Raw genomic sequence first — 55,689 nt, forward strand, 5'->3', positions numbered from 1 at the left:
ACAACTTCGAGCGCGCACACACCGGCCGGAGGAACCGCGGGCACCCCCCGGCCGAGCTGGTCTATGGTGCCGGCAAGGTGCGCCCACGATGAGCCGCGACTGTCGCGGGATCTCGTGCGCTGTTCAGCCTAGGACCGCATGCAGCCAAGGCCTGAATACCCACGACCCTGCCTGCGGCGGCCGGCGTGGGTCAACTGGGCGTCCAGCGCTGGCGAACCTTCCGGCCTCAGCCGGCGGCTCGCGTGCCCTTCTGCGCTGACTCATGCCTGTCCGGGATCGGCGAGCTGCTGGGGGATGTGGTCTGGTGGCTGGGCACTTTCCGCACCCCATCGGCGAAGTGCCTTTTAACTGCATTTGAGTGCCGTCGAACCCCTATTCCCCTTCTTCAGCCGCCGCTACGAGGCTCGTCAGTCCATCCAGCGCAGAGGTGAACAGCTCCGGTTGCCTGACTTGCTCCGAGGCATCGCTTTCGCGGACGATCGCGGGGAGAAGAAGAAGCACTGCTCAAGCAGCTGACTACACAGCAACAGTTCTGACCCCACGTAATGCCCCAGAGACCGGCTGGACAACATCCACGCTGTCACGGGTTGCCAACTGCGGTCCATCCCCAGGCAAGACCCGACGCAATTTGGAACATGAAGCCGTGCGCTTCGTCGTCGGTCGGGTTCACTGGGTAGCGGGGCCAATCGTTGCCTTGAGCTGCAGCGGCGGAGAGGTACTTGTTAGTACAGAACAGGGCCAGCCACTTGCCGTCCGGTCCGTGCCAGACCTCCGCCGAACGCGCAGGTTCGCTGGACGACTTCCCCGTAACTCGCGTCGAGGCTTTCGACAGGGCGGGGTACAGAGCACCGGGGTCACTACCTCCTGTGGTCCCTGACCCGCCCATGACGAACCGCCGCCCCGAGTTCGCAGTTACCCAGTCGTTTAGATGGCGTTCGACAGTCGCGGCTGGCACGGTCGCCTTGCCAGTCAGTAGATCGAGGCACCAGGTCTCTTGCCACTGGGCGGCGAATGCGCTGTTAACGGCGTCGGGGACCCCCCACGTGCCAGATGGGTAACGCATTTCGCGCAGCTCCTGACCGCTGAGCAGGGTGTCGAGCTGAGTTGTTGAGGCGCTGTACGCGGCCATTGCCACCTTGCGCACCGCCGGCGCCGGGACTTCTATCGATGAGAAGTGCGGTGGCGCGATGCTCGCTGCTCCCCACCAGCGGTCGAACCCGAAGCCTGAAAAGCCGTACCCGAGCCGATGCAGGAACATATTTACCTCGGCTGCCAGGCGGGCCATCCCGGATGTGGTCCGGAAGGGCAAGCCGTATTCGAGCCGATCGGGATCCTTGTCCGGCGGGTTCGGGAAGATCGGGGTCACGATCACGGCCTCGTTGCCCGCCCGATGGTAATGGACCCAGGCACCAACGATGTACTGGTGAGCGAGATGTGCGTAAGGCTGGTAAATGCGGTCGGGGTCGGCCGCAGGGACCTGGGTGTTTTCTCCCACAGCGTAGGGATATTGACGACGAAAGGGATAGGCCACCACCGGGTACCAGGGTTTGGCCGTGCTGGGATGAATGAACGCTACGATGTCGCGCCAAGTCGGAGGCCGGGTCGTGTCGGCGCGGGCGGGCGCCCACATGCCGACCAGAAACCGGGCTCCTGCGGCACTAAGTGACCCCACCTCTCCGTACTCCAACAGCATTCCGGCGCCGGCGTTGCGCGGTATCGACGCGTTGTTGCGAGTGTTAAATCGATCCCAGGCGTCAGCGTCCGCGTCACCGATCACCCCGCCTTTGGCACCCGTCACGTCCATTACGCGGCGCACCGGTGAGCGGTTGGTCAGCCAGTCCGTGACGGACAGCTCGCGGTATTCGGTGGGAGGCCGCTGGCGCAACCATGGACCGGTGAGTTCCTTCCCCACTGTCGGCGTTTGGTCTGGGCTGACTCCGGGCGCCTCCCGAAGGCGCAGGAGCGGAAGGTCAACGTCGACCGCACCGAGCTCCAGCTTGCGAACGACCGTCAGTGGATCGTCCCTGTATGCCCCTATGGTCGACCGGTTGAGCGTCACGCCGGCCGCAGCGTACCGGCCTGGCGTAACCGACAGGACCAGATGCGTCCAAGAGTTGACCGACGCTGTGGCGGTCAACACTCCACCGGTGTAGGCGACGTTCGTCTGGTCCTCGTACACCGGCTTGCCGTTGTCCAGAATTGCCAGCCGCCAGCTGCCTCCACCGATGGGTGTTGCACCGATCGCATCGAGCAACCGCACGCTGATCGACACTGTCATGGCGAACCGCCGGGGTGGCCTTGCAGAGTAGTCACAGCAAAGGCTTACAACTGGCGGCCTGTTTTCGGATCGTAGGTGACCTCCACCGGAACTACCTGGTCGCTCGGCAGTATTTCGATCCACTGGTCGAAGATCTCGAAGTTGTTCTTCGGTGGCGCCGATGGGGCGATGCGAAATCCGCCCTGAAGTGGATCGAAGCCTTGTTCATACACGACGTCAACCGGCGTCGAAGTGACTGTGCTGGCCGGGTCTGATGGGTCGGTATAAGGATGAGTCGTGACGGACTCGCTATGCTTGGCGTCGACCGCGTCCGCAAGCTTTTGAAGCGCTTGGAGGATGGTGAGGCCGGCAAACTCCGGCTCTGGACCCGCGTACATGTCGGTCGGTCCGATGCCGTTCGTACCTTCAACCTGTTGAAGCCAGTTGAGCGCCGCGCGTTCGTGGTGAGGGCGGATGGGGATAACCGCCTTGACCCACGGCGAGTTGAGAAACGCATTGCGAAGGCTGTCGCCGTCGAGCTGCAGCAGCCAGCCAAGCGAGCTGCCGAGGCGGGCCGGAGTGGAGTCACCGGTGATGTAGTAGTTCGCATCGCGATCGGCTTCTGCTCCACCCCAACTGACGCCCGCCTGAACCTCGTTGCCTAGGACATGAGCGGGATCAGGAATCATCAATGGTTTGCCGTCGGAGCCGTACTGCGGAGTTCCATCGGGGTTCGTGAGAGGAATTAGGTCGGGCGCCGCGCCGTGAAGCCGCGGCCGCCACCACTCAGGCGCCACGAAGTACAACATCTTGTCGATGTCAAATATGGAATTGAGCAGCTCGGAGACAACGTGGCGCGTACGGTCGTCTGGAAATTGGATCCCTTTTGTGAGCATATCCTGGAGCAAGGCGCGATAGACGACAATGCGTTCCTCTTCGCGGAGTTCGTCATAGGGTCGGGGCTTGATGTCACGGGCCTGCTTGATACGGTCAGTGGCGGCCGCGAAATAGGCCTCTTGGAAGGCCAAGTTGTGCTCGCTGGTCGCAGCCGAGGCGAGCTGCGCATTCTGGTCGTTCACGCTCTTCAAAAGGGCTTTCGATGGAACGTAGTACGGCGTGAACTGCAGCGTGAGGTTGGGATTGCTGTCATCCGTGAACCCACCGTTCAGGCCGACCAGCACCGAGGTGATGTTCAGCTCCCCCTCCGGGGTTGTGGAGACGTCCTGGTTCCGATAGCTGAATCCCCAGTTGGGGCCGGAGGCGACGACGATCTCCGCCTTGTCAAAGAGATAACCGGAGCGGGGAGCGATCAGCTGCACGACGAGAATGGGGACGAAGCTGGGGCACTGGTTGTCGTCAAAGGTGTATTGCCAGTTGATGGTTACGGGATCTGCCTTGACTCGCGCTTCGGGGACGGGCACTGACTGCGGGTTGGGATTGGCTGGGATATCCGGCGGCTTGGTGATATGGATGAGGTTGGCGATTCCGAGGGTCTTGCCCGCGTCGTCGACGTAGGTCTGCCAGCACATGTAGGTGCCGACGTCTTGTACCTGGACACCTAGTTGGCGCATCTTGCGCCGCAGCTCATAGTTGATAAGATGGTCGGTCGTGTTGGCGAGGAGATATCGCTTACTGGAAACGTCGGTATTCTCGGTGACGGTCTTGAGCGTCGTCTTGTAATTGGTAGTGATCTCCTCGGACAACGTCTGCGTTTGTTGGCGCATCTGCTTATGGGTGTTTTCGCGGGCGTTCTGCTGAGTGGTGTCCAGGCCAAAGCTGGCGGACTCATTGGCGCTTCCCCACGCCCAGTTCTGGTTAGAGTTCGCGGTAGCACCGAGCTTCGTGTTCTGCTGGTTGTCTTGTTTGACGGCTTCTGAAAGATCGTCCTGGGTCGTGTTGGTTGTAGCCGACTTTCGGACGACTTGGGTTGAGGCCTCAATCGTCTGCTCGATGGTAGTCTTCCGCGTGCTTACCTCGACGAGCTCGACTGACGCGCCGGGCGACAACCATACGTGGCTCACTGGCACACCGAGGAAGGTATCCAACTCAAAGAAGTACTCTCGGAACAGGTGGACCAGCCCGATCGGCGACAGACCAACGCGATCTAGATCTTGGTGCGGATCGATGGTGTCGAACGGATTGTCAGAGGTTCCGGGACCAAAGATGTCGCCAAGTGATTTGAATTGCAGGGAATCGTAGATTATGTGCTTCAGATCACCGATGGCGCCGCGAGTCTTGAAGTCGAGCAACAGGCTCGCGAGGGCGGTTTCGTGCTGGAGCTTGGTCGTGATCACCTTCGCAGCTTCGTTCTGAGTGCCGCCGGCCCGAGTGTTGTTCTGTTGGTGCCAGAGTGTTGCGTACTCGGTGATGGCGGCGGTCTTCACGGGGCCGTCGAGCGTGCGCTGCACCAGGTCGGGCGTGAGTTGCTCCCACACGCTATCGCTGTACTGCGCAGGCAGGACGTGAGCGATTTCGCGCAGCAGGACGCTGTTGAAAATGGGCCCCGGCTGGGGAGCATAGGTAGCTGGCGTCAACTGGCCGATGTTGATAACTTGACCGTCGATTTGAATTGGTAGGCTGGACGCGAATCGATTGACCGAAGAGGCGTACAGCTGAGCACGGTCGATGCCGTAGCCACCGAAGAAGCGATGGACCGTGCGGGCGGACTTCCAGCCGAGAAGTGGTTGATAAACGCCGAAGAGTTCGCTGGAGTAGGGAAGAATTCCCTTGTAGGAACTCAGGTCGCTGAAACGTGACACAAGCTGTCGCTCCTTATTCAGTGAACGGCGGACTAGTCAACGATCCGGATGACGCGGTGCAGTAGCCTATTCTCACCTCCGCCCGGCTCGGGATGAGCAGGCCCACACCTCTATTCAGTGCCTTCAGCAGCGGCTAGGAGTCCTTTCACGTTCAGGGAAAGGGTAAACATAGTTAGTTCGCCCGACGCGTCCCGAGGCCACTCACTAGGCGGTCGGTCCCAATAGAGCTCCACTCCATTGCCGTCGGGGTCGTCCAAGTAGATTGCCTCACTCACACCGTGGTCGGACGCGCCGGTGATCGGCCAATCCGCCGCGAGGAGCCGCTTCAGCGCACCTGCCAGCTCCCGCCGGCTGGGATAGAGGATGGCGTGGTGGTAGAGACCCGTCGTCCCCGGCGCCGGCGGCGAGCCGCCCTGGCTCTCCCAGGTGTTGAGCCCGATGTGGTGGTGGTAGCCGCCGGCGCTTAGGAATGCCGCCTGGCTGCCGTAGCGAATGGTCAGCTCGAATCCAAGCACTCCCGCATAGAAGGCCAGCGAGCGCTCCAGGTCGGCGACCTTGAGGTGGACGTGGCCGATGCGGACTCGAGGGTCGATCGGCTCGGTCATCGCACTCATTTTTCCGGCTCTCGCCCAACTCCGATGGTAGCGGCGGGACTAGCCGCCCAGCTGGGCCAGCTTCTCGTCGATCCTGCGCTCGGATGACCGTCGCTCGAGCTCGTCCGCCTGGGAGAGGACGACGAACTTCGCGTACCCCGCCAGGCGAGGATGCACCTCCTGCACCCGCCGAAACATCTCCTGTGCCGCCAGGCGGTAGTCAGGATGGCCCTGGGGCGTCGTCCGCAGCTCACAAAGGTGAAAGATCTCACGCAGGTTCGCGGAAACGAACCAACGCAGCCGGTAGGCGAGCGGCACCGCATATTGAGCGAGGGACGGGCCTAGGTCGGCGCTGATTCGCTCCTGGGCTCGCGCCGCCGCCTCCTGCGCCGCGGCGAAGCGGCCGGCGAGACCGGCTTCCGCCAGGCCGGCAGGCAGGTCGTAACCGAGGCCTGTACCGAGCAGCTGACGATCCTGCGTGAGCATGCGGTGCCGCTGCAAATCCCGGTAGGCGGCGAAGTTAGCGGTCAGCTCGAAGGTGTAGACGGCGTGCTCCAGGGCGCGCGGCGCCTTGTGTCGGCGGTTGGCGCGGTCCCCCAGCAGCGCGTCCAGTACCTTGGCCGGCTCCACGCCCACCGCGGCCAACTCGTCCCAGCCGAGATCGGAGTGCGGATAGAGCGCGGCTGCCACCACCTTCGCTTCAGCTTGCGGGTCGTGCTCGATCAGCCTCACCTCAGGACCCTGCGGACCGCCGGAGGCACGCGGGGCAAGCATCGACAGCTTTCCCCTCACGGTCTTGAGACGAGCCGCCGCAGGTGCCCCGTAGCGCTCGTCCAGCGCGCGGCGCACGAAGGCGGGGATCACCTTGGTCAGCTCGCTCTGAAGCTCGCCGCTGAGCGCGCGCACTTCCGGCAGCTCTGATGCCGCCGACTTGGTGATCAGGTACTCGAAAGCGCGGCCGTTGCCATAGAGGCCCAGGTTGGTCAAGGTCGCCGCTGGGAGCAGGCCGCGCAGAAGGTCGAAGGCCTTGGCTCGAGTAGCGGACATCCAGGCTCTTTCGCCCTCCCCTCCCTGCTGCGGAAAGCGGTGCCGGACGTGCTCCAGGACGGGTGTCAGCAGCTCGCTGAAAGTCTGAAAGAGGCTGTCCAGCGCCGGCTCATAAGCCGGGTGTCGCAGCTCCGCGCCACGGTGATAGAGAAAGCGACCGTCGGCGCCGGGCCGGTCGAAGCGCACATAGCGGGTTGACTTCTCGAGCGGCGAGAGGCCGATGCGCGAGTCCTCCAGGGCCTTGGCGGCCAGCGTCGAAACGCGCTCAATCGCCACGTGGGCTCCGGCCAGCTCAGCCACCGAGTCATCGCCGTAGCCGATCAAGACCCGCTGGTAGAACGCCTCTGCCCGCTCGGAGGAAACGCGCTCGTCGGGCGGTGAGCCGGTCGGGTCCAGGCTGATCCCTGCGTCGGGATCCACCAGGAACTCATCCAGGAGCACCCGTCGCAGGCTCTTCTCCGTCCGAGAGTAGCGGGAGAAGAGAGCGCCCTTCACCACCTCCGGGAGATTGCGCAGCGCGAAGACGCGGCCGTCCAGGTTGGTGAGATAGCGCTCGAGCCGAGCCCGTTCGGCGGGGTTGAAATCATCGGCCGGAGCGGAGCCAGCAGCCATCCGGACCACGATAGCCGGGCTTGCTCGGCACGGCGCGACACCCCCGGCAGCTACAGCACCGTCGCCCGCAAAGTCCGCGCCCGCTACGGTGACCGCATCCCCTCGGTCCGCGTAAGCTCAGAGCACGAGGTTCGTAGTACCAAGCTCCACCAAGCCCATCGGCTAGCTGGAGTCCCCCGGTCGGGTAACCAAGGGGGTGCGGGCCTCGCCGCGCCCCAGCCGCGCACCGTCACCCGCGCCGGTTACCGCCGTTCAGGCGGTCGCTGAGCGTCGGTCAGCTGGCCCGCAGGTGAACCGTAAGCTCGCCCCGCCGCGCCAGCTCGCGCACCTGCTCGCGGCTCAAGCGGACTTCGACCGGGTCGACCCGGGGCCGGGATTCCTGCACGGTCAGCCCCAGCTCGATGAGGTGCCTGAGCACCCGCTGGTAGCGCTCGCCGCGCTCAGCAGCCAGGGCCTTGACGTCGGCCAGCAGCTGCTCGGGCAGTCGCAAGGAAATCGCCACTTTCGGCACCCGCAGGTTGCGGAAGTCGGCGGCCTCCAGTTCGCTCAGCGGGCTCCAGATTTGGCTTTCCACCCAGGCGTTGAGCTCTTCGACAGACATCCGCTCAAGTTCCTCGGTCGTGGCTTCACGGGTCATCATGTCTCCCAGGCCGTGATCGGCCGTAGTACTCCGGCCGCTGGTCGTTCCGCGATGACCGTCAGCCGTCGCCCGCTGGGGGTTTTGCCGACGACGCGAAGCTCGCCGCCCCGGCCGCGCTGCCGCAGGCTCGACGGCGACTGCAAGACTTCCTCGACTTCCGTCGGGCTGATGCGGCGCGCCGCGTTGTCCTCCAATAGGTGGCGTCGGTTTCGTTCGTCCCATATGATTCTCGCCACCCAATATACAACCGCGTGGACAATGTATATGCATTCCCAGCAGAGGTCTAGGGTCGGGCCTAGAGCATCGCCTTGAAAGGTCTGCTTGCACCGGCTGCTGGGGACCGCCGCAGGCATGTGCACATAATCCGATGCACATAATCCGAAGCCGTGGACGCGATCTTGGACATCGACTGGGCTGAGCATTGGCGGCTGCTGGCGAAGGCTCGCCAAAGCGCCTCACCGGGAGCTGACCACTGGGCCGGTCGGGCAGGTCGCTTCGCCCGCTCGATCAGACATCAGCCTGATTACTTCCTCACCTTTTTGGAACCCTGGCTCAATTCGCACAAGACCGCCCTGGACGTAGGTGCGGGCGTCGGCCGCCACTCCCTCCCCCTGGCCCGCCGGCTGGACTGGGTGACTGCTGTGGAACCCTCGGAGGCCATGCGCGAATTGATGCCCGGCGCTGACAACCTGACGGTGATTGCAAGTGAGTGGCTGGACGCAGAGCCCGCTCCCGCTGACCTGGTCATCTGTGTTCACGTGCTGCAGTTGGTTCCGGATGCCGCACCCTTCCTGGAAAAGCTGAGCGCGAGCGCGAAGGAGCGAGTCTTCGTGGTGATGCGGGACGCGCCCTTCGGCCATCCGGCTCAGCAGATGCCGGGCGCAGTGCGGGCGCGGGAGCCGTGGCTGCGTGATTGCCTGCTGCTCCTGCGGCAGCTGGGCCTTGAGCCGGAGCTCGCCATGTTTCGCTACCCGGTCAGCTTCCACTACGCCAGCGTGCAGGAGGCGCTTCGCGACTGCGGCCAGGAGGACTTCGATTTAGAGCGGTCGAAGGAGGTGCGGAGCTGGCTGGAGAGCAGGCTGCAACGCGGGCCCGATGGGGATCTGGTCTTCGCCGGCGGGGACACTGTAGCGGGCGTCCTGCACTGGGCGCCGCAGCGCGACCCGAACTGACCAGTCACCCGCGACCGCCGGCACTCGTTCCCTAGCCTGACTTCCGATGGACAGCGGAGAGGTGATGCTGCGGCCTGTCAGGCCGGCCGATCGAGAGCGAATCGAGGCCATCTGCGAGAAGGTCTGGGAGGGGCGGGACCACGTGCCGCACCAGCTAGACAGCTGGCTGGCCGATCCCGCCGCCACCTTCCAGGCCGCCGAGCGGAACGGCGAGGTGGCTGGCATCCAGCGATTGCTGCCGGTCGCGCCCGGGATAGTTCTTTACCACGCGCTCCGGGTGGCGCCCGAATACCGCCGCCAGGGGGTGGCCCGCTCCATGCTGCGCCAGGCCCTGATGGAGGCCCGCCGGCTCGGTTTCAGCGAAGTACGGCTCTACACGGGCGAACCCGAGGCGGCCACTCTGTTCCGGAGCGAAGGTTTTCAAGAGCTGACTGACTGCGTCACCTGGACAGGTGCACGGCTGGAGGGTGGTGAGCTCCCCGAACTGGCTCGGCCGGGCGACGTGCAGGTCTTGGCGCGGCTGGTCGAGAGCGATCCCGCTCTGGCCGCGTACGGCGGAGTGACCGCTGACTGGAGCGGCCCGCTGAGGCCCGATGCCGACCTGCTCGGCAAGCTGATCGACGAGGGTTTGGTCAGGGTCGGACCGGGGAGGCGCTCGCTCGCACTCCTGCGCCGCAACTGGCTGCCCGAGATGGCGGTCACCTTCCTGGCAGGGACCGGGTCGTCGCTGGAGGAGCTCCTCTACCGCCTCCGGGCTGAGGCTGACGCGCAGGCCGTGGCGGCCTGCTCGCTGTTGGCGCCACAGGATCACCCTGCCGCTGACACGTTCCAGGCGGTTGGCTACGATCGGGCCCACGATGAGAAGCACGCCCTTATCTACTCGCGTGGGCTCTGAGCGGCCGCCGCGGGCGGTGCACAGGTGAGCCGGCGTTACGTCATTCTGGGCAACGGCATCGCCGGCCAGACCTGCGCCGAAGAGCTTCGGGCCCAGGACGCCGAGTGCTCGATAGTAATGATCGCCGCCGAGCGGCATCCCCTCTACAACCGGGTGGCGTTGCCGCGCTACCTACGCGGCCAGGTTCGAGAGGAAAAGGTGATGATGCGCTCGCTGGCGCAGTACGCAGAGCGGGGGCTGGAGATCCATTTCGAAACCTGGGCCACCGAGGTGGACGCCAAAGCCCAGCTGGTGCGCACCAGCCGTGGTCAGGAGTTCCCCTATGACGCGCTGCTCATCGCCACCGGCGGCAGGCCCAAGCCGCCGCCCTGGCCTGGCTCCGACGAAGTGCCTGAGATCTACGGCTTTCAGACCCTGGACGACACCAAGGCCATCATCGCCCGGGCTGAGGAGTGCGAGCGTGTGCTCGTCATGGGCGGCAGCTTCATTGCCTACGAGCTCGCCGAGGGGCTTGTCCATCGCGGCAAGCGCGTCACCTGGATCATGCGCGGCCCTTGGTTCCTCCGCTACATCCTGGACGCCGAAGGCGGCCAGCTCTGCCGGCAGCTGGGCGAGGCGATGGGCGTGGAATTCTGTTGCGAGGACGAGGTCCAGCGCTTTTCCCGGCAGAACGGTCTCTTTCAGGGCGAGACCCAGCAGGGCCGCCGAGTCGAGTTCGAGATGATGAGCTACGGGGTCGGCCTTGACTACTACGTAGAGCCTGCCCAGGGCACGGGGGCTGAGTTGAGGCGCGGCCTCGTGACCGACGTGCGCCTGCAGACTGCGGCGCCCAATGTCTATGCGGCCGGCGACATCGCTGTCTTCTACGACTCAATGCTGGGCAGGCACAACCAGATGGGCACCTGGGACAACGCTGAAGCGCACGGTCGCACGGCGGCGCACAACATGGCAGGGGCGGGGGAGGATTTTTTCGACGTCCCGACCTACACCACCACCATGTTCGGCTCCACCCTGGCGGTGATGGGGATCACCCCTGACATCGAGCCCGAACTCGAGTCGGTGCGCACCTACTCATTCGAGCAGAAGTTCTATCGCAAGCTGTTCTTTCGGGCCGACCGGCTGGTGGGCGCCATCATGATCGGACCGCCGAAGGGCCGCAAGAAGCTGATCGAGATCATGCGCTCGCAGGCAAGGATCGAGCGGCCGAAAGAGGACCTCCTGGACCCCACCAACCTGGTGTGAGTCGCATCGGGGGGCAGCTGGCCAGGGGGGGCTGGGCCGCAGAGCTCAGGACCGCGGCGGGGTCGACCACGCCACCGCTATGCCAGCTCCGGGCACTCCCAAAAGGATGTCTGTCCCATGGTCAGCGCCTTCCTGCTGTTACTCCGGCTCACGCAGCGACGATGTAGATCACCTCGACACCGAAGGCTGTATAGACTGGCGCCGCCCGACGGTCGGCGCTGATGAGCGTGTGATTGTGGTGCGCTGCGGTTGCCGCGATCAACGCGTCATAGAGCGCCCCGCCACGGATGCCCAGTTCGATCGCCGCTCGCAAGCCGTTCCGCGCCGCGCTCGCAGGCAGCACCAACCATCGAGCTCGAAAGCGACGCTCGAGCCATTCAAGTACGACCGCCGGGGCGAGCCGTTGGCCCGCAGGCATCCGGCTCATCGCCGCAGTGGTCTCGTAGGCCACGTGAGCAATCAGGGACGACTGCTCTGCAGCAAGCGCCTTGACCGCGGCCTCGTGTGCTACGTGCCACGGTGCCGCGGCTGCGATCGTGACGCTCGAGTCAGGGGCGATCATCGACGCACGCGATAAATCGCCGCACGCACGCCCTCAACTGTCAGAGGCTCCATCGGGCCGTCGGTAACAATCACCGGCTGGCCTTGATGGTCATCGATGCGCGCTGGCGCGTCAGCCACCGCCAGCTCGATCACGCCGTCGCGCGCTACGACCTCGAGCTCCGCTGACCCGCTGATTCCCAGCTCGCTGCGAAGTGCTTTCGGCACGACCAAACGGCCTACCGAATCCATGGTAATTCTCATGGGAAGAGATTACCAAGGACTGTCTCGATCCGGCATGCTCTTCTTACGGGGTCGATGAGGGCGCCCGCGAGGCTGGCGAAAGGGGAGCCCGCGGTCCCGGAATCGCAGCTTCCGCCCCCGATAGTCGCCCGCTGCGGCCAGGGCGTACGCTCTGGAACATGATTCAGCGCGAGCTCGTGGACCGCCTCTCCGAACTGCCCTGGCTGGACCAGGTGGCTGACACCGTCAGCGGGCTCACCAACCCGATCCTCGACTCCGTGGCCGGGCTCAAGGATCTGCTGCACGGACGCTGGCTCGGCCACGCACTGCATCCGGTGGTGACAGACCTGCCCATCGGTTTCTGGATCTCCTCATTGCTGCTGGACCTGGTCGGCGCCGGCAAGTCCGCCGGACTGTTGAGCGCGGCCGGCTCCGTTTCAGCCTTGGGCGCTGTGGCGACCGGGCTGGCCGACTGGACACCCACCTATGGCAGTGAACGCCGCCTGGGAATGCTGCACGCTCTGCTCAATACCGCGGGCCTGGCCTGCCAGGTGGTCTCGCTCAGCGCCAGGCTGCGCGGGCATCGGCTACGTGCTATCGGCTACTCAGCCACAGGTCTGAGCATCAGCTCGGCCGCTGCCTATCTGGGCGGCGAACTGGTCATGAACAACGGCGTGATGGTCAACCACACAGCCTGGGAATCAGGGCCGCAGGACTGGACAGCCGTCGGCGCGAGCTCCGACTGGGAGGAGGGCCAGACGAAGCCGCTGGAGGCCGGCGGCCGGGCGCTGTTGGTGTCTCGCTTCGGCGGTCAGTTTCAGGCGATCAGCGCCACCTGTTCCCACGCGGGAGGCCCGCTCGGCAAGGGCGAGGTGAAGGGTGGGGTGGTCACCTGTCCCTGGCATGGCTCCCAGTTCCGCGTCGACGATGGGGAGGTGGTGAGAGCGCCGGCGACCTTCTGCCAGCCGCGCCTCCAGGTCCGCGTCAGCGACGGCCAGGTGCAGGTCAAAGCCTAGGCCGGCAGCGCGAGGCGTCCGGCAAAGGCGCAGTCCGAGGGCCGGCGGTCTATTCAGCTTGGGCCGGGCTGCCTGAAGTGGGCGCGGCCTAAGCTTCTTGTCACATGTCCCGCAGATACGGCCAGGGGCCGTTCGATCCCTTCGAGCGATCCCCGTTCGAGGGCTTCCAGCAGGTGAAGCTGCCCCGGCCGCCGCGGCGCTTCTGGATTGGCCTCGGCTTCTTCGCCGCCGCACTGGCGGTGTTCATCTTCACCCAACCGCTGATCGGCTTCATCACCGAGAACCAGTGGTTCGACGCGCTGGGGCTGGGGACCGTCTACAGGACGCGCGTGGCGACGCAGTTCTGGCTCTTCCTGATCGCCTTCCTGCTGGCCTTCCTGGTGGCCGGGCTCAACGGCTTTTTGGCCCTGAGCATGAACGCCAGCGGCGGCCTCCGCGCGGTGGGGATCCGGCGCCGGATCGTCAGGACGCCACGGGGCTACCTGGCGCTCGGCGTCAGCCTGTTCCTGGCTCTGATCCTGGGCCTAACTGCCAGTTCCAGCTGGCAAGAGTGGCTTCTCTTCATCAACGCTCGTCCGAGCGGCGTCAGCGAGCCGCTGTTCGGCCTGGACGTGAGCTTTTATCTGTTGACGATGCCGTTTCTGCGAGCGCTGCAGAGCTGGCTCTTTGGGCTTGTCTTCTTCACAGGACTGCTGGCAGCCGGCCTCCACGCCTGGAACGGGCTGACCATCGATTTCCGCTTCTCGCGCCGCGCCATCGGCCATCTCTCGGCCCTGCTGGGGCTGCTGGCACTGATTATCGCGTTCGGCACAGTGCTGGACCGCTACAACCTGGTCTCGGCCCACAACGGCGTCGTCTACGGCGCCGGTTACACCGACGTGAACATCCGCAGCGCACTGGCAGTGTTCCAGGCACTGCTCGCCCTGGTGCTGGCAGTGCTCCTCTTCGTCAACCTGGCCATCCGCCGCGTGGTGGTGCCCGCCGGTTCGCTGGCTGTCTGGCTGATAGCGGCAATCCTGATCGGCGTGGTGCCCAGCGTGGTGCAGCGAGTGCAGGTCCAGCCCGCCGAGCCGAGCCAGGAGGCGCCCTACATCCAGCGGGAGATCGACTACACGCGAAAGTCGTACGGCATCGACCACGTGCAGGTGCGGCCCTACGGCGGGAACGCGTCGATCACGAGCCAGGACCTGGCCAACGACAGCGCCACCATCGACAACCTGCGGCTTTGGGACGACACCCAGATCCACGAGACCTACCAGCAGCTGCAGTCCATCCGCACCTACTACTCCTTCCCCCAGATCGATCTTGACCGCTATCTGGTCGACGGCCGAACCCGGCAGCTCCAGATCAGCGCCCGAGAGCTGGAGCCTGACCGTTTGCCGAGCCAGGCCCAGCGCTGGGTCAACCAGCGGCTGGAATACACCCATGGCTACAGCGTGGCCGCCAGCCCTGTCAGCGCTGTCGCTGGCGAGGGTCTGCCTGATTACGTCGCTCGGGACATCCCCACCCAGGGCCCGCTCACCGTCACCCGGCCCCAGATCTACTTCGGCCAGACTGGCGCGTACGTGCTGGCGCCCTCGAAGGCGCAGGAGTTCGACTACCCGCAGGGCGATCTCAACGTGCGGACCAATTACTCAGGTCAGCATGGTGTGCCCCTGTCAGGCGCCAACCGAGCGTTGTGGTCACTCCGGACCGGCGACTTCAACCTGTTGGTCTCGGACCAGATCTCTAACAAGACACAGATGCTGTTCCGGCGCAACATTCAGGAACGGGTGAGCGCGATAGCCCCTTTCCTGGACCTCTACGACAACCCCTACGTGGTCGTCTCGAAGGCCGGCAGGATCTACTGGATTCAGGACGCCTACGTTTCCGCTGACGGTTATCCCTACGCCCAGCCGGTCCCCCTGACAGTGGACCAAGCCGGCGGCCACAACTACGTTCGAAACTCGGTCAAGGCGGTGGTCGACGCCTACGAGGGGACAGTTGACTTCTACATCTCTGACAGCCACGACCCCATCATCGCCGCGTACTCTCGAGCCTTTCCCAATCTGATGAAGCCGCTCTCGGCGATGCCGACCGACCTGCAGGCGCACCTGCGCGTGCCGCCCAAGCAGTTCGAGATCCAGGCGGTCATGTACGCGACCTATCACATTGCGGACTCAAACGTGCTCTACAACCGTGAGGATGTTTGGGACCTGGCTCTGGCCAGGCCCTACTACGTGCAGATGCGACTGCCCGGCGAGTCTCGGGTCGAGTACCTGCAGATCATCCCCTTCTCGCCGCGCAACAAACAGAACCTCACAGGCTGGCTTGCGGTGCGCAATGATCCAGGTCACTACGGCGAGCTCATCGCCTACGTCTTACCCAAGGACAAGGTGGTGCTGGGACCGCAGCAGATCGCCAGTCGCATTCAGCAGACTCCTGCCTTCTCCAGTGACAAGACGCTTCTCAACCAGCAGGGCTCCGGGCTCATCGAGGGCAATCTGTTGGTGGTGCCGATCGGTGACTCCTTTCTCTACTTCGAGCCGATCTACCTGCGAGCGACAGGGTCGGGGAGCAGCTTGCCCGAGCTGAAGCGCGTGATCTTGACGGATGCGACCGGTCAGACCCCTGTCGTCTACCAGCCGACACTGCAGAATGCGCTCGCCCAGCTGATCGGTGAGCAACCTCCGCCTACGCTGGGCACGCCGGGCCAGCCAGCGGGTCCAGCTCCGGCCGGGGACACACAGAAGCAGATCGCCGATCTGGTCACCCAGGCGAACGCCCTCTACACCGATGCCCAGGCGGCTCTGAAGCGGGGTGACCTGGCGACCTACGCCAAGGATGTGGACCAGATCGGGCAGATCCTGAAGCAGATCGACGCTCTCCAGCACGGCACGCAGCCGGCACCACCGCCGGGCACGAGCGCCTCGCCAGGCGTGCCGACGCCGCAGCCATCAGCCTCCCCGTCTCGCTCGCCATAGGCAGAGTGCGTCCGCGGGGTCAGAGATCCAAAGGGAGACACAAACGATGCGAGAAGCTGTGATCGTCGAGGCGGTGCGGACGCCGATGGGCAAGCGGAACGGCCAGCTCCGCGACCTGCACCCGGTTCTGCTCGGCGCACTGGTGCTGCAAGGGCTGCTCGAGCGCGCGGGGCTGGCGCCGGCCGCGGTGGATGACGTCATCTTCGGCTGTGTCACGCAGACTGGCGAGCAGGGCCTCAACGTCGGCCGCAACGCGTGGCTGACCGCGGGCTTCCCGGTCGAGACGCCGGCCACGACGGTGGATCGCCAATGCGGCTCCAGCCAGCAGGCCATCCACTTCGCCGCCAGCCTGGTCCAGAGCGGAGCCGCCGAAGTCGTGGTCGCCGGCGGCGTCGAGTCGATGTCGCGGGTGCCGCTGGGCGCGAACGTGACGCAGGGGCCTGGTCTGCCCTATCCGCCGGAGCTGCTGGAGCGCTACAACCTGGTCCCGCAGGGAATCTCGGCGGAGCTGATGGCGCGCAAGTACGGCATCAGCCGTCAGGCGATGGACGAGTTCAGCGTGATGAGCCATCGGCGGGCGGCCACCGCCACGCGAGAAGGGCGGCTGGCCGGCCAGATTCTGCCGCTGGAGGTACCCGAGAATGGGCATAGCCGCACGGTGACGGTGGACGAGGGCATCCGGCCGCAGGCCAGCTACGAGGCTGTGGCAGCCTTGAAACCGGCCTTCAGCCCTGACCATTCGATCACGGCCGGCAACTCGAGCCAGATCACCGACGGCGCCGCCGCGGTGCTGGTCACCTCGCCGGAGAAGGCGGCGGAGCTACGGCTGCGGCCGCGCGCGCGCATCCTGGCCCATCGCGTGGTCGGCTGCGACCCTGTGCTGATGCTGGAAGGGCCCATCCCCGGTACGGCGGCGGTGCTGAAAGCGGCCGGCCTGGCGCTGGCCGACATCGACCTATTCGAGACCAACGAGGCGTTCGCCTCGGTCGTGTTGGCCTGGGCGCAGGAGACAGGCGCCTCGCTGGCGAAGACGAACGTCAACGGTGGTGCAATCGCGCTGGGCCACCCGCTGGGAGCTTCCGGCGCCCGGCTGATGTGTCACTTGCTCTATGAGCTCGAAGCCCGCGAGCAGCGCTACGGCCTGCAGGCCATGTGCTGCGGCGGCGGCCTGGGCACTGCCACGATCATCGAACGCCTGCCGTAGTGGCTGGAGTGCTGACCGGCGGGCTGGTCTGCCGCTCGCCCGTGGGCCTTAGTGGCGAGCCAAGGATCTGCGCCGGTTGAGCGATGAAAGCGACAAGCTAGCCGCTGAATCCTATTCAGTGATCATTCGCCCGGAGTGGTCAGGGTTGATAGGACTCGACTGGGCCCGCCCCCTTCTTGGCTGGCAGGACGATCGAATCGTGGACCTGCCGCGTGGAATCTCGCGTCACGAGGTCCGCTTCCTGGCGCTCCACGGTGCAACGTTTGCGTTGAAGGAACTGCCGGGTGGACTGGCAACGCGTGAATATCACGCACTCCGCCGCCTGGAGGAGTTGGGTGGCTCAGCAGTGCGGGCGGCCGGGTTGGTGCTGCGTAGGTTGTTGGATCCCGGCTCCGAGCAGTCAGGCGTTGTCATTACGCGTTATGTGGACTACTCCTTCTCCTACCGAGAGCTGCTCTCGGGCGAAAGCTTCGGTCCTCGCCGTGATCAGCTCCTGGATGCGTTCGCCTTCCTGCTTGTCGAGCTCCACCTCCTCGGCTGCTTCTGGGGCGATTGCTCACTCTCAAACGTGCTCTACCGCTACGATGCCGGCGCCATCGAGACTCTGCTGGTCGACGCGGAGACGACTGCACTGCATCCCAGCCTTTCCGACGGGCAGCGGCAGCACGATCTCAGCATCATGATCGACAACGTGGGGGGCGAGATGGGCGACATTGCCGCCGTACAGGGCGTGTCTCTTGACAGCGCCGACCTGGGCTTGGGCGACGACATCGCCCGTCGTTACGAGAGGCTTTGGACCGAGCTGGGCAGCGAGCAAAGGATTCCGGTGGATCGCCAGTACCTGATCACTGAGCGCATCGCCAAACTCAACGATCTGGGCTTCCAGGTGGATCAACTGGAGGTCATTCCGCACCCAGGCCGCGACCACCTGCACCTGCGGCTCAAGGTCGGAGATCGTAACTTCCACAGCAGCCGGCTGCGAGAACTGACGGGCGTCGAAGCCGCTGAGAACCAGGCCCGCCAGATCCTTGCCGACCTCCGCTATTTCGAAGTCAAGGAGGGCAGGGGCGAGTCGGCCAAGCCGCTGCTCAGGATGCGCTGGCGCGTTGAGGAGTTCGAGCCCTGGCTGCGCCGGCTGGCACGCCACCTTCCCCCCGAAGCTGACCCCCTCCAGGCGTATTGCGATCTGCTGCATCATCGCTACCTGCTTTCGGCTGAAGCCGGCAGGGATGTGGGCACTGAAGCTGCCTTCCAACACTGGCTGAGCAGCGACAGGCCCGGCTACCCTCTGGCAGCCGAAGGCTTGGACGGCTAGCTTTGGCTACCTCAGGAGAGAAAGCCGCGCCTCTTGAAGAAGGTGAGCTGCAGGGCCACCGAAGCGACCATCACGCGCCCTCGTGGATCAAAGCAGCGCGCACCAGCCCGTTGGCTTGGTTGCTAGAGTCCGGCTATGGATGTATTTGGTCGGCTGGAGGAGCTGGAGCGAATTCCGATCTGGGGCGGTGCTGAGGCGAGGGCAGTCATGGGCGATCAGATCACGTTTGCAGTCATCGACCTGGAGCCCAATTCGCAGGTTCCGGAGCATCATCACGTCAACGAGCAGGTGGGCATGGTGCTTAGGGGCGAGATCACCCTGACAGTCGCCGGCGAGGCCCGCACGCTGGGGCCGGGTGGTACCTACGTGCTGCGGGGGGATGTGCCGCATTCGGCGCTGACCGGTCCTCAGGGCTGCTCGGTAATCGACACCTTCTCCCCTGTGCGGCGAGATTGGGATGCCTTTCCCCGGCACGATCCCCGCCCGGGAGCATGGCCCGGGTAAGCCGAACTGCCGAGCTGCTCGCCCAACTGGTGGGCGCGGAAGCCAGCCGGTTCGACGGCCTTGAACCCGCGCTGGCCGAAGACCTGCTCCGCCGGATGTCGGAGCTGCTGGCGGCGGCGGCCACCGACGAGCTGACCGGTCTCCTCCGCCGAGGTGCCGGCCTGCCGGCGTTGGAACGGGAGCTGCGCAGGGCAGAGCGCCAGGGAGACCAGCGGCTGACGGTCGCCTTTCTCGATCTGCATTCCCTGAAGCAGGTCAATGACACGGAGGGCCATGCCGCGGGTGACGCACTCCTCCGGACGCTCGCCGAGACCCTCCGCCAGGGCCTGCGCGCCTATGACGTGATCATCCGCTGGGGCGGTGACGAGTTCGTCCTGGGCCTGGCGGCGGATTTCGGCCAGGGGGAAACGATCCTGACTAGGCTGGCCGAGAGCTTCGGCGCCGCGACCTCTCACAGTTTTCACTTCGGGTTGGCTCAGTTGCAGCCGGGTGAGACTGTCGCGGACCTGGTGGCCCGCGCGGACGCCGATCTCTATGCCCGCCGGCGGGGCAGCGGCCGCGACAGGTGAGGTGAAGCCAGGCAGAACCGCCAGGGCCGATGGCCCCACTCGTTGCTGTAGTCCATGCCGATCCGCTTCGTCTGGGCGATGGCGCCGGGTTTAGGTCGAAAGCCGTCGTCCATGACATAGAGGTCGGGCGGCACCAACGGCGCTCCGGAAAGCTTCGTGTCGACGATGTGCAGCTCCCGGCAGACCAAGCCTGGACCGGAACAGCGGCCAAGCCCGGGGCCTGGCTCGAGCGCCCTCACCAGCACCGCCTGCGGAACTCCCTCGAGCTGGGTCACGAAGTTCAGGCAGCGATGCATGCCGTAGCTGGTGTAGACGTAGGCGTGGCCGGGCGGCCCGAACATGGGCCGCGTACGCGGCGTGAGACCGCGCCAGGAGTGGGCCATGCGGTCTTGAGGTCCGCAGTAGGCCTCCACCTCGACCAGCCGGCCCCAATAGCGCCGGCCGTCCAACTCCCGGAAGACCAGCTTGCCGAGCAGGTCAGGGGCCACCGTGAGCGTGTCCCGAGCGAAGAACTCCGGGCCCAGCAGCTGCACCGGTGCAATATAGAGAAGAGCGCCTAGCCGTTTGAAGCCGGACAGCGCCAGCAACACCCAAGGAGAAGGACACCATGGCCACCGCCACTTTGACGGCCACCTCGCGGATCGAGGAGATCCTCGGCGACTCGGCCCGCTCGCTGCTGGAGCACTCCTGCCAGACCATCAGCAAAGACGACCTGCACCTGCCCGGACCCGACTTCATCGACAGGGTCTTCAGCGTGAGCGACCGAAATCCCCGGGTCCTGCGCAGCCTGCAGACGATCTACGGTCACGGCCGGCTGGCCCACACCGGTTACGTCTCCATCCTGCCGGTGGACCAGGGTATTGAGCACTCGGCCGCCGCGTCCTTCGCCCCCAATCCCGAGTACTTCGATGGTGGGAACATCGTCAAGCTGGCGGTCGAAGGCGGCTGCAACGCGGTGGCCTCGACGTTCGGCGTGCTCGGCTCGGTGGCGCGCCAGTACGCCCACCGCATTCCGTTCATTGTGAAGATCAATCACAACCAGCTCCTCACCTTCCCGACTGAGTACGACCAGATCCCGTTCGGCACTGTGCGGGAAGCGTGGGAGATGGGCGCCGTGGGCCTGGGCGCCACCATCTACTTCGGTTCGCCTCAGTCCAGCCGTCAGATCGTCGAGGTGGCGCGACTCTTCCACGAAGCGCACGAGCTCGGCCTGGCCACCATCCTCTGGTGCTACCTGCGCAACTCAGAGTTCACCAAGAACGGAGTGAACTACGAGGTGTCGGCCGACCTGACGGGCCAGGCCAACCACTTGGGCGTCACCATCGAGGCCGACATCATCAAGCAGAAGCTGCCGGAGAACAATGGCGGCTTCAACGCGATCAAGGTAGGCAAGACCAGCAAACTTGTCTACGAGAAGCTGACGAGCGATCACCCGATCGACCTCTGCCGGTACCAGGTGGCCAACTGCTACATGGGCCGGGCGGGGCTGATCAACTCAGGCGGCGCCTCGATGGGCGACACCGACCTGCAGGAGGCGGTGACCACCGCAGTGGTGAACAAGCGAGCCGGCGGCACTGGGCTGATCACTGGCCGGAAGGCCTTCCAGCGTCCGATGAAGGAAGGCGTAGGTCTGCTCAACGCGGTTCAGGACGTCTACCTGAACCCCGCCATCACTGTCGCCTAGCGCCGGCTAAGCACAGCTCGTCCGGCTCCTCTGAGCGAGCGGCGCAGGCTGCGGCCGAAGCCGCGTCCGAACCGTACTCTTGCCTGAGATGCAGCTGGCGTTTTTGGGGACCGGATCGGCGTTCTCGCTCGAGCGCTACAACGGAGCTGTGGTCGTCGACGGCCGCTTCCTCCTCGACGCCGGGGCGCCCGTGCTGCCTCACATGCACCGCCTCGGTCTCGATCCCGGCGGCATTGAGGCTGTGCTCCTCACCCACTTTCACGGCGACCACCTGCTGGGACTGCCCAGTTTTCTGCTCTATCGCGCGTTTCACCCGACGGGTGGCCAGCTGCCCGTGCTGGGACCGCCGGGTGTCAGGAAACGGATCGAGCAGCTCTGCAGCCTGGCTTGGAGCGACGATTGGCCGGATGCCCGGGAGCGGGCGGGAGTCACTTATCAGGAGGCTCAGGCAGAGGGGGAGGTGGCGGAAATCCGCTACCAGACAGTCAAGCTGGAGCATGGTCAGATGGACTGCCGGGGCTACCGACTGCACTTGGAGGGACGCGTGCTCGCCTACGCGGGGGACACGACTGCCAGCCCACCGCTCGAGCGGCTGGTGGAAGGCGCCGATATCGCCATCACGGAAGCGACCGCGCCCAGCGAGTCAAGCGTCCACACGAGTTGGTCGGAGGCGGAGGCACTTGCCGCCCGCCATCCCGGCACGCGCTTCATCTTCAACCACATTCACTCGGGTCACCTGGACCGCGCGGCAACCGATCTGCGGATCATGGATGTCTAGGCAAATCTGGCTGTCTAGGCGAAGGTTGTCCTTGACAGGGATGGGCTTTTGTCCCACAATTGCGATGCGCCGCTGCCAGCTCCCGCTTCTCTCTGGCGCCGTCCCCGTCGGCCAGCTCAGAGAGGAACGTGAAGGTGCCCGAGGTTACTCGCCGCGAGGAGTTGAATTCTCTCTCCAGGTCCATTACTACCGGTTACTTGAAGCGGCTGTCACTACGTTCGGAACCTCCCGTGGCGCAAGCTGGGCGCAACACCGACTCCCGCATCCGGCGCGCCCGGCGCCGCCTGCAGAGACCGCCGCTGCCTTAGGTTTCGTGCTGGTCGGCTGTCAGGCGGCGGGCCCCCCGCCGCTCCTCTGGCTGGGGGCCGTTATTCAGTGCGCCCCGTGAACGGGCGCCGGCTTCAGGCCATTCTGCTGGCGGCCCTGGCGGGCTGCGCCGGCTTCTCGCTGCTGGCACTCTTCGGCTGGGTGCTCTACCAGCGCGTATTCCAGGACTCAGTGGCGGCGCTCTTGATTGTCGGCCTGATTTTCGGCGCTGGCGGTCTCTACGGCGGCTGGCTGCTCAGCATGATCGTCTTCTCTGCCCTGAGCGGCGGCGACGCCGACGAACAAGGCGCCCGCTGAAGGGCGTGCAGGATAGCCCAGTGGAACTGTCCCAGCCGTCCACTAGGATGGCCCGTGTGGAAGTGCTGGGGCCGAAGGGGCCGTTCCCCTACGGCGGCGTCGACCGATCTACCTGGATGCGCAATCAACTGGGCGTGGCGGCCGAGATCTTGGACAACCCTGGTGGAGGGCTGCTCTTCGCCACCCAGACCATCGGCCAGGTCAAGGCGGCGCTGGGTGGTCAGTCAGGCTCCAGCAAGCTGGTGGACCTCTTGGACCAAGCTGAGGAACAGGTGGTGCGGCGACAATTCGCTCATGCCCGCGCGCTCCTCAGCGAGGTACTTCGGCATCTGGAGACGGTCGCCGAGACCTGACCCGCTGCCGAGCTCTAGGGCCGCTCCTGCGCAGTTCGTTTACCTTGACCAGCGCTTCGCGCAGCTCTCCTATCCAGTCCGCCTCGTGCTCTGCCACAAGCTTCACGCACCAGGCAAGGGCTTCGCTGCGGCTTCGCGCCACACTTGCCTCGACCAGCGTGTCCAGGACTTGTCGCTCCCTCATCCGCAGTCGCGTCATGACAGGCGTCGCCAGACTCGTGAAATCGAACCTTTCCCTGCCCACCTCAACCGCCCAAGAGAGACGGCGGCCGAAGCGGAGCTCGGCCCTCTGAGCGATGCCCATTCGGACCTGGCGCGATTCCTCTCGAAAGCTCTGAACCAACTCGCGCAGCGGCACTCCGGGCCTTCCCGGTAGCGCCCCGACGACAACTATCTCGTCAGGATCGACCTCTGCCCGCGCCGGCTCCTGGAACCAGCCGGCCGGCACTTCGGCCTGGAGCCAGGTTGCCAGATTTGGATGCGTCATGATTACAGTGTTACATTTCGATCGGCCGGCAGGCACCCCTTCCGGCAGCAGCAAGACATTGCCCACGCTCCGAAGGTGATCGACACACGGTCCACAGGGCCTCGAACCGCCCTCCCGTAGCATCAGTTGGACCTTGCTGGTCCACGTGATCGCCGACTACGGTCATGGGGACCTCGCTTTCGCCGAGGTGCATCCAGCGCATCAAGTGCTACCTGCCCATGGCGACCATCAAGCCCAGGAGGGTCGAGGGCATTGCCGGATCCCGGCTTCGGCTGAAGATAGGAACCGTCGAGAGAGAAGTGATCGCCAGCGAGACGAGCTTCGCGGTTGAACCCGGCCAACTGGCCTTCGCACCGGGCAGCAGTGGTTGGCCTGATGCGCGTGGCGGCGAGGCACGCTGGCTGGAGCTCGTCTTGCGCGGAGGCAACGCCTGGGAGGTGTTTGGTCGACCTTCGGTAGGCGCCCACATTCGTCTCAGCGTTCTGGACTGACCATCGGATGGACGACTTCACTCTCGGCGTCGAGGAGGAGTATCAGGTGGTCGACCCAGCCACCCATGAACTTCGGTCGGACGCCCAGCGAGTCCTGGGCAGGGCCGCAAGGCAGGTCGGAGACGAGGTGACCGGTGAGCTCTACCTATCCCAAGTCGAGGTCGGGACACCTGTCTGTCAAACGCTGGCCGAGGTCCGCCGGGAAGTCATCCGATTGCGGCGTGCGGCGGCCAGCGCGGCGGCGGCCGAAGGATGCCGAATCGCCGCCGCCGGCACCCATCCTTTCTCCCACTGGGCCGAGCAGGAGCTCACGCCCAAGACGCGGTACGGGCGGATAGTCAACCAGTACCAGCAGCTCGCCCGGGAGGAGGTGATCTTCGGCAACCACGTCCATGTTGGGATCGGGAGCCGCGAGGCTGCCATCCAGATCATGAATCGAGCGCGCCTCTGGCTCGCGCCCATACTTGCGCTGGCCGCCAACTCCCCGTACTGGTTGGGCATCGACTCCGGTTATGCCAGTTTCGGTCGCTAGATGTGGCGGCGGTGGCCGATGGCTGGTGTTCCCCCCGTCTTCTCCTCCCGCGCCGACTACGAGGAGTTCATCCGGCTCCTGGTGGAAACCAGAACCATCGCGGAGCCGACGAAGCTGTACTGGGACATCCGACCCTCGGAGCGGTTTGAGACGCTCGAGTTTCGTGTCACTGACGTCTGCCTGTCTGTGGATGAGGCCGTGCTGGTGGCCGGTCTGGTTCGCGCCCTGGCGCGAACCTGCCACCTCCAGGCCCAGCGCGAAGAGCCTGTACCGGGGGTGCGTACGGAGCTCCTGGTGGCGGCCAACTGGCGGGCTGCTCGGTATGGCATCGACGGTGAGCTGTTTGGACATCGAGGAGCCCGGCTCGGTGCCAGCCAAAACACTTATCGAGAGGTTCCTCAGCTGCGTGCGGCCGGCGCTTGAAGAGCAGGGCGACTGGGAGGAGGTCTCGAGCCTTTTGGCCGCTACGCTGGCTGGAGGAAATGGCGCCAATCGCCAGCGCAGGGCCTTCGCCCGCAGGCAGCGACTGAAGGATGTTGTGGACCTGCTGATCGCGGAGACCTCAGCGGAGTGAGGGAAGTGCGGCAGGCCCTCCTCGCTGGGCGCGGGTGGGCCGATCAATGGCGAGCCGGATGCGTTTACCACTCACGGGAAGCGGTCACCGCTGTAGCCAGCACCTCTCGGACAGAGCTTGGCTTCAACCGGCGGTGTGACCTTGGACGGCGTCGACAGTCATGGTGCTCCCTGCCCTCAGCAGGTGCGTGCAACGCCGGCCGCGGCCAGCATGAGCTCGTCCGGCGTGATCGCTCCGTCGGTCGCGCCGCTCCGCACTCGAACCTCCAGCGCTCGCCGCACCGCCTCCGCCAGCTCCGCGCCACTGAGACCTGTGGTGACATCCAGCAGCCGCTCCCATCCAGGCTCGTCCGGAAGCTCGAAAAGTGGCCGGCCTGCCTTGCGCTCGGCCTGCCGCAGATGAACCTCGAAGATGGCGCGCCGGCCACGCCGGTCGGGCAGCGGCACCTCGACCAGTCGGTCGAAGCGTCCCGGGCGCATCAGCGCGGGGTCCACCGCCTCCGGCCGGTTGGTGGCGGCCAGCACGACGACGCCGTCCAGCTGCTGCAGGCCGTCCATGTTCTCCAAGAAAGCCGAGACCATGCGGTGAGTCGCCTCGTGGGCCTCCCCGCGATCGCGGGCCAGTGCGTCGACTTCGTCAAAGAAGAGCACCGCGGGCGCTCGCCTGCGGGCCTCGTCGAATGACCGCTGCAGCCGCTGCTCCGCCTCGCCGTACCACTTGGACACCACATCGGTCGCCCGGACGTGCAGAAAGGTGGCGCCTGACTCGCGAGCAAGTGCCCGAGCCAGCATGGTCTTCCCGGTTCCCGGCGGCCCGTAGAGCAGTACCCCTCGCGGCGGGCGGGCCCCCCAGGCGTGGAAGGCCTCTGGCTGTCTGAGCCCGAGGCAGACCGTCTCCAGCTCCAACCTGGCCGCCTCCTGGCCGCCAACGTCGTCGAAAGCGCTCTCGCCGCGTTGCTGTCCAGCGAGGCCGGGCCGGAACTGCTGGGCCGGGCCGCCGGACCCGGTGACGCGGCCGACTAGACCGGACGCCTCCCGACCAAGTTGCGCAAGCACTCGCCGGGCCACCTCCGCGCCCGCCTCGCCGGCGCGCAGGGTAAGCGCCAGCTCGCGGGTCCTCGGCCGGCTCGCGTAGACGGCGTCGAGAAGCGCTGCCAGTACGTCTGCGAAGCGCGCGAGCTCGCGCTCCGCTCCGGCAACGCCCGCGATTCGCCGAGCGCGGGCGCGGGGTCCGACCAGCGGAACCAGTCCGGGCCAGGCCCCGCACGAGAGCGTCACCTGGCCGATCGCGCCCTGGCCGATTACCAGCACGTCCTCGCCTGCCTCGTCCAGCAAGAAGAGCGCGCCGGCATCCCACCGAGTCTTCATCGGTTCCAGGCTTCTTGGCAAGCGGGCGCGGGCACCGCGGCCGAGTCCCAGCGATGAGATCGGGAATGCCCCGCTCGGAGTGGGAACCAGAACACCCGCCAGGGAGACTCGCCCCGGGCGGTCCGGTTCAGACCGCTCGCTCCTCGCCATGACGAGCAGACGCGAAAGCGGCGCCGGCAGCGGCGCCGCTTCCAGGACGGTCACCGGCAGCCCGCCTGTCAGCCGCCGCGCGAGCTCGGGGTCGACCTCGATTCGAGCGCCCATCTCGGTTTCATCTTCCGGCATGCGAGGGCAATCCGCCGAGCTGCGATCCGGTGTGGCGGCTTCATGGACGCGACGACTGCGCCGCCGACGCCGCATGTGGGGTTGTCTGGTCTCCGAGATCCTGAGACGCCGAGGAGGCGTTTAGCGTCTCAACTACTCGGGCTCGGATGGACTAAGCTGTCCGGTCCCCGAGTAAGCTGAGACGCTCTTGGTTGAGGTCGTCCTCCCCCCGCTCGGGGGGAGGTTAGGTGGGGGGCCTTGGATTGCAGGCTGGACCAGAGCCGCCATTTCGGTCCTTGGGCATCTCGCCGTAGCTCCCGGGCGCTCGAGAGGAATTTGACGGACCTTGGACGCAAAGGTCTCACCACGGGGCGGCGGGGCCAAGGCGGGCCGCCGACGCCCCCCTCCCAGCCTCCCCCCGCCCCGCGGGGGGAGGACGCAAAAATGCCTGCTCGGGTTCTCAAGATCTCGGGATCGGATGGACTAAGCGGCCGCCTCCTCCGGCTTCGAGCCGAGCATCTGGAAACTGTCGACGACCACTTCGCTGGCATGGCGCTTCTGGCCGTCCGCGCCGTCCCAGCTGCGGTGGTGGAGGCGGCCGTCGACGTAGATCAGGCGCCCCTTGCGCAGGTAGCTGCCGGCGACCTCGGCCAGCTTGCCGAACAGCACCACGCTGTGGAATTCGGTGTGCTCTTTGCGGGTGCCGTCCTCCTCCCGACCGCCGAAGGAATTGGTGGCGATCCGCAGAGAAGTGACGTGCGTTCCGGCGGGGAGCGCCTTCACCTCTGGATCGGCTGTCAGCCGCCCGATGAGTATTACCTTGTTGACCAATTTCTTTCTCCCTAGCTGAGTGAGGCCGGCAGGAAAGGCACTGGGTCCACCGGCCGGCCGTCGCGGCGGACTTCGAAGTGAAGATGGGAGCCGGTCGACATGCCGGTGGAGCCCATGCGACCTATCTCGCTGCCGGCTGTGACCAGCTGGCCGTCGGTGACTTCGGCCGAGCTCAGGTGCCCATAGAGCGTGAGAAGGCCACCGGCGTGCGTCAGCTGCACGTGCAGGCCGTACCCACCCCCGCCGCTGTTGATCACCTGGACCCGGCCATCAGCCGCCGCATAGATCGGCGTCCCGGTCGCCGCGGCAAGGTCCAGGCCTGTATGGATGTGGCGCGAGGGGCAGGCAAAGGTGAAAGGCTCGAGGGTGAACTCAGTGCAGCCGAACGGCTGCGTGACCACCGCCCCGTGCACCGGGAGCAAGAGGTGAGCCGGCGCCGGCCCCGAAGGTGCACCGGCCGCGACAGGGGTGGTGTGCTGGCGAGGTGCCGCTCCGAGCATGGAGACCACCGCGGCGATGGCCATGCCGATGAGGGCGACCTTCACTGCCATCGCCTCACTTGGCCAGGACCTTCACGGCGGCTTTCCAGGCGTGATCCGCCTCCTTCTTCGCCTCCGAGCTGGCCTTGCCGAAGACCTTGGTCGACATGCCGAGGGCGCCCGGCACCTTGAAGCAGATGTAGACGGCGGCCAGCGCGAAGAGGTGCTGGACTGGGAAGAGCGGCAGCCTCTGCCAGGTCACGTCAAGCGTGATTCCGATCTCCAGGATCAACAGCTGCAGTGGCTGCATGAGCAGCGTGAGGCTGAACAGATGTCCCCATTGCTTGGCGTAGTGGCTGGTCTCGGGCAGCACGAAGGCCAGCGCAGCCAGGGGAGCAAGAATCGTGAGGATCACCAGCACCGTGAAGCGGACGATGTACACGATGGCCAGCAACCCGTAGGAGAGGACGAGCGCCAGGCGCGCCAGCACATTCCAGGCCGGCGCCGTCAGATCGCTCGGCTGGGACACCGGCAGCAACCACCCCAGCAGGAGCTTGAAGTGGTCGGCCTGGTTGGCCCTCAGCACTACCAGGTTCATTGCGTTCGTGGCCTCCACACCCGCCTGGATGAGGACGGTGGAGAAGTTGATCAGGATGGCCGCGAGCATGGCTCGGGGCAGCATCTGGCGGAGGCCGTGCTGGCTGTGTGTGCCGTGTGCGAACATGACGCGAAAGAACCCCCAGGTGAGCGCCACCGTCAGCGCACCGTTCGCAACCGACCTGGTGAGCGGGAGCCATTTGTTGATCGCCTCCGTCTCGACGAAGGCGTGCTTCGGATCGTAGGGGTCAGCTGTGATGAAGACGTAAGTTGCCGCGGCATGCGCGACGTCTTGAGCGGTGCTCTTGATGAAGCGCTCGATGTTGGCAACGAAATTCAGCGCGTCGCCGATCGCGGTGACTGAATCCTTGATCCCGTTCACCGTGTCCTGCAGCTGATGCAGCGCGTTCAGAATGCCGCCTGGATCGACCATCGCCTTGGGCTTCGCTCGCCTAGCGTCCCGCCGCTACTTGGGGATGGACGCGGTGAGTACGTTGACCAGGGTGCCGGCCAGCTCGACGCCGATAGTGCCGATGACTATGCGTTGGATCCAGGCCTTCGCCTCGGTCACAGCCTTGGGTTCGACGGCCGTCATCTTCCAAAGAAATGCATGGATCGTTAAAAAGCGCTGGTCGGCGTCCAAGACTCCCAGCGACCGCTAGCGAACGGCGACCAGGACCCTATCCTCTAGAACCTGCCAGACGGTTGCCACTTCGGCGAAGCCCGCCTGCAGCAAAGCCTCTCGGTGCGACGCGTAACTGGATGGTTGGTGGGAGGTTTGCTGGCCATCCTGCCGCTGGTTACGTTGGCTGAAGGCGGCCGCCAACGAGGGCTCCAATTCGATTGCGCGCCACCAATCGTCCCAGCTCTCGACTTCTCCTTTGAGGTCAGCCCTGCCGGCACCGACAGCGTGCACGGCCTCGGCAATACGACCTTGGTTGGACCCGAATGCCATGTCGTCTCCATTGATGAATATCCCACCCGGCCTCAGCAGGCCCGCGAGCTGCCTGTACAGGGCGGCCAATCGGTCTGATGGCAACCAGTGCAGTGCGGTCGTCGACACCACCGCATCCACCTGGTCAGGCATGCCAGGGGCCTGCGTCCAAAGTGGTGAGCGCAGGTCGGCGTCGATCCAGCGAATCCGCCGCGGCGACTGGGAATGTGCGGCCTGGCCGAGCTGCATCAGGACCGGATCGTTGTCGACCGCCACGACGTTGGCGCCTGGCAGTCTCTTGAGCACCCGAGAAGCCAATGATCCCGGACCGCATCCGATGTCGACCACCAGCGGCTCGCGGGTCTTGGTGGTTGCCTCCAAGAGATCCAGCATGACCTCGAACCGCTCTTCGCGATGGGGTAGATATCCGCGCTGCTGCTCGTCCCACCGGGTCAACCATTGCTGCCATTTGAGCGGGTGCTCAGCCATTGACTGGCCATCGCTCATCGCCGGATCGGCCGGGTACTCGCGACCCTGCCGACCAGGTCGCCGCAATGAGCGGAACGCCCGGCCGGTAGACGAGGTGCGTATACGAGGGTGCGTCCAGCAGCACGGCGTCGGCGCGGGCTCCAGGAGACAGGCGACCGATGTCTTTTCTGCGCAGTGCGTTGGCTCCTCCCAGGGTCGCCGCCAACAGGGCCTCCTCGATCGTCATGTGGAGGTCGCGCACCGCCAGGGCCATGCAAAAGCTCATCGAGGTCGTGTAGCTTGAGCCCGGGTTGCAATTGGTGGCGATCGCCACCGGAGCCCCAGCATCGATTACGCGACGGGCGTTTGGGTAAGGCTGGCGCGTCGAGAAGTCGGCTGCCGGCAGGAACGTGGCCACCGTGTCGCCACCGGCCAACGCGTCCACGTCGGCATCGGCGAGGTACGTGCAGTGGTCGACCGATGGCGCTCCCATCTCCACAGCCAGCCGCACACCGTGGCCGGCCCGAAGCTGATTCCCATGCGCCCGAAGCCCGAGGCCTGCCTCACGACCTGTTGACAGCACTGCGCGCGACTGGTCGGCATCGAACGCGCCGTCCTCGCAGAAGACGTCGATCCACCTGGCGAACGGCCGGCACGCTGCCAGCATGTCCGTGCACACAAGGTCGACATAGGCATCGGGCCGATCCCGGTACTCGACGGGGATCACGTGTGCGCCGAGGAACGTCACGTCGTCGGTAAAGGAGCACGCGACCTCGCAGCAACGTCGCTCGGTCTCGACATCGAGACCGTATCCCGACTTGATCTCGACATGCGTGATCCCGGCCAGGAAACCCTCGGCTCGCCGCGCGCGCGCCAGTGCGGTCAGCTCGTCGGTGCTCGCCGCCCGCGTGGCTTCCGTCGTGACCCGGATGCCACCGGCATGGTAGGGCTGGCCGGCCATCCTGGCGGCGAACTCGTCGGATCGGTCGCCCGCGAAAACGAGGTGCGTGTGACTGTCAACAAAGCCGGGCAGCACACACCTGCCGCCGGCGTCCACGTGCTCGTCGCCGGCGGCGCCCGATCGGCCGACGGCTATGACTTGACCACCCTCCATTACCAAGGCCGCATCCCGGAGTATCCCGAGCGGCCCGTCGCCCAAAGCTGGGTCGTTCGTGACCAGGAGGCCGATTCGATCAACTACCAGCGTGGTCAACGAATGGCAGCCTTTGGCTCGGCTGACACATCCAGCGACGCGTGCACCCCGTCCCGGACGATCCACCGGCCGCCGACCATGACGTCGCGAACATCCGGTGTGCCCTGGAGGATGCCCTGGCTCCCGATGTAGATCCAGGAGCCGGCGGTCATCTGGCCGTACATGGTCAGGCCGAGCTGCTCGAGGCGCCGGAACTCATCCCAGGTGGCCCACTCCGGCACCAGGTTCGAGTTCGCGATCAGCACGCGCGGGGACCACTCGTGTGTTCGGAAGACACCGACCGGCTTGCCGGACTGCACCAGCAGCGTCTCGTCGTCGGCCAGCCCGCGCAACGAGCTCACGATCGAACGCTTGCCAGGAGCGTGCTGCACGCCCAGGGCCCCCGTACACCGCGAGATCGTCGGGGCGCTCGGCGACCTCCGGGTCAAGGTTGTTCATGAGCATTCGCATCGCGGCCTCCTGGGGCCACGAGCGGCAGCTGAGCTCGGTACCGCGGGGCGCGCGTACTGGCCTGGCGCCGGGAAGGCTCATTCCAGCGCTCCCACGGCAGCCTGGACGCCGACGAGGATGTCGCCCGAAATCACGAGGCGTTCAGCGGCCTCAAGGTCCGGACTGAGCCACCGATCCGGCCCCGGACCGGGTACCACGGACCGAATTGAGAGCCGGGCCGCCGCCGTACCCTTCGCCGGCTCAAGCGGATCACGCAGATCGAGCCCGCGCGCAGCGCAGAGAAGCTCCACCGCGAGTATCCGGCCCAGGTTGGCCACTACGCTACGCAGCTTCCTGGCGGCCCCCCAACCCATCGAGACATGATCCTCCTGCATCGCGCTGGTAGGAATCGAGTCGACGCTGGCGGGCGCCGCGAGCCGCCGGTTGTCCGCAACCATGGCCGCCTGCGTGTACTGGCCGATCATCATTCCCGAGTTCACGCCGGCGTCCACCGCGAGGAACGGCGGCAGCCCTTGCGAGCGGCGGGGGTCCAACAGGCGGTCGGTCCGGCGCTCGGAGATGGCACCCACCTCGGCCGCCGCGATGGCCAGGAAGTCGCAGGCGAAGCCGAGCGGGGCACCGTGAAAGTTCCCGCACGACTCCACCCGGCCGTCGGGCAGGATCATCGGGTTGTCGATGGCGGAGGCGAGCTCGATGTCGGCCACCCGCTCGGCGTGGGTGACGGTGTCGCGCGCCGCCCCGTGGACTTGGGGGGTGCAGCGAATTGAATAGGCGTCCTGGACGCGATCGTCGCCCAGGCGGTGGCTGGCGACGATGGCTGAACCCGCCAGGAGCCGCGTGAGATTGCGGGCGCTCGCTACCTGCCCGGGATGCGGCCGGAGCTCTTGCAGGTCAGCGGCAAAGGCGCGGTCGGTTCCCAGCAACGCCTCAGTCGACATCGCCGCGGCAAGGTCGGCGACCTTGAGCAGCCGCCGCAGGTCGTGGAGAGCGAGGATCAGGATCCCCAGCATCCCGTCGGTGCCATTGATCAGTGCCAGGCCTTCCTTGACGCTGAGCGTGAGGGGTCTGATGCCGGCCGCTCCGAGTGCCTCGGCGGAGGGCGCGTGCCGTCCGCCGCTGTCGGTCACCTCACCTTCCCCAATGAGAGCGAGCCCACAGTGAGCCAGCGGCGCCAGGTCTCCGCTTGCTCCGAGGGATCCATGCTCCCGGACCACCGGCGTAATGCCCGCGTTCAGCAGGGCCAGCATCGTCTCGGCCACCTCCGGTCGGGCCCCGGAGAACCCCATGGCGAGAGTCCGCGCGCGCAGCAAGATCATGGCGCGCACGACTTCAGGCTCAACTTGAGCGCCCATCCCGGCGGCGTGCGACCGCACCAGCGCGCGCTGCAACTCATCTCTCTTGTCAGGAGGGATGTACGTATTGGCGAGCGAGCCGAAACCGGTCGAGACACCGTAGGTCGGCAGCGCCGAGTCGGCCAGGCTTGCGACGATGCGCGCCGATTCCGTCATCTTCGATCTGGCTTCCGTCGACAGCGATGTCAGCTGGTGCTCGCGAGCAACGGCAACGACATCGTCGGCCTTGAGGCCGCTACCAATTTCGACGGCGGCATTGGCACGCACCACTTCAGACCCCCTCTGCTGGCTCATCGATTGCGAGTCGCAGGAATGCGGCCGCCAGGAGGTCGGTTGCCACCGCACAGTCCTCCAGGGTTGCCGCCTCAGCGCGCGCGTGGTTGATGCCGGTGTGGTTCCGAACGAAAATCATCGCCGTCCTGCAGGAGCTCGCCAGCACAGCGGCATCGTGCCCGGCGGCCGTGCTCAGCGTCGGCACTGGGCGGTGGCCGGCCAACTCCCGTATCGCCTCACGCAGGCCACGGTCGAACCCGACCCCGAGGGACCGCGACTCGCACGTCAGGTTGAGATCGACCGTGTGCGGTTGGGCGGCCTTGCGCACGGCGGCCATCCACTCTTCCAGCGCCGCGTCGAGAATCACATCGCTCGAGGCCCGAAGGTCCAGCCAGAGATCGACGCTCTCGGCGATGGAATTGGCGCTGTTCGGCTTGATCGCCACCTTGCCGACGGTCGCAAAGACGGCATCGTCGCTGGCGATCTGACGAGCGCCGAGGATGCCAGAGGCGGCGACCAGCATCGGATCGTGCCGATCACGCATGCGGGCCGTGCCCGCGTGGTTGGGCGACCCGGCCAGGCTGAGCCGCCACCGGCCGTGCGGCCACACCGATTCCGCCAGGCCGATCGGGTAATCAGCGTGCGCAAGGTCCGTTCCCTGTTCGATGTGGACCTCGATGAAGGTGTCGATCCGATTCACCCGCGCTTCATCGGCGCCCAGCGCGTCGGGATCGAGGGACGCGGCGCGCAGGGCCTCTTCCACAGTCGTCGAATGCCCGTCATCGCGCCGCCTCACGGCCGCGGGCTCCAGCTGCCCCATCATCAAGCGACTGCCAAAGGTCGGTACGCCGAACCTGGCCCCCTCCTCGTCGGCAAAAGCGACGACCGCGATCGGGCGGCGTGGAGGTCGGTTCAACCGCATCAGGTGCTCCAGGGCGGCGAATCCCGCCACCACCCCGACCGCTCCGTCGAAGGCGCCACCGCCGACGACGGTGTCAAGGTGACTGCCTGTCACCACCGCTTTCGCGCCGGGTCCACCCCACCAGGCCCACAGGTTTCCGTTGCGGTCGACCTCGCAAGCCAGTCCCAATCGCGAGGCCTGAGATTGGAACCACTGGCGAGCCGATGCGTCCTCCGGCGTCCAGGCTTTGCGGTCGTAGGAGCCGTCGGGGCGGCGTCCAATCTCGGCGAGCTCCGCAAAGAGGCTGCCAAATCTCGTTTCCAGGCTCGGTCCGCCATGGCTGTGACTACCGGTACCGCTCGTCGTCAGGCCAGTCACCAAGGCTACGGCTGAGAGTCGCGGTTGGGAACGAACACGTCTCGGTCGGTCACCATGCGCTCGTACTCCTCCAGTCGTTGCTGCGTCCTGACGGGGTTGGCGTCGCTCAGAGCTTCCAACAACACATTGGCCAGAACGACCACCCCGGCGTGGGAGTCGAACACCAGGCGGCGACCGACCGCCACCGGCAACGCAATGTCCGCGTAGTCGGCCGCCAGGCCGGGCACTCGATCGGTGCACACCACCGTCTTCATCCCCGATGAACGAGCGTGCTCTAGAAGCAAGAGCGCTTCCCTGGGGTAGCGCGGGAAAAGGAAGCCGAGAAGCCAGGTCGCTCCCGCCTGGCGAGCCTGGCTGAGCTGGTCCAGTCCCGACGATCCGCCAAAGGTCACCACGCGAACGTCCGGATGGACCTTGGCCGAGAAATAGGCGAAGTACGACGCCGCGTAGGACGCCATTCTCACGCCCATCACGACCAACGGCTGGGAGGCGGCGAGGTTCTGCCCGATCTTCCCTATCAACCGGGTGTCGGCAACGATGGCCTCAAGCGCACTCAGGTTGTGTATCTCGGCCCGCACCGCCGCCTGGAGCTTGTTGCGGCTCCTGGCCGTCGCCGGGGCATGTCGGTTCATGGCCATCACCCGCAGGCGCCGCTGGAAGTCGGTATAGCCCTTGAAACCGACTGAGGTGGCGAGGCGCGTCACGGTTGCCTGGCTGACCCCGGCTCGGGAGGCAAGCTCGACGCTGGAGAGAAAGACGCCGTCGGTTGGATTGTCCATCAGGTACCGCGCGACCCGACGTTGTGTCGGCGGAATCCAGCGCCGGGTGAACAACATCGCCATTTGGGCCTCGAGGTGGGCGGCCTGGCCGGCGACGAGCTCGCTGCCGTCGATGGTCGCGTCGGAATCGAAGCCACCCGCCGATCCCACGAGGCCGTCTTCGTGCACGCTCGCATCCGGCCGCAATCGTGGTGCGCCTCCTCTCAGTTCAGCCCAATTCCGGCTCGGAGTGGTACCGGCTCGGGGTGGTACTTGACGGTTGAGGCCATTCAGTCTAGCATCCACTGGTGAATTAGTCCATTCATTCGGTTTACGGCTTCCGGCCAATTCGAGGGGAGCCCACGAACTCGATCAGGTCTTGTCAATCGGTCTGAGGAGATGGGGACGCGGTGCGATATAGGGCGGACGTAGCGGTACTTGGCGCTGGCGCCATCGGGTCGGCAATCGCACTGAAGGCGCGCGGCCTCGGGGCTTCGGTTGTCCTCGTGGATGCCGGCCGCGCCGGATCAGGGACTACGGGCGCGACCTTCTCGTGGTTCAACGCCAGCAGCAAGATCCGGCTTGACTACCCACGCGAATACTTCGAGCTCAACAAGACCGGTGTCGAGCACGCTTACCGCCTGGCGCGAGAGCTCCCCGACGGTAGCTGGCTGCACCCGACGGGCAATATCGAGGTTGTATCCGGCCGCGGTATGGACCAGCTCCGCACCGACGTCGCCGAGATGGTCGGCCGCGGCTATCCGGTTTCACTCGTCGACGCCCAAGCGGCGTCGGACTTGGAGCCCGCCCTCCGGTTGCCCGCCGATTCCATGGCGGCGTGTTATCCACACGAGGGTTGGATCGATGGGCCGCATTTGGTGCGTTCGCTGGTCGATGGGCTGAGGCGCACCGGCGGCGACCTCGTCGAGTCGGACGCGGTCGTGCGCTTCGCCATCCAGAACGGTCGAGTGGCCAGGGCCGAGCTCGCATCCGGGTCAAGCGTCGAGGCTGACATCTTCGTGCTGGCGGCGGGCATCGACACCATGGCCCTCGCCGCCCTGGCCGACGTCAGTATTCCGATGGTCGAGCGCGCCTCACCGTCGGTGGCGGGCCTGCTGGTTCATTGCCAGGTCCCGTCCGACGAGGCACCCCCGCACCGCATCGTGCATGTCAATGGCGTGGCGGTGAGGCCCAACGGTGACCGGCGCGTCTTGATGGTCGACGCTGAGGGCGATCCAGAGTTGACCCTGGACACGCCCGCCGAGCTCCTGGCTCTCAAGGCGGATGTGGTCTTACGCCGGGCTCGTGAGGGATTGCCCGGGCTTCGCGTCGCATCCCGCACGTCGGTTGTGATCGGCGTTCGGGCTCTGCCCACAGACCGCGTATCGATAATCGGTCACGCACCAGGCGTTGACGGGCTTTACGTCGCCGCGACCCACAGCGGCATAAGCCTGGCCGCGATCATCGCCGAGCTGGCGGGATCAGAGATCGTCTTGAGGGAGCAGCAACGGGCATTGGAACCATTCCGGCCCAGCCGATTCGTCCGATCAGACCCGGAAGTGGCGACGGCGGTTCAGTGATTGCGGAGGAGGACTGACATGCGTTGGACGCGTCGCGCAACGGCGCTCGTGGTGGTAGGCGTTCTGACCGCCTGCGCCAGCGGTTCGACTACCACGGGAGCCACGCCCAACAACAACGGCACGCTCACGATTGCCGTGTCGAAGGCCGTGGGCAATCTGAATCCGTTCAAGTACAAGGCGATCTTCAACGCCCAGACCATGGTGTTCGATCCGCTGGTCCAATACGGACCGGACGGGAAGATCCTCCCGGCCCTGGCGCAGTCGTGGACGACCTCATCGGATGGACGCACCGTGACATTCCACCTGCGGCCGAATGTTCAATTCTCCGACGGCAGTCCATGGAACGCGGCCACGGCACTCTTGAGCCTCAAGAAGTGGGTCGCCGATCCCGGTGTCGCTGACTTCCTGGGCGCGGCCGGCGCGATTGGATCCGTAGACGCGCCCGACGACATGACGCTGGTGATGCACCTGAAGCAGCCATACGCCCCCTTGCTGCAGGACCTGACCATCGTCCGGCCGGTGAGGTTCCTGGGCAAGGCCGGGTTCGACGCGTCGGGCGCTTACCAGACCCCGATTGGAACCGGCCCCTTCAAGCTCGTGAGCGACTCGGACACCCAGACGGTGTTCGCCCGGAACGACAAGTACTGGGGCCCCAAGCCGAAAGTCAGCCAGGTCGTCCTCAAGGTCATCCCCGACGCCCAGACCCGGTTGGCCGCGGTGGGCAGTGGTGACGTCGACCTCATCGGCGGCGACTTCACCGCCCCGATCACCCCACAGCAGGCCTCGACCCTGAAGTCCGCGAACGGTGTGCACCTGGTGACCGGATCCGGTACAGCCACGCTCCTGATCGCCTTCAACTACATGCCCGGTCATCTCACCACCAACCTGGCGGTGAGGAAGGCCATCACGCTGGCGGTCGATCGCGCCGCCTTGACCAAGAGCCGGCTCCAGGGGTTCGCGCAGCCGGCCGGCGGTTTCTACCCTGCCGCCGTCCCCCTGAACGATGCCAGCACCCCGGTGCCGGCCGCCAACCCCAAAGCCGCTCAAGACGCGCTGACGGCGGATGGTTGGACGGGTACCGGCACTCGGAAGAAGGGCTCGACCAATCTCAGCGTGACCTTCCTCGTGAGTGACGAAGTGTCACCCGGCTCGCAGGCGATTGCCGAGATCGTTCAATCGGAGCTGAAGCCGGTCGGAATCAACGTCGACATCTCGTCGGTGGACCATGCCACCTACCACGACGCCGTTCCCGCCGGGAAGTATGACCTGACCCTGTTCGAGACCATCGGCGCGCCGTATGACCCGCTGACAACCCTGACGAACTACTTCGTCAGCACTCTGAATCCGTCTGAGGGGCGCATCTGGATGGACCAGAAGTCGCTGGATCCATTGGTTGCGGCCGTGGTGGCAGCTCAGTCGGATGCCGAGCGCAAGACTGCCTACGACAATGTCTACAGGTTCTTCCGTGATCAAGCGGCCGTTCTGCCGCTCGCGTATCCCAGCCGCATCTGGGCCTCAGGCAAGCGCGTGCACGACGTCTCGCTGGCGCCTACCGACTACGACTTCCCCCTCCATGGTGTCTGGGTCTCATGACCGCAGCCATGCTGGGGGTTCTCTGACCACTCACCGGGAATCTTCGGAGAGCTGATGAAGCTGTGGGCCGTCCTGACGGAGCCAGTCACCTTGCGACTGGCCCGTCGGGCGGCGCTCACCGGTATCTCGCTGGTGTTCGCCACCGTCTTGATATTTGCGCTGATTCAATTGGCGCCGGGCCATGTCGAGCGGCTGGTGGCGGAACAGCAGGCGGGTGGCGCGGCGACCACCAAGACAGTCGAGGCTGTACGACGGGAGCTGGGGCTCGACAAACCCTATCCCGAGCGCTACCTGCTGTGGCTGGGCAACTCGTTGCACGGCGACCTCGGAATTTCGTTCAGAACCGGCCACCCAATCGCGCCTGACCTCGTCGATCGGTCGAGACACACGCTGATCCTGCTGCTCCTGGGAACCATCTTCGCGGGAGCGGTCGGTGTCGGCTCGGCCTTGTTCGCGGCCGCACGCCCATACGGTCTGGTGGATCGAACAATCAGGGCGTTCTCGATCGGGGCCGTGTCGGTCCCCATGTTTTACCTGGGCGCCGTGCTCATCCTGGTGTTTGGGCTCAAGCTGGGGATACTGCCGATCCTCGGGGACACCGGGCCGGTGTCCTGGATCCTCCCGACCATCGCACTTGGACTGGCGCCGGCCGCCGTCGTCAGCATGTTCGCTCGCGTGCTTCTTGAGCGCGAGATCAGCAACCCCTATGTCGTCACCGCTCGGAGCCGCGGCGCCACCCGCTCGAGAATCGTCTTCAGGGAGACGCTGCCCAATATCGCGCCGCAGACGATCTCGACCTTGCTCACGCAAGTTGGATTCTCGATGTTGCCGGGGACGATCGTGGCGGAGACGGTGTTCGCCTGGAATGGCCTCGGCAACTACTTCTTGCAGGCCGTGCTGTTCCGCGACTTCCCGGTGATGCAGGCGGTTCTTCTCATCTTCGTCGCGGTTGTGATCGGCCTCAACCTGCTGGCCGACGCTCTGCAGACCCTCGCCGACCCGCGTCAGCGGCTGGCGTCAAACCGAGCTGCAGGATGACAGCCAGACGGCTTCTGGCCGTTGTCAAGGGCCTGCCGCGGACGGCGACCCTGGCGGTCGTTGCTGTCGTGCTGATCGCCACCTTCGCACCGATCCTCGCGCCTCACGACCCGAATTACATTGACCTGCCCAAGACGCTGGCCGGCCCCGGCTGGCAGCATCTGCTAGGCACGGACGACCTTGGGCGCGACGAACTGAGCCGGCTGCTGGCTGCTGCTCAAACCACCGCCACCACCGTCCTGCTCGTCCTGGTGGTGGCGATCGTGGCCGGTGGCACGATTGGCCTGCTGGCCGCGACCATCGGTGGCGTCATCGACAACTTCTTGATGCGGCTGGTCGACGTCGCCATGAGTCTCCCGAGCCTGATCGTGGCCCTGGCGGTCCTCGGTGCCATCGGGCCCGGGTACAGCCACATGGCGCTCGCACTCAGCCTTGCCTGGTGGCCCAACTACGCTCGCGTGGTGCGGAACAGCGTTCTCTCCACGCGGCAACAGCCTTACGTCGAAGCTGTCAATGTGCTCGGAGCCCACCCGCTCCGTGTCGTGCTCCGTTACCTGCTGCCTCCCGCCGTCGGAGCCACGCTCGTGTACGCGAGCGGGGACGCTGGGGGCCTGGCGGTGTCGGTCGCCACTCTGAGCTTCCTGGGTCTGGGGGTAAAGCCTCCACAAGCTGAGTGGGGCCAGATGCTGGTGACGGCTCTTCCCTACATGCAGAGCAATCCGATGCTCGTACTGCTGCCTGGCCTCGCGCTGACGGGTTTCGTGGCCGCGTGGAACGCCTTCTCCCGCTCGATCGCCGTCGACACGTTGCCGCGGAGAGTGTCGGCTCGAGGCATGAGGCGGCGGCGGGCATCGCTGCCGGCGCCGGCAGCTCGAAGTCCTGAAGCAGCTGAAAGGGCGTCATGACTGACGTCGTCCTGGACGTTCGCAACTACTCTGTGCAACTCCATACGGCGACGTCGAGTCTCACGGTGGTCGACGATGTCTCCTGGTCGGTGGGGCGAGGCGAGACCCTCGCCATCGTGGGCGAGTCGGGGTCCGGCAAGACCGTGTCATTGATGGCCCTGCTAGGTCTGATCCCGGAATATGTGGTCACTGACACCGCCGGCAGCGCGCACCTTGGCGCCCGCGACCTGCTTTCGCTGCCCGAGTCAGAGCTCCGCAAAGTGCGAGGCGCGGAGGTCGGCGTGATCTTCCAGGATCCGCTGGCCGCCTTCAACCCCGCGCGTCGAGTCGGGCCCCAGATAGCAGAATCCGCCCGAAGGCATCTCCACCTATCCGCGGATCAGGCCAAGAGGCGAACCCTCGAGGTGATGGCCGACGTGAGCCTGCCCAATCCCAGGCATCACTACGTGGCCTATCCTCACGAGCTTTCGGGAGGGATGCGGCAGCGGGCGTTGATCGCGATGGCAATCGTCAGCGGGCCGTCCCTGGTCATTGCGGACGAGCCCACTAGCGCCCTCGATGTAACGACCCAGGCCCAACTACTCGAACTGCTCAAGAGGCTCGGCCGTGACTTGAACATGGGCCTGGTGCTGGTGAGCCACGACATGGGCGTGGTCGCTGCACTGGCTGACCAGGTGGCAGTGATGTACGCGGGCCGGATTGCCGAGTACGGTAGCGCCACCTCCGTCCTCAAGTGCCCTGACCATCCCTACACGAGAGGTCTCTTGGACTCGATCCCGGATCCCCGGTTGCCGCATGGCACGGCATTCCGAGCACTGTCCGGCGCACCTCCCGACCTCGCGTCGGCGGGCGTCGGTTGCCGGTTCGCCGACCGATGCGAGCTCGCGGTCGAGCGGTGTGTGGGCCAGAGACCGGCCCTTGAGCCAGTGCCGCTGGCCGGCGGCCAATCCGGTGAGCGGCAGCTCTCCGCCTGCTGGCGGCACCCCCGCGTGACCACCCCAGTCAGTTCCGCGGTGGCCAGATGACCGCACTGCTCGCCGTGGAGGGCTTGAGTGTCACCTTCCCAAGCCCTCACGGCGGCAAGCTCACCGCGGTGGACGGGGTCGACCTCCTCCTTCAGGCCGGGGAAGTCGTGGGGTTGATCGGTGAATCCGGCTGCGGCAAGTCGACCCTGGCGCGAACCATCGTCCGGCTGCACCAACCTTCTGCCGGACGCATCCTGTTCGAAGGCCAGGATGTCGGCGCGCTTGGCGGCCGCGACCTTCGCGCGTACCGCAAGCGCGTGCAGTACATCTTTCAAGATCCCTATTCATCGTTGAATCCGCGCTACTCCGTCCGCCAAACTCTGGTTGAAGCCCTCACGGTCGCAGGCTTGCACCGAGGGGCTGCGCAGGTGTCGCGCACGGAGGAGCTGGTTGGCCTGGTGGGATTGCCGCTCTCGTCCCTCGATACACTGCCTTCCGCACTTTCGGGGGGTCAGCGACAACGTGTCGCGATCGCTCGCGCCCTCGCACTAGAGCCGCGCGTCCTGATCTGCGACGAGCCGGTGAGTGCGCTCGACGTTTCCATTCGCGCCCAGATCATGAACCTGCTGCTCCAGCTGCAGAGGGACTTCAACCTTGCTTACCTGTTCATCGGTCACGACCTGCCGCTGGTGCGCAGAATCGCCGACCGCATCGCGGTGATGTACCTCGGTGCCGTGGTCGAGGAGGCGCCCAGCGATCGGCTCTTTGAGGCTGCCAGCCACCCGTACACGCGAGCGCTGATCGCAGCGACGCCCACAGCGGACCCCGAGCTGGAACGGACGCGCAGTCGTGTTCTCCTATCGGGCGAACTGCCGCGCGCGACGGACATTCCGAGCGGGTGCAGGTTTCATCCGCGTTGCCCGGAAGCCTTCGAGCGGTGCCCGGTTGAAATTCCCAAGCGCACCCTGGTGGAGCAGGGCCACGTCAGCTATTGCCACCTGTCCGAGGAGAGCCGGGTCGAGGGCGGACTGCGCGTTGGCTGAGGTGGCCGCCTTTCGCTGCATCAGGTGCCACACGGAGTACGACGCCTCAGCCGACTACTTCGGGTGCGCTCGCTGCGAAGCGGAAGTCCCGTCGAATCTCGAGGTGGTCTATGCGACTGGCCTCGTCAACGGGGCAGGGGGAGGGCTACCGGCGACGTGGGTGGGACGACGTCGCGGTCTGTGGCGCTACTCGGAGTCGCTGCCCGTGGACCCGTCCAACGCGATCAGCCTGGGCGAGGGGGGCACGCCACTGGTGGCCTGCTCAACCGTTGGAGAGGAGATCGGTCTACTGCAGCTGTTCGCCAAGAACGAGTCGCAGAATCCCACCTGGTCCTTCAAGGATCGGCTGGCGAGCGTCGCCATCTCCTGGGCTCACCTCAACGGGCGCCCCGGCATCGCCATATCGTCGTCCGGAAACGCCGGCACCGCGGCAGCAGCCTACGCGGCGCGGGCAGGTCTGCCCTGCGTGATCCTCACGACTCGCGGCTACCCCGGTGCCATGCAGCGCCTGATGCGCAGCTATGGCGCGATGGTCGTCGCGGCCCCGACTGGCCCCGACCGGTGGACGCTGAACCGCGCGCTTGCCCGCGAGTGGGGATGGCTTCCACTTTCGAATACCGCGACCCCGCCGGTTGGGAGCCATCCGATCGGCGTCGAAGGCTACAAGTCGATCGCTTTTGAAATCTGCGAGGACCTCGATTGGCGGCCGCCCGACGCCGTCATCGTTCCCGTTGCCTACGGTGACGCCATCTACGGGATCCATCGCGGGTTCAAGGAGTTGCTCGCCGCCGGACTGATCGGCCGCCTCCCGCGTTTGATCGCAGCTGAGACATACCCATCCCTGACGCGGGCCGTGGCCGAGGACGCGGCCGGACCGGTTGCGACCGAGGGCGGTCAGACGCTGGCCTTCTCCGTCGGCACGCCTCGAGGCACATACCAAGCCCTGCTGGCCATCCGCGAATCGGAGGGCACGGCGCTCGCAATTTCGGATGACGACGCCCTCCAGGCACATCACGAGTTGCGGGAGAAGGAGGGCCTCTTCGTTGAACTGGCAAGCGCGTATGGGCTCGCCGCGGCGAGGCGCCTGCAGTCGACGGGTGAGCTCACGAGTCACGATCGGATCGTGATGCTGATCACCTCGAGCGGCCTGAAAGATACCGAGACGACGTCGGCGGAAGGCGAATTGCCGCTCGTCAAGCCGGACTTGGGGTCCCTCGCCAATTTGCTCAAGCGGCAATTCGGCTTTGCCGCCTGAGGTAGCCCTGACTTCAGGAACCCCTTTGCATCGGCCGCCGGCAGCGCGGTTAAATCCATAAAGGCTGCGGCCGGGCGAGTTGCGTCGCAGTAGGTGGTGTAAATCCGGGGCCGCTTGACGAAGGCGGCCACCGTGTGGTTCCAAGTGGAGCTATTCACTTCAACCGCTTGGAGGACCACGACGATGGCCAATCTCAGGATGACACTGTTGGACCTACTCAACAAGGATGAGCAGGGCGCCGACCCCAGCTTCCTCGGCGATGGCGTGCGGCTGCTGGCCCAGGAGCTGATGGACGCCGAGGTGAGCCAGTTGACGGGGGCCGGACTCCACGAGCGGAGCGAGAACCGGCTCACCTATCGCAACGGCTATCGGGAGCGGGAGTGGGACACCCGGGTCGGCACCCTTGAGCTGCAGATCCCCAAGCTGCGCCAAGGGACCTACTTCCCGAGCCTGCTGGAGCCGCGCCGGCGCCACGAGCGGGCGCTGCTCTCGGTGGTCCAGGAGGCCTACGTGCAGGGAGTCTCGACCCGGGCTGTCGACCAGCTCGCCGAAGCGCTTGGCCTGAAGGGCATCTCCAAGGACCAGGTGAGCCGGATCTGCAAGGAGCTGGATGGCCAGGTGACCGCCTTCCGCACCCGCCGGCTCGACGGGGAGTACCCCTACCTGATGCTGGATGCCACCTTCGAGAAGGTGCGCGAGAACGGCCGCGTGATCGCGATGGCAGTCCTGATCGCGGTCGCCGTCAAGCGCACTGGCGAGCGCGAGGTGGTGGCAGTCGATGTGGGCCCAGCCGAGGATCACGAGTTCTGGAAGGCCTTCCTCCGTCAGCTCGTCGAGCGCGGGCTGCGCGGCGTCCGCCTGGTCTCTTCGGACGCCCACCTCGGGCTCAAGCAGGCGGTGGCTGAGGTCCTTGTCGGCGCCACCTGGCAGCGCTGTCGCGTCCACTTCATGCGCAACGCCCTGGCCACCGTGCCCAAGCTGGCTCAGCAGATGGTGGCCGCCACCCTGCGCACGATCTTCGCCCAGCCGGATGCCGCCTCTGCCCAGGAGGCGGTGGAGCGGGTCAGCCGGCTCTTCGAGAAGCGCTACCCGGTGCTGGTCGGCTGTCTTCAGGAGGCGGAGGTGGACATCCTCGCCTACTACGGCTTCCCGCCCGAGCACCGCCGCCAGGTCTGGTCCACGAACTCACTCGAGCGCCTCAACCGCGAAGTCTCACGGCGCTGCGATGTGGTCGGCATCTTCCCCAACCGGCAGTCACTGTTGCGCCTGGTCGGAGCTGTGCTCGAAGAACAGAACGATGAGTGGGCAGTCGGACGTCGCTACTTCAGCAACGAGTCCATGGACAAGCTCTTCCAGCCCACAAACGAGGAGGTGGTCAGGCAGCTGCTCGAGCTTGAAACCGCTTAACCTGATGTCGGAACCGCACAACCGGATTTACACCAGCTCGCGCGACGTGACCGCCGGGCGCCCGCGCCACGTGATCAGAGGGGGGCGAAAGCAGTGGACGCGGCTCGGCCCAGTCGATGACAAGAACTCCGGAAACAAGGGGGGCTTTCACGCCCCAAATCGATGACTAGCATGGGTTTTGAAGTCAGCAAACGGCTTCTCATTGCCGGGGGCCAAGGGGTGCGGGTTCAGATCACATTCCCCGACCATCCTGCAAGAGGAGCCGTCCGCTCAATTCGCAGCGAGTTCAGGTCAAGGACGGCGACGGATAGGTCAAGGCAGACGCAAGTCGGACGAACAAATCGTCGGAAAAGGGCTTTGAGGCATTGTTCCGGGGGCACCTCTGCGCGGGAACATCTTCCCACTCCGTGCGCATTCGCCTTCGTGAATGCGTGTACGCGGTAATCACAGGTGTAACGATGGCGGTGCTGGCGATCTCATCGTCAGAGGCAAGAGATGGTCACGCGACGGCCGGGCCGGCAGGTCCGACGCGAAGACGGCCGTGGACCGGGAAACTGGATCGCTCGAACCCTTTGAGTCGCATGGCACGCTAGGCAGGTGCTTGCAGGACCGCCGCGCGTTCCGGTGAGAGTGCCATTAGCTGTCGAGGGGGCAGCCGCAGGCGAGCCCGTCTGGCCTGTGTGGCAGAACGAGGTGGGTGGCCTCACCTTCGCCGCCGGGACTGGCTCAGAGCGACGCTTCATCAAATGGGCACCAGCTGGGAGCGGCCTGAATCTCAAAACGGAAGCGGCCCGCCTGCGATGGGCTGCTGCCTTTACCCCCGTACCGCTGGTCATCGATCAGGGCGACCACGAGGAAGGTGCTTGGATCGTTACCACTGGCCTGCCGGGAGAGAACGCCGTCAGCGACCGCTGGAAAGCCGACCCAGCCACGGCAGTTACGGCAATCGGGCGTGGCTTGAGGGCCATGCACGACGCTCTCCCGGTCGCCAGTTGCCCGTTCTCGTGGTCAACAGAGGACCGCATCGCGGACGTTCACCGCCGTGCCGCGGCCGATCGCCTTCAGCCGGCACAATGGCATGCCGTCCACGAGCCTCTCGGTGTCGTCCACGCACTGGAACTGCTCGCCGATCCCCCTGAGATTGCCGAGTTCGTCGTGTGCCACGGTGACGCCTGCGCGCCGAACACACTGTTGACTGAGGGCGGTGCCTGCTCTGGTCACGTCGATCTCGCCGCCATGGGCGTCGCAGACCGCTGGGCCGATCTCGCCGTCGCCACATGGAGCGCTGAGTGGAATTTCGGCCCGGGTTGGGAGGGACTGCTTCTCGACTCCTACCGCATCGCCCCCGACACTCGCCGGACTCGCTACTACCGCCTACTCTGGGACCTCGGCCCCTGATAGGAGCCGGTTCGCTATCCATGGCTGATCGCAGGTCCCATCCAGCATGGCCTGGTCTTGGTGCTCAGCTTCTCGATTTTGGCCAGCCTGGTGGCAGCCGTTGCGTCTGTCCTTAGAGGCGGGCACTACGTCCACGAGGAGCCGGCAGTGATTGACAGTCTGCACGTCATCGCCTGAGTCGGCAACGCACTAGACCAGGATCGGTCATTCCCCAGTGAGCGTCGTGGACCATTTGCAGGCACGGTGCCGTGCTTGTCGCTGATTCCAGCGTCAGTATCGCCCGTCTGACCGTCGCGGCCCGGCCAGGTACGCGGTGACCGGGCACTTTCAGGCTCCGAGGCGCTCTGCCAGCTGAGTGAAATCCGGCGCCACGACATCCCATCCCTCCTCTGCCACCAGATCACTAGCTTGATTTGGACCGTGCTCCAGCGGTCGCGGCACGAAAGCGGTGGCCAGGCCTGCTTTCCGGGCGGCTTCCAGGTCGCTGTTGTGCGCGGCGACCATCATGCACTCAGCTGGCGCCAGTTCGAGCACGTCGGCGGTGCGTGTGTACGCCTCCCGCTGCGGCTTGTAGGCGCGGGACACTTCGGCGCCCAGAATGGCGTCCCAGGGCAGGCCGGCCCGTTTGGCCATGTTCACGAGCAGCGCCACGTTGCCGTTCGAGAGCGGCGCGATGATGAACCGCGGGCGCAGGCGCGCCAGGCCAGGAAGACAGTCAGGCCAGGGGTCAAGACGGTGCCAGGCGCGGTTCAGGTCGTCCAGTGAATCCCCCGGCAGGCGGCCGGGGTCCGTCCCAAAGTCGCGAAGCACGGCGTCGAGGTTCTCCCGGTGGAGCTGGTCGAGCCGGGTGAAGGGACGGGCGCCGGAGCGCACCTCCTCCATCGCAGGCTGGTAGCGGGCTCGCCAGGCGTCGGCGAACTCGTGCGGATCAGCGGCGATTCCATGGCGGGTCAGAAACGGCGCTGCGTCACGCGCCACGCCGGACCGCCAATCCACAACCGTCCCGAACGTGTCGAACAGCAGGGCCCTGATGAGTGTCCTTGACCTCGAAAGCGAAACCGGAGACTGGTTCATTGCACAGGATCGCATGGGGCAAGCTGTGCCATTCGTTAGGGGCCTGGGGACCTGGCGATGCCGGAACGCTGCTGCCCCACGCCGGTGGATCCACCCGCTTTCAGCGATCCCAATTCCGCATCTCGCGAGGGTTCGCTTCGAGATCAGGCCACGTCAATGAGCGGGACCCCACCAAGTAGGCCGACCGGCCGAATCGCTGTCCACGCGACGGGGACGGGCCTATCGAGCTAGCGGCTGGCTGCCACGCGGCGCGGTCAGAATCCTGATCATGGCCACGATGCCCCAGGCGAGCAAGGCGTAAACCACGATAGCCACCAAAGATGCCGGCTCGAACACATATGACCCCTGGCCGCTGTCCCCGAAGATGCCGCGGAAGGCGGCCACCAGAGGCGCCGTGATTCCGTAGATGAACCCCACGAAAGCAGCCTGGGTGGAGGCACCGAGCAGCTTGAGCAGGAAGCGAAGTCCGATCAGGACATCGATCACTCCGGCTAGGAACCAGACCACCGCCACCGCTCGAAAGTTGTAGCTCGGCCTGACGGGAACAACCGGAGCGGCCGGCTCGGAATAAATTGGTGGCGGTTGGGGGTCCATGCTGACTGCCCGCTGGAGGCAGGAGTCATCATATGGCATGCAGTCCTACTCTGAGAGAGGGGCGCCGCCGCCCTTGCCCACGGCAACCGCGGTCGGCTGCCGGCCAACGCCACTTCTGAGGAGGTGCGCCGGAGCGTGATCGCGCTGGCCACCACCCGCTACCAGGGCTTCAACCAACAACACCTCAGCGAGATGCTGGGCGAGGGGCACGGCGGACGATGTCGCGGCGTGTGTCCATTACCCGATGAGCTTTAGGTTAGTCGGGCTACGCGAGTTGCCTCCGCCGTGTCGGTCGGCGTCGACTCGACTCCGGCTTGCCCACCAGCAGCTGATGAGCGCGCTGATAGGAGATGCCCATTGTGCGCCCGATGTCACGTACCGGCATCCCGGTTGCGCGCAGCGCCTTCGCCGCCTCCCGGACCTCGGCTGCGGCCCGCGCCTGCGCTCGTGTGGCGTCGTCACGGAGCCGTGTCGCCGCGTCAAGGTGTGCCATGGCGGCCGGTGGCACTCTGATCTGGTACTCGACCTCGAACGCTTCGGGCGACGCGCCGGTCATGATCGAGATTAGATCTTCAGTCATGGATTGAAGCTCGCCAAGAGTTCGAGCCTGCGTCGTGCGCTCGACCTCCGGAACATGTACTAGCCAAAACCGCCCGTCGCGGCTGACCTCTGCTCGGTACTTTCTCATAGCCTCCACCACTTCGTTCCAAACTCTCCTTCGCATTCTTTGAAGATCTCTTCGGCAAATCGCTCGCCAAGCTCGACATGTCGAGGGATCGGGATCATCGTCTCGCCGAGCCGAAAGATCGAGTGCCGCCCGCCCTCGTGGTCAAGGTGCCACTCGACGTTCTTCCGCTTGGCCTCCCGCCTGATCCTGCGGATAGCCTCTTCACGCTTCACGTAGTGTAGTCTACCTAGGGGTAGACGCGTTCCGTCAAGGGGTGGGTTGACGCGATGACCGGGGGCCGGCAAAGGTGGCGCCCCGCGACGAGGAGCGGTGACAACCGTATTCAGGCGTCAGGCTCGCGCCGGGGGGCCCGAGACGGATCGTACGGGGTCACGCGACGGCGAGGCAGGCGGGTGCAATGAAGCGTGACCACGGTCTCCGTGCAGCGGGTGGCGCAGACAGCCTCCCGGTGACGCCGGTCCAGCTTGCCAGCAGTCGCCGCCGCATGGTCGTACCTTTGTCGTATGTCCATCGTCACTGTGCGAGACCTTCAGCGCGACCCGGCCCGAGTCCTGAAGGAGCTGGAGGAGAAAGGCCGACCGACCTTCGTCACGCGCCGCGGCCGACCGATCGCGGTCCTCATGCCCCTCGACGAGGAAGAGCTCTACGACTTTGTTCTTGCCAACGCGCCCGAGTATGTCGCCGACATGCGTACAGCTGACGCTGAAGTCGGTCGGGACGAGCTGGGGCGTCCACTGGTCGAGGTCCTCGCAGACCTCGACGCGTGACCGTCCGGCTTTCGACCCGGGGTGAACGCGACCTGCGGCGCCTGGATCCTCAGGTCCGCCGGAGAATCGTGGCGGGCCTACAGGCGCTGGACAGTGCGGCTGCCAACCTCGACATCAAACCCATCAAGGGCTCTCCGCCCTGGTTCCGACTACGGGTCGGTGAGCATCGGGTCCTCTACCGCACGATCCAGAACGGATTCCTGGTCGAGCGCATCGTCTCCCGCCAGGACCTTGAGAAGGGCGTCCGAACCTTGGAGTGAGCCCCTAAGTTTAAGTCAACTTAGCCTCAGTCCATGCCCTTCGCTTCGAAGTCGTCGACTTCGACAAGGAAGACGCACGCCATGCTGGCGAGGTCTGCACCCTTCTGTCCGAGGCGGGCCGAACGATCGGTCCTTACGATGTTCTGATCGCCGGCCAAGCACGGGCACGAATCCTCATGCTGTTGAGTCGCAACGTCCATGAATTCAAACGAGTGCCAGGTCTCATCAGCGAGAATTGGGGGTCCGATTGAGGCGCCGAGTCCTCCTTCACATGGCAGGCGTGGTCAGGTGACCTGCTCGACGGATGGCTCGCCGGGCCAGGAGCTGGCCGACCAGTCGCACCGCGACCTGTCCGACGTGGAGCGGAATATCCGCTCGCACCGCTTCCTCGAGGCGCTCGAGGAAGGGCGCGTCCCCCGCGAGCGGCTGGCGATGCTCGCCGGTGAGCAGCAGGCGATCATCGTCAGCGACCGCCGCAGCTTCGCCCTGCTCGCATCGCGCTTCCCGGCCCCGCCGGCTGGCGATCTGTTTCTCTCGCTCGCCGAGGGCGAGGGGCAGGCGCTCGCGCTGCTGTGCGCCTTCGCCGCCGCGATGGGGGTCGACTCCGAAGCGCTGCCCGCCCACGAGCCCGCCGCCGGTGCCCAGGCCTACCCTGCGTTCGTGGCGTGGCTGGCGCTGAACGGCTCCCGCAGCGACGTGAGCCTGGCGCTGCTCGCCAACCTCGCCGCCTGGGGCGCCAACTGCGCCCGCGTCGCCGCGGCCCTGCGCGACCGCTACAGCCTCAACGCCGAGGGGGTCGCGTTCTTCCGCTTCTTCGCCGAGCCGCCGCCAGACTCCGAGCAGCGGCTGCTCTCGGTGCTCGACGAGGGCCTTGGCGCCGGGGATTCGCCCGTGCGCGCCCGCCGCACCGCGCGGCTGCTACAGGCGTATGAGCTGCTCTTCTGGGACACGCTCGCCGAGGGGATCGCGTGATGGAGGGCAAGGCCTTCAGCGACGTGCTGTGGTCGGGGATCGAGGACACCTACCAGGCGATCCTTGGCCACCCGTTCATCGCTGGGTTGACCAAAGGCACGCTCGACCGCGATTGCTTCCGCTTCTACATCGTCCAGGACGCCCACTACCTGCGCGAATATGCGAGGGCGCTGTCGGTCGCGGCCGCGCGCGCCCCGCAAGAGCGTGACATCGCGATGTTCGCCCAGCACGCCTCGGGCGCGATCGAGGTCGAGCGCTCCCTGCACGAGAGCTTTTTCAGGGAGTTTGGACTGAGCGATGAGCAGGTTGCGGCGACGCCCATGGCCCCCACCAACCTCGCCTACGCGAGCTACTTGCTCGCCGTCGCCTACGGCCGCTCCTTTCCGGAGGCCCTTGGCGCGCTCCTGCCCTGCTACTGGATCTACTGGGAGGTCGGCAAGGCGCTGCTCGAGCGCGGCTCGCCCGACGCCCTCTACCTGCGCTGGATCGAGACCTATGGCGGCGAGGAGTTCGCCGCCATCGTCCGGGACGTCATTTCGCTCACCGACCGGCTGGGACCCGAACTCAGCGCGAGCGAGCGCGGGCTGGTCGCCGGCCACTTCGCCACGACCAGCCGTTACGAGTGGATGTTCTGGGACATGGGATACTGCCAGGAACGGTGGCCGATCCAGGCGGCGTCATAGTGGCGACCGCGGCCACGCCGCGGCTACCCGAAACGTCCGGCGATGAACATCCAGTGACCTCAGCGGACCGGTCGATTGGTGCCGCACTCGCGCCAGGAGACGGCCCTGGCTCCAGATCAACCCACCAGCGAGGAGGAGCGCTGCGGCGGAACGCCCATGGAAAGGCGAGTGGCGGAAAGCAGGGCGAGCAGCAGCAGGAGCGCCACAACCACGACGCCGCAGCGCAACATACGGCCGAGCCGCTGGCGCCATGCCCGGAGATGCTCAGCGCTGCCCGGACCGCCGCAGCGGTTTCTCTTCGCGGAGCGACACCAGCGACCCGGTGCCGACGCAGGTCCGACCGCCGTGATCGAGTTCGACGACGTAGAGATCTTCTTCGCTTCCGTTGGGCAGTCTGACCGCAGAGTGGCCGCCCAACCGGACGATCCTGCCCTCGGCCCTGGCCCCCTCGGCCCTCTTGCCATCGGCCTGTCCATCACTCCAGCGGCCAGGCTCGATGCGCACACGCTCGCCCGGTTCGTAACTCTCAATCAATCTCAATGTTTCTTCCTCCCAATCTCAGGCAGCGATGAATCCCTGAATGTCCGGATCATCGAGGCCGTTTACCCGGGTGTCGATGGTGCCGAGGCCGCGCACATTGCTCTCGCTGACGACTATCGCGTTGTGCTCTCTATCCACCAGGATCACGATGGCGACGTGGCCGTACCCCGAATACTTGCCGGGCGCATAGGACACCACGGCACCCACCGACGGCGTCTGGGAGACCGCCAGATGGAGCGCCACGGCTGAGCGAATCCAGATACCGCCGTCGCCCATATGACCGTCGACGTTGTGGTTGATTGCCACCCACCAAGTGCACTGGCCAAACGCATACGTGTCGTGAGGGAAGCCGTTGCCGGGCACGCCCTCAAACAGCTTCTCGCCGCTGCGGTAGGGGTGCTGCTCGAGGATCGTGCCGAACCCGTGCGCGATCTGGCTGGCTGAGTAGTGCACATCCGCTAGCAACTTGTCGAGGGCACCGGTGGCAGCATTGACCACGGCGGTGGTCGCCACCTGAACGTAGTAAGTGGCCGCGATCCGAAGGATGTCGGCCACGTACCAGGCGGCATGGTTGTAACCGAAGATCGCCCGACCCATGTCGCCGCCGTGCTCGTTGAGAAGGGCCTGGAGATAGGCCGCAGTTCCGCAGGAAGCGTCACGGATGTCGTAGACGTTGCCGCCGCCACCGCAGTCGTGCTTGTAGGCCGCCCAGGTGCTTAGCAGAAACTGCATCGGCCCAGCCGCACCGGCGCTGTTGGTGCCCGAACGGACGCCAGGCAGGGTGGAGCGGCCGTGGTCAGTCTCCTCCTTTCCGATCGCCGCGATGATCCACCAGGGCACGTCCTTAACAGTTGTAGCGGCGTGCTGGTAGGCCGCTAGGAAGTCGGGTGGGATGTCAGCCAGGGCCGCTGCGCTGGGAGCGCCGACGCCGGGCCCTCCGCCCGGATTGCTCCCCGCGCTGGGCTGGAACACGCTTGCTAGCAGAAAGAGAGGCGCCACCGCAACCACGACCAGAATCACGAGTCCGGCCAAGAACCACTTCTTCATCGCTAGAAGTTCACCTCGGCCACTCGCCAGCCTGCTGGCGTCTTGGCCATGATGGTCTCGATCGGAACCGTTTCGTCGCGGTCGCCCGCGTCGGAATGGATGTGCTGCTTGATCTGGCCGATGAACCCCAGAGGGGCTCCGCCAGCGCAGCCCTCACACGCGACGTGAACCACTGTCGCAGTGCTGATCTCATGCGAGGCGGCTCGCTTTGCGTTGCCAGCTGCACCGCTTGAGGACTTGCTCAATTCCTGGTGCAGTTTGTCGGTCACATAGGGGCGAACGGCCTTCCGCACGGCGTCGAGCGGGTCATCGTAGCGATAGCTCTCCAGCGCCACCAGGAACTTCATGGCAACCTCCCTGGCGGCTGCCACCTCTGCCTCCGGATAGGGCACCAGTGGCGGGGGAGTAGAAGCCGCTGTAGGCGCCGCTGATACCGCAGTAGTGGGCGGCGGGGCACTACCTGGCTGAGCGACCGCCGTAGGCACCGCAGTGGCTTGTGCCGGGGCTGACGGCCCTACAGCCGCCATCTGCCGGGACGACGCTGTGGGAGGTTGGAGCTGATGCCAGACCAGCGCGCCGATGCCCAGCAACAGCAGTACTGCGGCCAGCCCCGCCAGCCACCTCATCCGAGGGTAGACTCCGAAGAACTCACCCATTGAGGTCGCCTAGGTGGCGGCGGATCCGGTGAGATCTTGGAGCTTCCGCTCCTCAAGGACCGGATCGTTGTCGTGGGCGAACCCGAGTGCGAACCCAGACGCGACCTCTGCAGCCACCTCCAGGAGGTCGTCGCGAACCGGCCGTGAGATTTTGCTCCAATCCAGGAACGTTCCCTCGGCCAGGTGTGGATCCCGGTGGACGTGGAGCACCTTGCGCACGTGCCGGCTGAAGTGGTTGGTCAACACCTCCACGTCCTGCTTGGCGCTCTTGGAGCCATCCACCTCGTTGATAGCCACCAGCACCCGCTCCCGCACGAACTCCGCTCCGCGCAGATCGGCCACGTAGCGCATCGTCTTATCGGCCAGGCTTGCGGTGTCCGCCGTCGGCGAGGAGACAATCAATGCCTGATCGCAGACCTGGAACGCGTACGTCGTCGCTGAGTCCACTAGACCTGTGCCCAAATCGAGAGTTAGAAAGGATTGGCAGTAGTGGTAGAGGAGGCGCAAGATTCGGCGATATGACCCTTCATTGAGCGCGGCCCGCGTCCAGCTGTCACGGGGTGCGGTGAGGACGGCCATGCCCATCTCCGACACCACGGGGGCAAACGAGTTGACACGAGGCTGACCCACCTCAAGGTCCAGCTCCGGGCCTCCGCGGCTGCACAGGAACTCGAGGAGGTCAGAGATCGACTCCTCGTGCTGCAGATGCACCCGCTCCCGACAGGTGCCGTGATGTGGGTTGGCCTCCACATAGATCGGTAGATCTTTGCGCTCAAGGCCGAGCAAACTGGTCAGGAGGAGACTGAGTGTCGTCTTGCCGACGCCCCCCTTGGCTGACCCCACCCCCAGCCGATGCGGCCGACTGGTGATCCCTGAGCGGATCTTCTGGATCAGCTGGAGCTGATGCAACTCCCTCTCGCTGGCACCCAGGTTCACCCGACCACCGGTGACCTTGTAGAGCAGGTTGCGCAATCCCGTCCGAGGAATGGGCTTGCTCCGCCGACGCTCGGCGAGTGCCCGGCTCAAGTCGTCGTTGTCAGCTGCGAGACTAGGGCTGAGCGGGCCAGCGGGAACCGAAGTCTCAGAGGTCGGGAAGCCCGACTCCCGCGCCAACACCGGAACCGGTTCCTGCTCGGAGCCCGGCATATTCGGCACCCATTGGGACCCGTTCCAACGCCAGGAGCCGTCGGGGCTCAACGGGCTGTTGTGCAAAGGCTGACTCATACTGCACTTGCCTCCTCATCGCGGCTGAACGACCCGCCGACCACGTATGCGTTGTATGCGTCTATCCGCCAGTGTCCGGCGATCTTCTGCACCTCGTGAACCACAGCGGTGTCGTCCGGCTTTGGCCCTTTAATTTCGGCAATGGTTTGCGCATGATCCACAGTGATCCTTATGTCGCCGGGGAATTCCTTTGACGTTGACTTCTCGAGCTTCGCTGCCAGCGGAGGACTAGCCCAGGTAAGCCTCTGGCGACCTGGTTGCCATCCCCACTTGCCACCAGGGCTTCTCGCCTCCTGGTCGTTAGGACTTGGGAGACGTGTTTGCTGGCGAGGCGTGTAGAACGGCCAGACCTTCTGCCGTTCCTGGCCTCCGGTCTGACCCTCGTCGAATGTCCACAGATAGTTCGCGAAGCGGACTGTCCAGCGCAGCAGATCGCGGGCGTCTTGATCGCTCAGCCCGACGTCCTTCGCGCCTGTGACGGGAACCTTCTGGTAGTCGGGTTCACCCCGGAATGCGGGCGGTCCGCTCTCCGTCAACGGCAGGTGTGACGGAGACGGTTTGGTCGCGCCGGCACCGCTGCTGCCACACGCCGCCACCAACAGCAACCCCAGAGCCGCCAGGGGACCTATCCAGGCGCGATG

Annotated in this window: 55 protein-coding genes and 3 pseudogenes (1 of these 58 only partly in view); 29 read left to right on the plus strand and 29 right to left on the minus strand. The window is 65.7% G+C overall.

Going from position 1 to position 55,689, the window contains the following annotated elements:
- Positions 1–580: 580 nt before the first annotated feature.
- From ACR2MZ_RS03095 to ACR2MZ_RS03115, 5 genes are all read right to left on the minus strand, one after another.
- Complete coding sequence (locus ACR2MZ_RS03095) at positions 581–2,278, minus strand: hypothetical protein (RefSeq protein ID WP_434003606.1); 1,698 nt, start codon at positions 2,276–2,278, stop codon at positions 581–583.
- Positions 2,279–2,322: 44 nt separating this feature from the next.
- Positions 2,323–5,016: a peptidoglycan-binding protein gene (locus ACR2MZ_RS03100; RefSeq protein WP_434003607.1), complete on the minus strand. Its 2,694-nt coding sequence runs from the start codon at positions 5,014–5,016 to the stop codon at positions 2,323–2,325.
- Positions 5,017–5,126: 110 nt separating this feature from the next.
- Positions 5,127–5,621: a VOC family protein gene (locus ACR2MZ_RS03105; RefSeq protein WP_434003608.1), complete on the minus strand. Its 495-nt coding sequence runs from the start codon at positions 5,619–5,621 to the stop codon at positions 5,127–5,129.
- Between the two features lie 48 nt (positions 5,622–5,669).
- Positions 5,670–7,268, minus strand: coding sequence for an FAD-dependent thymidylate synthase (locus ACR2MZ_RS03110; RefSeq protein WP_434003609.1), 1,599 nt, complete (start codon positions 7,266–7,268; stop codon positions 5,670–5,672).
- Between the two features lie 274 nt (positions 7,269–7,542).
- On the minus strand, positions 7,543–7,869 hold the full coding sequence (locus ACR2MZ_RS03115) for a CopG family antitoxin (protein ID WP_434003610.1): 327 nt from the start codon (positions 7,867–7,869) through the stop codon (positions 7,543–7,545).
- A gap of 425 nt (positions 7,870–8,294) precedes the next feature.
- Here ACR2MZ_RS03115 and ACR2MZ_RS03120 point away from each other — a divergent pair, with 425 nt between their 5' ends.
- Genes ACR2MZ_RS03120 through ACR2MZ_RS03130 form a run of 3 tightly spaced genes read left to right on the plus strand, consistent with a single transcriptional unit; the run spans position 8,295 to position 11,217 of the window.
- Positions 8,295–9,080 carry a class I SAM-dependent methyltransferase gene (locus tag ACR2MZ_RS03120; RefSeq protein ID WP_434003611.1) on the plus strand — a complete coding sequence of 262 codons (786 nt, stop codon included), beginning with the start codon at positions 8,295–8,297 and terminating at the stop codon, positions 9,078–9,080.
- 46 nt (positions 9,081–9,126) lie between these two features.
- On the plus strand, positions 9,127–9,975 hold the full coding sequence (locus tag ACR2MZ_RS03125; RefSeq protein ID WP_434003612.1) for a GNAT family N-acetyltransferase: 849 nt from the start codon (positions 9,127–9,129) through the stop codon (positions 9,973–9,975).
- A 24-nt stretch (positions 9,976–9,999) separates the two neighbouring features.
- Positions 10,000–11,217, plus strand: a complete 1,218-nt coding sequence (locus tag ACR2MZ_RS03130; RefSeq protein ID WP_434003613.1) for an NAD(P)/FAD-dependent oxidoreductase — start codon at positions 10,000–10,002, stop codon at positions 11,215–11,217.
- Positions 11,218–11,365: 148 nt separating this feature from the next.
- Here the strand turns inward: ACR2MZ_RS03130 and ACR2MZ_RS03135 are convergent, their stop codons facing one another.
- Both ACR2MZ_RS03135 and ACR2MZ_RS03140 read right to left on the minus strand, forming a co-directional pair.
- A complete protein-coding gene (locus ACR2MZ_RS03135) occupies positions 11,366–11,779 on the minus strand; it encodes a PIN domain-containing protein (RefSeq protein ID WP_434003614.1) in 414 nt (137 codons plus the stop codon).
- On the minus strand, positions 11,776–12,009 hold the full coding sequence (locus tag ACR2MZ_RS03140; RefSeq protein ID WP_434003615.1) for a hypothetical protein: 234 nt from the start codon (positions 12,007–12,009) through the stop codon (positions 11,776–11,778). Before ACR2MZ_RS03140 ends, ACR2MZ_RS03135 begins: the two co-directional genes overlap by 4 nt.
- 170 nt (positions 12,010–12,179) lie before the next feature.
- Here ACR2MZ_RS03140 and ACR2MZ_RS03145 point away from each other — a divergent pair, with 170 nt between their 5' ends.
- The 6 genes from ACR2MZ_RS03145 to ACR2MZ_RS03170 all read left to right on the plus strand — a co-directional run bounded on the left by ACR2MZ_RS03145 (position 12,180) and on the right by ACR2MZ_RS03170 (position 19,571).
- Positions 12,180–13,016: a Rieske (2Fe-2S) protein gene (locus ACR2MZ_RS03145; RefSeq protein WP_434003616.1), complete on the plus strand. Its 837-nt coding sequence runs from the start codon at positions 12,180–12,182 to the stop codon at positions 13,014–13,016.
- A 104-nt stretch (positions 13,017–13,120) separates the two neighbouring features.
- Positions 13,121–15,979, plus strand: a complete 2,859-nt coding sequence (locus ACR2MZ_RS03150) for a UPF0182 family membrane protein (RefSeq protein WP_434003617.1) — start codon at positions 13,121–13,123, stop codon at positions 15,977–15,979.
- A 46-nt stretch (positions 15,980–16,025) separates the two neighbouring features.
- Positions 16,026–17,183 carry a thiolase family protein gene (locus ACR2MZ_RS03155; RefSeq protein ID WP_434003618.1) on the plus strand — a complete coding sequence of 386 codons (1,158 nt, stop codon included), beginning with the start codon at positions 16,026–16,028 and terminating at the stop codon, positions 17,181–17,183.
- 76 nt (positions 17,184–17,259) lie between these two features.
- Positions 17,260–18,498, plus strand: coding sequence for a DUF4032 domain-containing protein (locus ACR2MZ_RS03160; protein ID WP_434003619.1), 1,239 nt, complete (start codon positions 17,260–17,262; stop codon positions 18,496–18,498).
- Positions 18,499–18,633: 135 nt separating this feature from the next.
- Positions 18,634–19,002: a cupin domain-containing protein gene (locus tag ACR2MZ_RS03165; protein WP_434003620.1), complete on the plus strand. Its 369-nt coding sequence runs from the start codon at positions 18,634–18,636 to the stop codon at positions 19,000–19,002.
- Positions 18,990–19,571, plus strand: a complete 582-nt coding sequence (locus tag ACR2MZ_RS03170; protein ID WP_434003621.1) for a GGDEF domain-containing protein — start codon at positions 18,990–18,992, stop codon at positions 19,569–19,571. The genes ACR2MZ_RS03165 and ACR2MZ_RS03170 overlap by 13 nt, the downstream gene beginning before the upstream one ends.
- Here the strand turns inward: ACR2MZ_RS03170 and ACR2MZ_RS03175 are convergent.
- Complete coding sequence (locus ACR2MZ_RS03175; protein WP_434003622.1) at positions 19,535–20,104, minus strand: DNA-3-methyladenine glycosylase; 570 nt, start codon at positions 20,102–20,104, stop codon at positions 19,535–19,537. The genes ACR2MZ_RS03170 and ACR2MZ_RS03175 overlap by 37 nt on opposite strands.
- Before the next feature lie 74 nt (positions 20,105–20,178).
- Here ACR2MZ_RS03175 and ACR2MZ_RS03180 point away from each other — a divergent pair, with 74 nt between their 5' ends.
- From ACR2MZ_RS03180 to ACR2MZ_RS03195, 4 genes are all read left to right on the plus strand, one after another.
- Positions 20,179–21,255: a class I fructose-bisphosphate aldolase gene (locus tag ACR2MZ_RS03180; protein WP_434003623.1), complete on the plus strand. Its 1,077-nt coding sequence runs from the start codon at positions 20,179–20,181 to the stop codon at positions 21,253–21,255.
- Positions 21,256–21,343: 88 nt separating this feature from the next.
- Positions 21,344–22,033: an MBL fold metallo-hydrolase gene (locus tag ACR2MZ_RS03185; RefSeq protein WP_434003686.1), complete on the plus strand. Its 690-nt coding sequence runs from the start codon at positions 21,344–21,346 to the stop codon at positions 22,031–22,033.
- Between the two features lie 384 nt (positions 22,034–22,417).
- Positions 22,418–22,657, plus strand: coding sequence for a hypothetical protein (locus ACR2MZ_RS03190; protein ID WP_434003624.1), 240 nt, complete (start codon positions 22,418–22,420; stop codon positions 22,655–22,657).
- A 56-nt stretch (positions 22,658–22,713) separates the two neighbouring features.
- Complete coding sequence (locus tag ACR2MZ_RS03195) at positions 22,714–23,010, plus strand: hypothetical protein (RefSeq protein WP_434003625.1); 297 nt, start codon at positions 22,714–22,716, stop codon at positions 23,008–23,010.
- Here ACR2MZ_RS03195 and ACR2MZ_RS03200 read toward each other — a convergent pair.
- Positions 22,967–23,497, minus strand: coding sequence for a hypothetical protein (locus ACR2MZ_RS03200; protein WP_434003626.1), 531 nt, complete (start codon positions 23,495–23,497; stop codon positions 22,967–22,969). The genes ACR2MZ_RS03195 and ACR2MZ_RS03200 overlap by 44 nt on opposite strands.
- 164 nt (positions 23,498–23,661) lie before the next feature.
- Here ACR2MZ_RS03200 and ACR2MZ_RS03205 point away from each other — a divergent pair, with 164 nt between their 5' ends.
- The gene (locus ACR2MZ_RS03205) at positions 23,662–23,988 is read left to right on the plus strand and encodes a hypothetical protein (protein WP_434003627.1); all 327 of its coding nucleotides are present in this window, start codon (positions 23,662–23,664) and stop codon (positions 23,986–23,988) included.
- Between the two features lie 7 nt (positions 23,989–23,995).
- Positions 23,996–24,943, plus strand: a pseudogene (locus tag ACR2MZ_RS03210) (carboxylate-amine ligase).
- Positions 24,944–25,270: 327 nt separating this feature from the next.
- Here ACR2MZ_RS03210 and ACR2MZ_RS03215 read toward each other — a convergent pair.
- The 11 genes and pseudogenes from ACR2MZ_RS03215 to ACR2MZ_RS03265 all read right to left on the minus strand — a co-directional run bounded on the left by ACR2MZ_RS03215 (position 25,271) and on the right by ACR2MZ_RS03265 (position 35,548).
- Positions 25,271–26,746, minus strand: coding sequence for an ATP-binding protein (locus tag ACR2MZ_RS03215; RefSeq protein WP_434003628.1), 1,476 nt, complete (start codon positions 26,744–26,746; stop codon positions 25,271–25,273).
- Positions 26,747–27,208: 462 nt separating this feature from the next.
- Positions 27,209–27,556, minus strand: coding sequence for a single-stranded DNA-binding protein (locus tag ACR2MZ_RS03220; RefSeq protein WP_434003629.1), 348 nt, complete (start codon positions 27,554–27,556; stop codon positions 27,209–27,211).
- Between the two features lie 11 nt (positions 27,557–27,567).
- Positions 27,568–28,107 (minus strand): M23 family metallopeptidase, encoded by a 540-nt coding sequence (locus ACR2MZ_RS03225; RefSeq protein WP_434003630.1) that lies wholly within the window; start codon positions 28,105–28,107, stop codon positions 27,568–27,570.
- 4 nt (positions 28,108–28,111) lie between these two features.
- Positions 28,112–29,065: a hypothetical protein gene (locus tag ACR2MZ_RS03230; RefSeq protein WP_434003631.1), complete on the minus strand. Its 954-nt coding sequence runs from the start codon at positions 29,063–29,065 to the stop codon at positions 28,112–28,114.
- 33 nt (positions 29,066–29,098) lie between these two features.
- Positions 29,099–29,227 carry a hypothetical protein gene (locus ACR2MZ_RS03235; protein ID WP_434003632.1) on the minus strand — a complete coding sequence of 43 codons (129 nt, stop codon included), beginning with the start codon at positions 29,225–29,227 and terminating at the stop codon, positions 29,099–29,101.
- 63 nt (positions 29,228–29,290) lie between these two features.
- On the minus strand, positions 29,291–30,073 hold the full coding sequence (locus tag ACR2MZ_RS03240; RefSeq protein ID WP_434003633.1) for a class I SAM-dependent methyltransferase: 783 nt from the start codon (positions 30,071–30,073) through the stop codon (positions 29,291–29,293).
- Entirely contained in the window at positions 30,048–31,247 is a 1,200-nt protein-coding gene (gene hutI / locus ACR2MZ_RS03245) for an imidazolonepropionase (RefSeq protein WP_434003634.1), read from the minus strand. The genes ACR2MZ_RS03240 and hutI overlap by 26 nt, the downstream gene beginning before the upstream one ends.
- A 98-nt stretch (positions 31,248–31,345) precedes the next feature.
- Positions 31,346–31,778 (minus strand): annotated as a pseudogene (locus ACR2MZ_RS03250) (urocanate hydratase); the annotation flags it as partial.
- Positions 31,775–33,343: a histidine ammonia-lyase gene (hutH, locus tag ACR2MZ_RS03255; protein ID WP_434003635.1), complete on the minus strand. Its 1,569-nt coding sequence runs from the start codon at positions 33,341–33,343 to the stop codon at positions 31,775–31,777. The gene hutH and the pseudogene ACR2MZ_RS03250, both read right to left, overlap by 4 nt.
- Positions 33,321–34,601: an allantoate amidohydrolase gene (locus tag ACR2MZ_RS03260; RefSeq protein ID WP_434003636.1), complete on the minus strand. Its 1,281-nt coding sequence runs from the start codon at positions 34,599–34,601 to the stop codon at positions 33,321–33,323. The genes hutH and ACR2MZ_RS03260 overlap by 23 nt, the downstream gene beginning before the upstream one ends.
- Positions 34,602–34,606: 5 nt before the next feature.
- Complete coding sequence (locus ACR2MZ_RS03265; protein ID WP_434003637.1) at positions 34,607–35,548, minus strand: MurR/RpiR family transcriptional regulator; 942 nt, start codon at positions 35,546–35,548, stop codon at positions 34,607–34,609.
- A 221-nt stretch (positions 35,549–35,769) separates the two neighbouring features.
- On the opposite strand from ACR2MZ_RS03265, the gene ACR2MZ_RS03270 reads away from it, so the two are divergent.
- From ACR2MZ_RS03270 to ACR2MZ_RS03310, 9 genes are all read left to right on the plus strand, one after another.
- Positions 35,770–36,939 carry an NAD(P)/FAD-dependent oxidoreductase gene (locus ACR2MZ_RS03270; RefSeq protein ID WP_434003638.1) on the plus strand — a complete coding sequence of 390 codons (1,170 nt, stop codon included), beginning with the start codon at positions 35,770–35,772 and terminating at the stop codon, positions 36,937–36,939.
- Positions 36,940–36,957: 18 nt separating this feature from the next.
- Positions 36,958–38,532, plus strand: coding sequence for an ABC transporter substrate-binding protein (locus ACR2MZ_RS03275; protein ID WP_434003639.1), 1,575 nt, complete (start codon positions 36,958–36,960; stop codon positions 38,530–38,532).
- Between the two features lie 54 nt (positions 38,533–38,586).
- Positions 38,587–39,570 (plus strand): ABC transporter permease, encoded by a 984-nt coding sequence (locus tag ACR2MZ_RS03280; protein ID WP_434003640.1) that lies wholly within the window; start codon positions 38,587–38,589, stop codon positions 39,568–39,570.
- Positions 39,567–40,475, plus strand: a complete 909-nt coding sequence (locus ACR2MZ_RS03285) for an ABC transporter permease (protein ID WP_434003641.1) — start codon at positions 39,567–39,569, stop codon at positions 40,473–40,475. The genes ACR2MZ_RS03280 and ACR2MZ_RS03285 overlap by 4 nt, the downstream gene beginning before the upstream one ends.
- Complete coding sequence (locus ACR2MZ_RS03290) at positions 40,472–41,500, plus strand: ABC transporter ATP-binding protein (protein ID WP_434003642.1); 1,029 nt, start codon at positions 40,472–40,474, stop codon at positions 41,498–41,500. The genes ACR2MZ_RS03285 and ACR2MZ_RS03290 overlap by 4 nt, the downstream gene beginning before the upstream one ends.
- Positions 41,497–42,483, plus strand: a complete 987-nt coding sequence (locus ACR2MZ_RS03295; RefSeq protein ID WP_434003643.1) for an ABC transporter ATP-binding protein — start codon at positions 41,497–41,499, stop codon at positions 42,481–42,483. The genes ACR2MZ_RS03290 and ACR2MZ_RS03295 overlap by 4 nt, the downstream gene beginning before the upstream one ends.
- Before the next feature lies 1 nt (position 42,484).
- Positions 42,485–43,738 (plus strand): threonine synthase, encoded by a 1,254-nt coding sequence (locus ACR2MZ_RS03300; RefSeq protein ID WP_434003687.1) that lies wholly within the window; start codon positions 42,485–42,487, stop codon positions 43,736–43,738.
- A gap of 183 nt (positions 43,739–43,921) precedes the next feature.
- A complete protein-coding gene (locus ACR2MZ_RS03305) occupies positions 43,922–45,145 on the plus strand; it encodes an IS256 family transposase (protein ID WP_434003644.1) in 1,224 nt (407 codons plus the stop codon).
- 693 nt (positions 45,146–45,838) lie between these two features.
- Positions 45,839–46,543 carry a phosphotransferase gene (locus ACR2MZ_RS03310; protein ID WP_434003688.1) on the plus strand — a complete coding sequence of 235 codons (705 nt, stop codon included), beginning with the start codon at positions 45,839–45,841 and terminating at the stop codon, positions 46,541–46,543.
- Between the two features lie 327 nt (positions 46,544–46,870).
- Here the strand turns inward: ACR2MZ_RS03310 and ACR2MZ_RS03315 are convergent, their stop codons facing one another.
- The 4 genes from ACR2MZ_RS03315 to ACR2MZ_RS03330 all read right to left on the minus strand — a co-directional run bounded on the left by ACR2MZ_RS03315 (position 46,871) and on the right by ACR2MZ_RS03330 (position 49,111).
- Positions 46,871–47,617: a haloacid dehalogenase type II gene (locus ACR2MZ_RS03315; RefSeq protein ID WP_434003645.1), complete on the minus strand. Its 747-nt coding sequence runs from the start codon at positions 47,615–47,617 to the stop codon at positions 46,871–46,873.
- A gap of 219 nt (positions 47,618–47,836) precedes the next feature.
- Entirely contained in the window at positions 47,837–48,250 is a 414-nt protein-coding gene (locus ACR2MZ_RS03320; protein ID WP_434003646.1) for a hypothetical protein, read from the minus strand.
- A 226-nt stretch (positions 48,251–48,476) separates the two neighbouring features.
- Positions 48,477–48,791: a hypothetical protein gene (locus ACR2MZ_RS03325; RefSeq protein WP_434003647.1), complete on the minus strand. Its 315-nt coding sequence runs from the start codon at positions 48,789–48,791 to the stop codon at positions 48,477–48,479.
- A gap of 104 nt (positions 48,792–48,895) precedes the next feature.
- Positions 48,896–49,111, minus strand: a complete 216-nt coding sequence (locus ACR2MZ_RS03330) for a hypothetical protein (protein ID WP_434003648.1) — start codon at positions 49,109–49,111, stop codon at positions 48,896–48,898.
- A gap of 291 nt (positions 49,112–49,402) precedes the next feature.
- Between ACR2MZ_RS03330 and ACR2MZ_RS03335 the strand changes: the two genes are divergently transcribed.
- The 5 genes and pseudogenes from ACR2MZ_RS03335 (at position 49,403) to tenA (ending at position 51,581) form a co-directional block, all read left to right on the plus strand.
- On the plus strand, positions 49,403–49,666 hold the full coding sequence (locus ACR2MZ_RS03335; protein ID WP_434003649.1) for a type II toxin-antitoxin system Phd/YefM family antitoxin: 264 nt from the start codon (positions 49,403–49,405) through the stop codon (positions 49,664–49,666).
- Entirely contained in the window at positions 49,663–49,926 is a 264-nt protein-coding gene (locus ACR2MZ_RS03340; RefSeq protein WP_434003650.1) for a type II toxin-antitoxin system RelE family toxin, read from the plus strand. Before ACR2MZ_RS03335 ends, ACR2MZ_RS03340 begins: the two co-directional genes overlap by 4 nt.
- Before the next feature lie 47 nt (positions 49,927–49,973).
- Positions 49,974–50,177 (plus strand): annotated as a pseudogene (locus ACR2MZ_RS03345) (PIN domain-containing protein); the annotation flags it as partial.
- Between the two features lie 37 nt (positions 50,178–50,214).
- Positions 50,215–50,898 (plus strand): thiaminase II/PqqC family protein, encoded by a 684-nt coding sequence (locus ACR2MZ_RS03350; RefSeq protein ID WP_434003651.1) that lies wholly within the window; start codon positions 50,215–50,217, stop codon positions 50,896–50,898.
- Complete coding sequence (gene tenA, locus ACR2MZ_RS03355; protein ID WP_434003652.1) at positions 50,898–51,581, plus strand: thiaminase II; 684 nt, start codon at positions 50,898–50,900, stop codon at positions 51,579–51,581. Before ACR2MZ_RS03350 ends, tenA begins: the two co-directional genes overlap by 1 nt.
- Positions 51,582–51,845: 264 nt before the next feature.
- On the opposite strand, the gene ACR2MZ_RS03360 is transcribed toward tenA, so the two are convergent.
- The 5 genes from ACR2MZ_RS03360 to ACR2MZ_RS03380 all read right to left on the minus strand — a co-directional run.
- A complete protein-coding gene (locus ACR2MZ_RS03360) occupies positions 51,846–52,121 on the minus strand; it encodes a hypothetical protein (RefSeq protein WP_434003653.1) in 276 nt (91 codons plus the stop codon).
- An 18-nt stretch (positions 52,122–52,139) separates the two neighbouring features.
- Entirely contained in the window at positions 52,140–53,168 is a 1,029-nt protein-coding gene (locus ACR2MZ_RS03365) for a lytic transglycosylase domain-containing protein (protein ID WP_434003654.1), read from the minus strand.
- A 2-nt stretch (positions 53,169–53,170) separates the two neighbouring features.
- Entirely contained in the window at positions 53,171–53,539 is a 369-nt protein-coding gene (locus ACR2MZ_RS03370; RefSeq protein WP_434003655.1) for a hypothetical protein, read from the minus strand.
- Between the two features lie 294 nt (positions 53,540–53,833).
- Complete coding sequence (locus ACR2MZ_RS03375) at positions 53,834–55,048, minus strand: MinD/ParA family ATP-binding protein (RefSeq protein WP_434003656.1); 1,215 nt, start codon at positions 55,046–55,048, stop codon at positions 53,834–53,836.
- Positions 55,045–55,689 carry the 3' portion of a hypothetical protein gene (locus tag ACR2MZ_RS03380; protein ID WP_434003657.1) on the minus strand. It continues 9 nt past the right edge of the window, so only the last 645 of its 654 coding nucleotides appear in the window; its start codon lies off the right edge, out of view; its stop codon occupies positions 55,045–55,047. Before ACR2MZ_RS03380 ends, ACR2MZ_RS03375 begins: the two co-directional genes overlap by 4 nt.

It is taken from the genome of Candidatus Dormiibacter sp. (assembly GCF_050999135.1).
In the GTDB taxonomy this organism is placed as follows: domain Bacteria; phylum Chloroflexota; class Dormibacteria; order Dormibacterales; family Dormibacteraceae; genus Dormiibacter; species Dormiibacter spiritus.

What these genes read in the sequence shown, in the direction of transcription:
- ACR2MZ_RS03110 (WP_434003609.1), bottom strand. Translation starts at nt 7,268, where the DNA reads ATGGCTGCTGGCTCCGCTCCGGCCGATGATTTCAACCCCGCCGAACGG.
- ACR2MZ_RS03240 (WP_434003633.1), bottom strand. Translation starts at nt 30,073, where the DNA reads ATGAGCGATGGCCAGTCAATGGCTGAGCACCCGCTCAAATGGCAGCAA.
- ACR2MZ_RS03230 (WP_434003631.1), bottom strand. Translation starts at nt 29,065, where the DNA reads ATGGTCGATCCAGGCGGCATTCTGAACGCGCTGCATCAGCTGCAGGAC.
- ACR2MZ_RS03275 (WP_434003639.1), top strand. Translation starts at nt 36,958, where the DNA reads ATGCGTTGGACGCGTCGCGCAACGGCGCTCGTGGTGGTAGGCGTTCTG.
- ACR2MZ_RS03280 (WP_434003640.1), top strand. Translation starts at nt 38,587, where the DNA reads ATGAAGCTGTGGGCCGTCCTGACGGAGCCAGTCACCTTGCGACTGGCC.
- ACR2MZ_RS03305 (WP_434003644.1), top strand. Translation starts at nt 43,922, where the DNA reads ATGGCCAATCTCAGGATGACACTGTTGGACCTACTCAACAAGGATGAG.
- ACR2MZ_RS03135 (WP_434003614.1), bottom strand. Translation starts at nt 11,779, where the DNA reads ATGATCGCCCCTGACTCGAGCGTCACGATCGCAGCCGCGGCACCGTGG.
- ACR2MZ_RS03235 (WP_434003632.1), bottom strand. Translation starts at nt 29,227, where the DNA reads ATGACGGCCGTCGAACCCAAGGCTGTGACCGAGGCGAAGGCCTGGATC.
- ACR2MZ_RS03320 (WP_434003646.1), bottom strand. Translation starts at nt 48,250, where the DNA reads ATGCCATATGATGACTCCTGCCTCCAGCGGGCAGTCAGCATGGACCCC.
- ACR2MZ_RS03115 (WP_434003610.1), bottom strand. Translation starts at nt 7,869, where the DNA reads ATGTCTGTCGAAGAGCTCAACGCCTGGGTGGAAAGCCAAATCTGGAGC.
- ACR2MZ_RS03155 (WP_434003618.1), top strand. Translation starts at nt 16,026, where the DNA reads ATGCGAGAAGCTGTGATCGTCGAGGCGGTGCGGACGCCGATGGGCAAG.
- ACR2MZ_RS03205 (WP_434003627.1), top strand. Translation starts at nt 23,662, where the DNA reads ATGGGGACCTCGCTTTCGCCGAGGTGCATCCAGCGCATCAAGTGCTAC.
- ACR2MZ_RS03185 (WP_434003686.1), top strand. Translation starts at nt 21,344, where the DNA reads ATGCAGCTGGCGTTTTTGGGGACCGGATCGGCGTTCTCGCTCGAGCGC.
- ACR2MZ_RS03145 (WP_434003616.1), top strand. Translation starts at nt 12,180, where the DNA reads ATGATTCAGCGCGAGCTCGTGGACCGCCTCTCCGAACTGCCCTGGCTG.
- ACR2MZ_RS03225 (WP_434003630.1), bottom strand. Translation starts at nt 28,107, where the DNA reads ATGGCAGTGAAGGTCGCCCTCATCGGCATGGCCATCGCCGCGGTGGTC.
- ACR2MZ_RS03105 (WP_434003608.1), bottom strand. Translation starts at nt 5,621, where the DNA reads ATGACCGAGCCGATCGACCCTCGAGTCCGCATCGGCCACGTCCACCTC.
- ACR2MZ_RS03335 (WP_434003649.1), top strand. Translation starts at nt 49,403, where the DNA reads ATGTCCATCGTCACTGTGCGAGACCTTCAGCGCGACCCGGCCCGAGTC.
- ACR2MZ_RS03285 (WP_434003641.1), top strand. Translation starts at nt 39,567, where the DNA reads ATGACAGCCAGACGGCTTCTGGCCGTTGTCAAGGGCCTGCCGCGGACG.
- ACR2MZ_RS03165 (WP_434003620.1), top strand. Translation starts at nt 18,634, where the DNA reads ATGGATGTATTTGGTCGGCTGGAGGAGCTGGAGCGAATTCCGATCTGG.
- tenA (WP_434003652.1), top strand. Translation starts at nt 50,898, where the DNA reads ATGGAGGGCAAGGCCTTCAGCGACGTGCTGTGGTCGGGGATCGAGGAC.
- ACR2MZ_RS03315 (WP_434003645.1), bottom strand. Translation starts at nt 47,617, where the DNA reads ATGAACCAGTCTCCGGTTTCGCTTTCGAGGTCAAGGACACTCATCAGG.
- ACR2MZ_RS03290 (WP_434003642.1), top strand. Translation starts at nt 40,472, where the DNA reads ATGACTGACGTCGTCCTGGACGTTCGCAACTACTCTGTGCAACTCCAT.
- ACR2MZ_RS03325 (WP_434003647.1), bottom strand. Translation starts at nt 48,791, where the DNA reads ATGACTGAAGATCTAATCTCGATCATGACCGGCGCGTCGCCCGAAGCG.
- ACR2MZ_RS03295 (WP_434003643.1), top strand. Translation starts at nt 41,497, where the DNA reads ATGACCGCACTGCTCGCCGTGGAGGGCTTGAGTGTCACCTTCCCAAGC.
- ACR2MZ_RS03180 (WP_434003623.1), top strand. Translation starts at nt 20,179, where the DNA reads ATGGCCACCGCCACTTTGACGGCCACCTCGCGGATCGAGGAGATCCTC.
- ACR2MZ_RS03365 (WP_434003654.1), bottom strand. Translation starts at nt 53,168, where the DNA reads ATGAAGAAGTGGTTCTTGGCCGGACTCGTGATTCTGGTCGTGGTTGCG.
- ACR2MZ_RS03170 (WP_434003621.1), top strand. Translation starts at nt 18,990, where the DNA reads ATGGCCCGGGTAAGCCGAACTGCCGAGCTGCTCGCCCAACTGGTGGGC.
- ACR2MZ_RS03200 (WP_434003626.1), bottom strand. Translation starts at nt 23,497, where the DNA reads ATGACGCATCCAAATCTGGCAACCTGGCTCCAGGCCGAAGTGCCGGCC.
- ACR2MZ_RS03150 (WP_434003617.1), top strand. Translation starts at nt 13,121, where the DNA reads ATGTCCCGCAGATACGGCCAGGGGCCGTTCGATCCCTTCGAGCGATCC.
- ACR2MZ_RS03095 (WP_434003606.1), bottom strand. Translation starts at nt 2,278, where the DNA reads ATGACAGTGTCGATCAGCGTGCGGTTGCTCGATGCGATCGGTGCAACA.
- ACR2MZ_RS03125 (WP_434003612.1), top strand. Translation starts at nt 9,127, where the DNA reads ATGGACAGCGGAGAGGTGATGCTGCGGCCTGTCAGGCCGGCCGATCGA.
- hutH (WP_434003635.1), bottom strand. Translation starts at nt 33,343, where the DNA reads ATGAGCCAGCAGAGGGGGTCTGAAGTGGTGCGTGCCAATGCCGCCGTC.
- ACR2MZ_RS03140 (WP_434003615.1), bottom strand. Translation starts at nt 12,009, where the DNA reads ATGGATTCGGTAGGCCGTTTGGTCGTGCCGAAAGCACTTCGCAGCGAG.
- ACR2MZ_RS03215 (WP_434003628.1), bottom strand. Translation starts at nt 26,746, where the DNA reads ATGCCGGAAGATGAAACCGAGATGGGCGCTCGAATCGAGGTCGACCCC.
- ACR2MZ_RS03375 (WP_434003656.1), bottom strand. Translation starts at nt 55,048, where the DNA reads ATGAGTCAGCCTTTGCACAACAGCCCGTTGAGCCCCGACGGCTCCTGG.